Origin of the sequence: Victivallis vadensis, from assembly GCF_003096415.1 — a bacterium.
Lineage (GTDB): Bacteria > Verrucomicrobiota > Lentisphaeria > Victivallales > Victivallaceae > Victivallis > Victivallis vadensis.
This window is the reverse complement of the sequence record NZ_QEKH01000008.1, coordinates 115,344-167,915: the sequence shown is the minus strand read 5'-3', so window position 1 is coordinate 167,915 and position 52,572 is coordinate 115,344. Positions and strand designations below refer to the sequence as shown.

The window sequence follows — 52,572 nt, the reverse complement described above, 5'->3', positions numbered from 1 at the left end:
GACAAGAAATGTATGAAGCAAATTGTACCGTTTCATCTGGAGCATGTTTGAGTTCACGGCGAAGCCGCCATTTCGCATAATGCCCAGTATGTTAATGTGCCGGGCATGTTTTTCTCGCTGCATTTGCTTGTCCTTTATCTTGTTACGCATTTTTACCTCCGCCGTAAGTCGGTTGTGTTTCTTTCAAAGGCCATTACAGGCAACAACTTTTATATTATGTTTACTTGTCCGGCCCGATGCCGTACACTTTCAAGTCTCGCGTGGTCATGCACTTACTCATAAGTTTAGTTTGCCTTTCCGTATCATTACAGGCCACAAACTGGTTGTTACGTCTTATGCGGATGGCTCCGGAGGGCCACTCGCCCTCCGGACCTCCCCGCTCGCCTCGGAACTCCTGTTGACTTGCGAAGCACTCCCATTCGCGGGCGGGGCTAGCGCCCCTTACTTGCCGGGCAGCGCCCGTCAACTCTTCATCGTTCGCTGCGCTTACTACGCCAGAGGGGCTTCGCTCTCTACGTTCGGCTTCGTCACTATCGTTCCTCGTTACTTGCTGCCGCAAGTAATTCCCTCACATTCGTTCGCGGCGCTTACCGCGCTTATTGTGCACCGCATAAATGGTCATGGAGACCAACCAATGCCCGCCTGTACCAGCAGCCGCGCGCCCCCCGAAGGGGCATTGGCGTGCGCACCCGGCGGCGGCACCTTGCCGCCGCGGCGCTTACCGCGCTTATTGTGCGCCGCGTAAAAGGCAACGTGGCCTTACATATGCGCCGCGTAAATGGTCTTGGAGACCAACCAAGGCTTGCCAGTGTCAGCCGCCGCACGCCCCCCGGAGGGGCATTGGCGTGCGCACCCGGCAGCGGCACCTTGCCGCTTAACATACTGGGCATTATGCGAAATGGCGGCTTCGCCGTGAACTCAAACATGCTCCAGATGAAACGGTACAATTTGCTTCATACATTTCTTGTCATGCGGATGCTCCAGACAATCGGCCAGAAATGGCGCAATTTCCTCGTAGTCAACGCCTCCGGTATATCCACGGAATTTCCATTCCCCGGTAATATGGGCCGCGTCACAATAGAAAACGGCATCGGCGAACGCCGGGTTTTCATTCAACATCGGAATATATTCCTGTGGAGGGACATTGAAAATGATCCCATCCGGCGTCATTCCCAGCCCGACCATCCGTTCGAGGTCGCGCAGCGAGGCCGAATCATTGCCGAGCACGCAGCCTTCCGGGAAATCGGCATTTGCTTCGCGGCAGGCGCGTTCCACTCCCGCGATTGCGGCTTCGACTTCCATATCGGGCTTGACCAGCACCAGCCGCCGGCAGCCGTCGGCCAGCATCCGGCTTGCGATCCGGTAGTTTTCCTCGTTGTAATCCCGGCAGAAGCAGGGGACTTCGTCGCACTGTTTGCCGACGACCACCACCGGAACGGTTTTCGCGAGCTTGCCGATCGCCGGCAGCATTTCATCCTCGGGAATCCACCAGAAGATGCCGGAAAGCATGGAGAGTTCCGGCCAGCCCTCTTCCTCATCCATCGTTTCACCCATCGTGATGACCTTCAGCCGGTAGCGGCTGTCCCGGCGCATCAGGTTCTCCGTCATGCGGAAGATCACCATGACCGCTTCGCCGGTCAGGTACGACCAGCGGCCGTCGCCGAGCACGATCCCCCACAGCTTCTTGCGCGAACCGACCCGGTCGGGATTGCTGAAAATACCGACCCGCGGCAGATTGATCAGGAATCCCTCCCGGATCAATTCCTGCAGCGCCTTCACCACGGTCGGCTGGCTGACATTGAATCTGGCCGCGATTTCGCGGCTGGAGGGCAGTTTGCGCCCCGATCCTTCCGTGCTGCTCAGCCAGTCCAGCACATAGTGCCGGATTCTCATGCAGGCTGGTAAAAATGATTGGACCATCCCGTTCGTTTCCTTTCTGAAAACTGATAAAATCAGAGGTTATCAGAAGTTATCAGGTGATATATATTATGATCCTTTTTTTGGGAAAAGTCAATATGCCGGAAGGAAAAAATTGAAAAATTACCGTCATTCCGGCCTGAAAAACAGCGGAGACAGGCGAAAATCCCGATGGCGGAAAAGGAAAAACGCACGGCGGAGAAAATTTCATCCGTCATGCGTTTTGCGGTTCGGCGGGCCTGCCGCCGGGCGGTTACTTGCGGACCAGCTCGTAGGCGAGGGTGGTTCCGTGCGGGCCGAACACTTTCGCCGGGAAGCGGATGGTGCGGCCGTCGATCCGGGTGAACGGGATTTCCCCGGTCCGCTTGCCCGCCGTGTCAAGCGCGTAGAGCTGATAACTGCCGTCGGGAGCGACGTTCAGGGTCAGTTCGGCTTCGCCCCGGGCGGCGAGGTAGGGCGGCTGTCCCCAGGCTTCCAGCTGCTTCATCGCCGGGCTGTTGTACTTGGTTTTGCTCGCCTGCGTGTCGGTCAGGTGCAGCAGCAGCGTGCGTTTCGCTTCCGGCAGCGGCCTGCCGTCAACTGAAATCGCGGAAAAGACGCCGCGCCCGACTTTGTTGTCCACCGTCAGGAAGCCGCCTTTGCCCTGCTTCCCGGCGGGCAGGATCAGCGCCTCGCAGCCGGGCGTCACCGCCCGGAAAGTCGCGTTTCTGGCGTCGAGGCTGATCTGGCCGTTGGAAGCGTCGAAGGTCCGGGCGGCGGAGTCATACCACTCCGGTTTCAGCACACCCTGTTTCTGCATGTCTTCCAACAGCTTGACGTTGGAGGAGGCGGCGTTGAACACCGGGATTTTGCCGGTATTTTCCGGGAAGTTGAAGCCGGGATTCAGGAACCCGGCGAGGTCGGCCGGCAGTTTGTCCGCCGTGGACCGGCCGTCGGGCAGGATCACCGTGCCGATTCGGGCGATCAGCCCGAGCCGGGGAATCTGGCCGGAAAGCTCTCTGGCGAAGTCCAGTCCCTCGCCGCCGTTGAGCGCCACCGCGAAGGAGAGCGGGGCGGGCTTCAGCTCCCGGCCGAGGAAGAGCGCCAGCCCGATCTTCTGCGACAGCATCTTGACGATGTCGGTGGAGAGGTCGAAGTGGCCGGTCGGGCCGTTGTTTTCCGTCACATTCGTATCGTTGTGGGCGTAGGCGAACTGGAACAGCGCATCCCAGTCCTGCAGCGCCGCATAGCTGCCCATCAGCACCGCGCCCTCGGCCCGGAACACATTCGGGGCAGCGTAGTCGAACTCCGTGACCATCATCGGCTTGCCGAAGAGCCGCGACGGCATCATCGTGGCGGGCACATTGGCCTCCTTGGTGATCGCGGAGATGTTCGAGTGGGCCGACGGCAGCTTCCAGTCCTTGTTCGGGAAGAGGGGATGCTCCCAGTAGCTGTGATTGTCCACATAGTCGTATCGGTCGCGCATCACCGAGAGCAGCGGTTCGGAACGCATGTTCTGGTCGGTGATCGGGCAGCTGACGCCGAGTTCGCGCACGAACCGCTTCATCTCCTCGAAGCCGGGATTGTAGACGTCCACCAGGAATTGCGAGAACTTCACGTCATAGGTGGTTCCGGCGGGGAATTTCGCCTCGTTCTTTTTCAGCCATTCGGCGAACCGCTCCTTGTAGAGGTCGGCGACGAAAATTTCGCCCTGCCAGGTGTTGTTGATGTTGCCTTCATTGATCAGGCAGATCGAAATCAGCGCCGGATCGTCTTTCAGCGCCACGCCGGTATAGGGGTTGACGTGGGTGAGCCAGTTGCGCGAAAAGGTTTTCCAGTTCTCCATCGCGGAGTCGAGCAGGAAAGGCAGCGCCTTGAAGGAGGGGCGCGCCAGCCATTTGTCCGGGAACTCCGGGATTTCCCCCTTGCCGAAGGGGCGCGACACGTACAAATCGGTGGTCACGTAGATGCCGCGCTTTTTGCAGCAGGCGATCAGGTAGTCGAGCTGGTCGAGCTTGGCCGGGTTGAGGTCGGTCGAGGTGGTGCGGGTGCGCTTGGAAAGCCCGCCGTCGTGGTGGTGCAGCCGCACCGCGTTGAAACCGGCGGCGGCCATGCGGTCTGCGAGCCGCTCCGCCCACTCCTTGTCGAGGTATTGGGCCGTGGCGCAGAAGTTGGTGCCGTAGAAACGGACCGGCACGCCGGGGCGGTCCCGGAACTCCATTCTGCCGTCGCGGATCACCACCGGGCCGTATTTGCCGGCGGGAGCGTCGAGGCGGCCGGAGAAATCCATTGCGGAGCCGGGCCGGACGTCCTTGCAATAGGCGATCTCCTGCCAGTCGCGGCCGGGCAGGATGTAGGCCGGTGCGGAGTTCAGGCGCGGAATCTTCCCGGAACCGACCGATACGGCGGCGATGCCCCACACGGAACGGCCGGTCGAGGTGAATTCCAGCTTGCGGATCGGCTTGTTTTCGATCGGGTAGACGGAGCGGTAAAGCCCGACGTAGGCGCTGGTGTTTTCGCCGGTCCAGACCAGTTCGCCGTTGCGGCGCGGGGCCGGGGTCCACCAGTTGCCGACGTCGATGTTGCCGGTGACCGGGATTTCGGTCACGCCGCCGTCATCGTAGGTGACTTTGACCGTGCCGATCTGCTGCAGGTTCGACGGCCACGCCAGCGCGTGGAGCAGATAGAGAAAATTGCCGCGCTCACCCTTCTGTTCCGCAACGGCGCTGCTCGGGAAGTAGCTGCGCGAGGGGCCGGCGAGCACGATGCAGGATTTGCCGTTGTTTCCGGCCGGGTCGATGATGTCGAATTCCACGCCCTGCCAGCGCTGTTTGCCGACCGGGAGCATCCGAAGGTCATTCTCCGCGCCCTGATCGGTCCAGCCGCCCTGTTTGTCGCCCGCCTTGTCGTCGGCGAAAGCCATGTTCGCGGCGGAGCGCAGGTTGAGCGCGGTGGAGGTGTAGGGCTGTTCGGAAAGGTCCAGTTTCAGGACGGTTTTCGTGATGGAGCCGCTTGCGGGCGTGAAGCCGATGCGCACCACATAGCGGTCGATCCTGTAGGCTCGGTCGTCCTGCAGCTGCAACTCGAAGTCGCCCCGGAGCGTGATGGTCCGCTCCATGGTCGGAATCACCAGCGTGGAGACCCTGCCGCGGAAAATGGAGGCGGAAGCGCCTTCGGCATGTTCCTTGGGCAGCACGACCGGCTTGCCGTCCGCCAGCAGTTCCCGGCCGCAGAAACTTTCGATCGGCAAATAGGTGGTCAGGCCGATGAATTTCAGCTTGGCCGGGGCGGAAAACTCCGCTTGGGCGGAATACTGCCAGTTGCCGGGCGCCGTCCGGCGGATCGAAGCGTTCAGGGTGCCCTTGGGCAGCCCGCCGCATTCGAGCAGCGCCTCCATCCGGCCGTCGGAGGCGTCGCCGGAGACCTTCAGCACGGAAAAACCGTGGTAGCCCTGCGTATAGCTGCGCCAGTTGTCGTCGAAAAGCCGCAGCGTGAACGGAATCCGTTCGATGACCGGCTCGCCGAGCCGGGTCAGGCTCAGGCCGTCGTCGGCGGCGAGGCCGAGTGCGAGGCAGCCGAGCAGCAGTGTAACAATGCGTTTGAACATGGAACTCATATCGGGTCTCCCTGGTTATTTTCCTGCGAAAAGAATGGTCTCTTTATAGTAGGTTTCATGCAGCTTGCCATTGTCCGCCATCGAAACGTGTCCGTCCGCCCAGCCGACCGGCAGGGAGTTGGAACTGTGCCCGACATAGGGGAGGGCAGCCCAGGTGACTGCGGCTTTGGGCCATAGTTTGCTGTGGCTGCTGTTGCGGTCGTTGCGCTTGCCGTCGGTGATGAACAGAAATGAGGAGGGGGAGCGGAGCCGGTTGAAGCTCAAGCCGCGCGAACCATCCGCGCCTGTGCTGCGGACCAGCTCTTTCTGTTCCTGGTTTTCCACATAGAAAGCACAGTAATTGTTGGCGTAGGCGAAATAAATGGTGATGTCGTCCTCCCGGGCCGGGCTTTTATCCTGGCTGGGGCAGATGAACTCCTTGGCGCGGTGCCAGTCGAGGTAGCCGCCCTTCCACAGCGAGCCGGACCAGGAGGCGTTGACGCCGCCTTCGGTGACGATCTGGCCGCGGGAGTCGTCCATGTAAAGCTGGACGTAGGTCATCATCTGCTTGACGTTGTTGATGCAGGCGGTCCCCTGCGCTTTCTCCCGCGCCTTGTTCAGGGCGGGCTGCAGCATGCCTGCGAGAATCGCAATAATGGCGATTACCACGAGCAATTCAATAAGGGTGAAACGGCAAGTCTGGCGGAAAGTCTCCGCCGGGAAGAGTGATACGGTTTCTTTTTTCATAATGAATAACCTGTTGTTTATATTATATCAGGGTTTCTGATCGTTGGGACGGATATTCCAATATTTCCGATAGGTGTCGGAGCCGGTTCCGGCGGGGTCGTAGAGCAGTTCCGGGGCCAGCGAGCCGGCGGCGTGGCCGTCGAAGAAAACGGTGTTCAGCTTGCCGCCGTGGCGGTAGGCGGGAGTGCTGTTCTGCGCTCCGTCGACCCCTTCCGGCTTTTCGCCGTAGGTGAAGTAGGAACGGCCCCGGCTGTACAAGGCGTTGTAGTCGGTGGCGTCCATCACCAGCAGCTTTTCCGAAGGGCTGCGGAGGCGGCTGGATTTGATGATCCGGTAGACCGGGTCGTTCCATGCGGCGCCGTATTCGTTGTTCCGGCCGTAGGAGTAGCCGATGAAGCTGTATTTGCCGTCCTCGACATGGGTGAAGGCATAGGCCGCGCCGGGGCAGAGCGCGGAAAGGGCGACCTGTCCGTTCAGCAGATTGGCCGCATCCCGCTTGGCGGAAATGCCGAGTGAACTCATATAACTTTCATTTTTATACCACTGCTGGCCCCACGGCGAAGCGCAGTGGTTCAGCACGTTCCAGCCGTCGTTGTCGGAGACGTAGGCCTGTTCCGCCAGCCCGAACTGCTTGAGGTTGCTGACGCACTGGGCGCTGCGGGCACGCTCCCGCGCCTGATTCAGGGCCGGAAGCAGCATGGAAGCGAGAATCGCGATGATCGCTATTACTACTAAAAGTTCGATTAACGTAAAAAATCTTTTCATGCGGACCCTCCTAAAGCAGATATTTGCAACGGTTGACGACCAGTGACGCATTCAAAGTGAGCTGGAGCGTTTCAAGGTTCGGATTGGAGAGACGGCGGAGCAGGTATTCGACCGCGCGGGCCCCCATCGCCTGCAGCGGCATTTTGACGTAGGAGACCGGGGTGTTGACGGTTTCGCAGAAGCGTTCGATGTCGTCGAAACAGATCACGTCGAGGTCCTCCGGCAGCCGCACGCCGATCCGGGCCAGAGAAGTCAGCACCGGCGGCAGCTGGTATCCGGCGGTCACGAACACCGCGTCAAGTTCATGGCGGCGGAAGAAGTCCGGCAGGATGTCGTTGTCGTGGTGGAAATCCTGAAAGTCGACCGCGAGGTGGTGCGGCACCGGCAGGCCGTTCGCCTTGTACGCCTCTTCCCAGCCGCGGGTGCGCCCGGCGGAGGTGACGTTGCCGGTCTGGCGGCCGATCAGCGCGATGTTGCGCGCGCCGTTTTTCAGCATCCGGTTGATCGCGAGAAAGGTCTCGTACTGAAAATCGACGGCGATGTAGGCAAGCTCCGGCAGCTGCGGATAACGGTTCAGCAGCACCAGCGGCGTGCCGCTGCGCTGGAGTTTGGCGGCGTTCTCGAAGTCGTCGCGGTCCACCCGGGTCGCGATGAAGGCGTCGACCCGCTTGAAGGGGCTGTTCAGCAGTTCGGGCAGATCGGTCAGGCAGAGCATGGCGCCGGCCGCTTCGGCGGCGGCGCGCGCCCCCTGGCTGATCCGGGTGTAGTACTGGTATTCGTTGTGGAAGTCCACGCCGTCGATCCCGATGATGAGCCGGTTGGCGGGCGTTGCCGGAGTTTCGGACTGCTCGGAAGTCACATAAGAGCCCAGCCCCGGGCGGCTCTGGGCGTAACCCTCCTCGCAGAGCCGGGCGATCGCCTTGCGCACCGTCGGACGACTCACATAGAACTGACGGCAGAGCGTGCTTTCGGACGGCAGCTGGCCGCCCGGCAGCAGCCGGTGTTCCCGGATCTCCGCGATCAGGTAGTCGTAGATTTCGTTGGCGAGATTTTTCTTCATCGATGACCTGTAAACTTACATGTTATGTTTGCATGTAAATATTATGGACGAAAATCATCGAAAAAGCAAGTGGAAATCCGAAAAAAAACGAAAAAAACTATCCGGGCAGAGGGACGAAGTGTCGGCAGGGCTTCGGGCGCGTGGTGCTTTTTGCAATAAATTTTTATCTATTATCTTGCATATCGATTTGGAATGCGGTATAATATTCCCGGCAGACTGTTTCCGTTTTGTTCCGTAATCCGTTTTTATCAGGGAGGGAGATATGGGCGTGATGGACAAGTTTCGGGCGATGGGTGAGCCACGGCAGGCGGCTGCGGATCCGGCGATTTCCGATGGGCTTTTTTTTCGGAGCCGGAACAAAAGCAGGGCAGATGCCGTTATGAAAATCCGGACCCTGATTGCCGTCGCGGTTGTGGTCGCGGGGGGCGGAATGTCGGGAGCGGAGGCGAAAAGCACCTTGAGAACGGATGGCGCCGCCGGACGGGGGCCGGGGCATGGTGAAGCGGCGACGGTCAATGAGCGGATTACCGCTTACCGAGGGAATCCTGATCCATCCTCCATTTCCGGGCTTCTGAAGTTGTTGGACACGGCCCCGTTGACGGAACACGCCGTTATGCCTTTGTGCGGCTTCTTTTCTGAGGTGTTCCGCTCGAATCCGGAGCGGATGCCGGAGTGGATCGACCGGATCGCGGCGCTTGAAAACATACAGTTGAAGCGGGCGCTTCTGGCGGTCGTTCCGGCGATCTACCCGGAATACGGAAATCTTGCGGAAAAAGCCGCCGGGGTGGAACCGGGAACGGAATCCGGGAGTTTTGCGCTTTCCGGCAGGCAGTTGCAGGAAATCGCCGATGCAAATCCTGATTTCGCATGGGGCGCCTACTTCGCTTCGGGGAAACGGGAATACCCGTTGAAGGTGTTGCAACTGGCACTTTCGCCGCTCAGGGAGAAAGCTGGGAAAACGTTCAACCTCACCGCGGCAGCCGCCCACTGGTCGCTGCTCGCGGTGAGTCGGGAACAGCCCGAAGTGGAGACGATTCTCAAAACATATTTCCGGGAGGCCCCGGAAACGGAATTGCGCTTCTTTTTCCGCCGCGTCGGTGAAACGGAACGCAGGCGTCTTCTGGATGCGGAGCGGATCGCCCTGCTGCCGCCTCCCGAGGAGACGGTTCGTGCCCGGCCCGCCAATCCGTTTGCCGGCCTCTACCGGAATTGGGAGAACCGCAGGACGAGCAGCGAGGAGGCCGAGCGGCGCGTGGCGGATTATGAAAAACTGCTGTGTGAGGATTCGCCGCAGAGCGACCCGGCGAAGATCAGGTCGTTCATCGCCTACTTTTATCGGGGGAATCTGCCGGAACTCAAGCCGGAAGAGGTGGAAACGGAGCCGTTCGACGACCGCTGGGCGGAGGCGGAACGCATTACGCGTCTGTACCGCTCCGGGCAGGACCGCGCCGCCCGGTCGGCGTTGCGGCAATTGCTGCGGCAGCTGCCGGAATCCCATCTGGCCCGGGTGGAACTTCTGACGTTCGCCCGGAATTACTGGAAGGAAAAAACGCCGGAGTATCAGGATTACAACACGCGGCTGATTTCGGAGATCGAAGCCGCCGTCCTCGCCGGAAAATGGCAGGGGCGAATCTGTTATCAGTGGTTCTATAACCTGCTTTCCGGCAACAGCGGCTGCGGCTCGCGCTACTGGGGGCGGCTGGAAGCCCGGCTGAAGCCCCGCATGGATCAGATCGATCCGTGGTTCTGGGAGATGATCCGGGGGCGCGCCGCCATCGCGTGGGCGTGGGAAAGCCGCGGCGGCGGCTGGGCTTTCACGGTATCGAAGGAGGGGTGGAAGGGATTCGAGGAGAATCTCGACGCGGCCCGGACCCATTTTCACAACGCTTTGAAACTTCACCCGGACCGGGCGAATCCCTACATCCAGTTGATCACTGTGGAGATGGGAGGGGGCACCCGGGAGGCGATGATCGAGGCGTTCAAAGGGCTGATCCGGATCGACCCGGAAAATACCGCCGGTTATGGAAAACTTCTGTGGGGGCTGCTGCCGCGCTGGGGCGGTTCCCATGAATTGATCCGCCGGCTGGCCGTGGAAGCGATGGATTGCCCCCGGCGGGATATCGCGGTTCCGTCCATGGGGTATCAGTGCCTCGGCCAGATCGCATGGGATTACCGGGGAATGGGGTGGCAGAATGTCTATCTTGACCCGGAGATCCGCCGGCGTTCCGACCGGCTGTTCACCGAATATGAGCGGAAATCGAGGAATACGCCGGGGTGGAACAATTTCCTTTTTCACCGTTTCTGCCGGGAGATGGCGGAATTGCGTTACGATGACGCGGCAAAGACGCTGGAGGAGTACGGCGGGGCGGAGAAATTCGCGAAAAGCGGCAGGTGGCAGCGCGGCGACTTTTTCGCGGAGCAGATCGGGACGCCCTGGTATGACGATCTCATGCTCCGGCTGAAGCTCTTCACCGGGAAGTTCGCCGCTCCCCTGCGCGAAGCGGAACGGCGCCTGCTGGCGGATGCCGGGGACGCCGCCGCCCTGGAGACGCTGCGGGAGATCATCGGGGATCAAAACCTTGCGGTCGGGGAACGGGAATTTCTGATCGATTTCTACGCCCGCTGGCGGTTGAATTGTTCACCGCAGGAGTGTTGCGGCAGCGGCGGCAAAATCCTGAGCGCCTTTGCGGTTGCCGGGAAGCGCGATCGGGCGGATGTGGCGCAGGAAATGGTCGCTTTCGGCTACCGCAGCAAGGAACATGAGAACTATCCGGGGGAGTTCGCCTATAACATCGCGAAGGAGGGCAAAGACCCGCTGCTGCTGAAAAAACTGCATGAATCCGGGGACCCGCTGGACCGGCGCGATCCCAAACTCGGCTACGCCCCGATCCATATCGCTTCGCGGCAGGGGAATGCGGAGATGGTCGTGGCGCTGCTGGAGCTGGGTGTTCCGGTGGAGCTGAGGAACCGCAGCGGGCATACGCCGCTGCATATCGCCGCCACGAAGAAATACGATGCGGTGATCCGCATTCTGCTGGAACACGGAGCCGATCCCAACCTGGGGGATCATGACGGCGACGTCTGCCTGATGTATCTGCCGCAGGTGCGCGCTCCGCTCCGGATTTACAAATTGTTTGCGGAATATCCGGGGATTGACCTGAATATCCGGAACCGCGGCGGAGAAACGCCGCTGCACTTCATGGCGCGCAGCGGAACTCCTGTGGAGATCGTCCGTTATCTGGTCGGGCGGGGCATGGAAATCAACATCAGGGACAACGGCGGCAAGACGCCGCTTGACATCGCGGAGGCGGGCGGCAATCGGGAACTGGCGGAGTATCTCGCCGGTATCGGAGGCAGGCGCGGAAACGAACTGCCTCCCGAACCCGGCTCTGCCCGCCGCGAACGTCGGGAAGCCGCAGCGGGCGGATTGGATGTTTTTCCGGCAAACAGCCTGTGTCTGTTCGCAGCGGGCCTGCTCCTGATTGCGCTGGCCGGGGCCGCCCGGAAACGGCGCGGGAAAAACAAAGAGAGCCGGTAGCCGCCGAAATACTTCCGGCCGCCGGAGGCGATTCGCTGGGGAAGCCTGCCGTTTTGAAGGCAGGCGGGTCTGCCCGCCCTGCCGGGCGGCAGACCTTGTGCGCTACGCGGCCTGATTTGCAATCAGGCACCGGTAGCTGGGCGCAGCAGCGGCGGCAAGGTGCCGCTGCCGTGACTGTCTCCGACGGCCAACGGTTTCGCCGTTGGATCACGACCGGGTAGCACCCGGCGGCAAATACCGCCGATAGAGCCAATAAACTGATAGATAATAACCCCGGTTTTGAGATTTTTGCGTAGCAAAAAGCTCGAAACCGTACCCGGCGCCGGCACCTTGCCGGTCTGGGGGGCCGGGGGGCGAAGCGCCCCCGGCCGCCGGAGGCAGACTACCGGTGATAACGGGTGGGATCGGGGACGCCTGCTTCGCGGAAGCCCGCGATGCGCAGGGAGCAGCTTGCGCATTTGCCGCAGCTGCGGCCTTCGGAGTCGGGGTTGTAGCAGCTGGTGGTCAACCCGTAGTCGACGCCGAGGGCGACGCCGCGGCGGATGATTTCGGCTTTGCTGAGGTTCTGGAGCGGAGCGTTGATCGAATAGTGCCAGCCCTCGTCCACGGCGCAGGTGCCGAGGCGGGCGGTTTCCTGAAAGGATTCGATGAACTTCGGGCGGCAGTCGGGGTAGCCGGAGTAGTCGACGCTGTTGACGCCGATGAAGATGTCGCGCGCGCCGAGTACTTCGGCCCAGGCGGTTGCGAAGGAGAGGAAGATCAGGTTGCGGGCCGGTACGTAAGTGATTGGAATCCCGTGGGAGTCCTCCGCATCCGGCACCGCGAGCGCATCGTCGGTCAGGGCGGAACCGCCCCACTGGCGCAGGTCGATTTTAACGGTGTTGTGTTTGACCGCGCCGAGGGCGGCGGCGATGCGTCCGGCGGCTTCGAGTTCGCAGCGGTGGCGCTGGCCGTAGTCGAAGCTCATCGTGTAACAGTCGAATCCTTCGGATCCGGCGATCGCGAGGACGGTGGCGGAGTCGAGTCCGCCGCTGAGCAGGATCACTGCGCGTTTATTCATGATGGATGTTCCTTGTCATACTCCGGGCTTGTCGCCCCAGATCAGTTTATGGAGCTGCAGCTGCATCCGGCCGGGCGCTCCGGCGTCGACGATCCAGCGGGCGAGGTCGGCGAATCCGACCCGGCCCCACACGGGGCTGAACAGGAGGTTCGCGGTTTTGCCCGGCAGGTCGTACCGGCGGATCACATCGAGCGCGAAATCGAAGTCCTCACGACTGGAAACCACGAACTTGACTTCGTCATGCGGCTGCAGCAGTGCGTAGTTGTCATATAAATTCCGGTTGCTCATGCCGGAGCCGGGCAGCTTGCAGTCGAGGATCTTGCGGACCTCGGCGGGCAGCGGCGCGATCGGGAGCGAACCGTTGGTTTCGATCAGCACCTCGAAGCCGAGCGCAAGCAGCCGGCGGCAGAGCTCCGGGGTTTCGGGCGTCAGCAGCGGTTCGCCTCCGGTGATTTCGACCAGGCGGCAGGGGAAGGAGGCTGCGGCGGCAACCAGTTCGTCCACGCTTCTTTCTTCGCCGGATTCCGGGCTGTGGGCGTACATCGTGTCGCAGTAATTGCAATCGAGGTTGCAGCCCGCCAGCCGCAGGAAGATGCAGCGGCGGCCCGCATGGGTCGATTCCCCCTGCAAACTCAGGAAAGCTTCCACCAGGCGCGGCACGGTCAATCCTCGAAGTAGGTGACCGCGGAGTGGTCGGATTCGCCGACGCGGACCCGGTGGACCCGGATGGTGCCGCTGTTCATCTTTTCGCTGATCTTGCGGTAGATGGTGCGCGCGAGGTTTTCGCTGGTCGGATTGACCGCCTGAAAATCGGCAAGCTCGGAGAGGTTGGAATGGTCGTATTCGGCCAGCAGCGCATCCAGTTCGGCTTTCAGCTTCTTGAAATCCAGCGCGATGCCGATTTCGTCGAGTTCGGAAGAACGGACCGTCACGGTGATTTTGTAGTTGTGGCCGTGCAGCTTGCAGCAGTCGCCGTTATAGCCGCGCAACTGGTGGGCGGCGGAGAAACTGCGGTCGATTTCAATTTCAAACATGATGGCATTCCTTGAATGTGTGAGTTGTTTTCCAAGTAATATACATGGCCGGAGGCGGAAATGCAAAAAATCCTCCCTGTGTACTTGGGGGGTACACAGGGAGGACCGGGAGTTGGGACTTCCGCTACTGTTGGGGATAGCGAAAGCCCCGGGAGTTGGGACTTCCGCTACTGTTGGGGATAGCGAAAGCCCCGGGAGTTGGGACTTCCGCTACTGTTGGGGATAGCGAAAGCCCCGGGGAACGCCTCCTGCCGTGACGCAGGGCGGACGGCCGGAGGATAATGGTCAGGCGTTGGTTAACGCGTCGATCAGTTTGGGTTTGCTCTGGATGCCGTTGAATTCCTTGACGACCTGCCCGTCCTTGTACAGGAACATGCGCGGAATGTTGACCACTTCAAATCTGGCGGCCAGCTCCTTGTTGTCGTCGACGTTGACTTTGCCGATCACCACGCCTTCCGGCGCCTCTTTGGCGACCTGGTCCAGAATGGTGCCGAGCATTTTGCACGGGTTGCACCACGGCGCCCAGAAGTCCACCAGCACCACGCCGGATTTCGTCACTTCTTCGAAATTCGTCGAATTGAGTTCTTTGATTTCAGCCATGATAGTTTCTCCTCACTTATCATTACGATATTATTCAAGATAACATCTTTTGCCGAAAATGCAAATCATTATTTCGGCGGAGCGGCGCTGGAAGGCAATCTTTTCAGTTCGTAGAGCTGGCGGCGGAGCCGGGAGAACGCTTCGAAATAACGCCTGGCCACGGCGGCCAGCCGGGAGTCGCTTCCGGCGGCGCGGGAGAAAATTTCGATGTTCCGCATCCGGGTGAGCTCCAGCCACGCCGGAAATTCCCCGGCGGCGCTGCGGCGGTTGCCGTTGAAGTTGGCTTCGGAGAGGATGGTCAGGCCCGCTTCCGGCATGCAGGAGTTGTACTGATGCAGCGGAATGCTCTCCCGGCTGCGGCTGTAGTCGGCGGTGCGGTTTCGCTCCTGCAGCGCGTCCTCGATGGCGCGGAAGCTGTAGAGCATCGCGACCCGGTCGGCGTCCGCCGCCGGAATTTTCCGCAACAGCGGCACGCTGCGCGGATTGAACGCCTTTTTCATCAGGCCGCGCAACAGCGAATCACTTTCCCACAGGGCGGAGACGGTTACGCCGGCCTGAGCCACATCGTAGGCCCGGATGTCCAGCCCGCGGCTGACGACCTCATCCTGCAACCGGCGGGTCAGGTGGGCGAACTGCCGGATTGCTTCATCGAATTCGGCCGCTGAGGGCATATCCATGAATTTGCCTTTGTAGACCACATCCCAGAAGCCGCGTTCCACCCGGTTGGCGGCGGCTTCCGCCCGGAGCACGGCGGCGAAGAACGCGTCCGCCGGAGGCGGTTCGTCCCGGCCGTTGGTGTTGCTCTCGAAGAATTCCCGCAGCCGGGCGAGCTGCGACCGCAGCTGTGCGAGGGTGAGGAAGTAACGGTTGGCGGTTACGATCAGGGCGTCCTCATACCAGATTTTACGCGGTTTGCGGGGTGCTCCGGGACCGAATCGATAGAGCGGGAGATATTCCCGCCACTCCCGGAGCGGTTCCGGGTAAAAGAGTTCGGTGTTCCGTGCCGCCACGTCGGAGAGCCACGCCTCGTAGTCCCCCTGTTCGGGATCGCGGTGGGCGACGCCGGTCATCATGATCATGCCGAGGTGGTCCCGGGAGAGCGGCTGCTCCTGCCGGAACACGCGGCGGTTGCGCATCTGGTTGCTGAGGTTCCGGTTCTGCCGCCAGATGTCGAACAGCGTGGAGCCGGCCTGCGCGACCGGGAATTGCAGCGGGTCGATGCCGCGTTCACGCAGCTCGCCTTGGAGTTTCCGGGTCAACTGGAAAACCTGCCGGAGTCGCGCTTCGGATTCCCGGACGGCGTTGGCGTTGTTCAGGAAATCCCGCCCGGAGCCGAGATCGTAAATATCGGTCCAGAAACGCAGCTCCATATTGTTCAGGGCGGTTTCGAGGTCGTCGAGCGTCCCGGCCGCGAGGCCGGTTGCGGCGGCGAGAAAGATCGCCAGTACCGCCGCCGGTAAACATCTCATCGGAATCCCCCTGTGAAAAACAATATTGCCGCCCGCCAAATAGTATATCGAAAGAAAACGGAAAAGCAAGCCCGGATTCCCATATTTTTTGTGAATCCCGCTTCCCGGTTTCAGATGGACTTGACATTGTCGGCGATCGTATTATAGTAGAAGGGAGAGAAGTTATCCTGAAATGGATAAAAGTAATCATGAAATGAGGAGAATGTGATTATGAAGAGCCTGAAAGTCGTTATTGTTTACGCATCCCGTTACGGTCATACCAAATTGCAGGCGGAGGCGGTCGCCCGGGGTGCTGCGGCGGTGCCGGACAGCGAAGTGGTGATGATGACCGCCGACGAGGCGGCGAAGCGGCTCGACGAACTTGACTCCGCAGATGCGATCATCATGGGAACCGCGACTTACATGGGCAATATGTCCTCTGAGCTGAAACGCTTCATGGAAGAGTCGGTGAGCCGGTGGGGAAAACAAATGTGGAGCGGCAAAGTGGCCGGCGGCTTCACCAATTCGAGCAATTTTTCCGGCGACAAGCTCAATACGCTGCTGGGGATCGTGGTGTTCGCGATGCAGCAGGGGATGATCTGGGTCGGCGTCGGCCAGCTGGTCGGAGCCAATGAGCCGGACGGAGGCCGCTCCAACGAGGGGTTCGGCCCGAATGCCGTGAACCGGAACAGCGCCTCGATCGGGCCGATGGCCTCCAGCTTTCAGGTGAAGGCGCCGGAGGCTCCGCCCGCCGGCGACATCGCGACCGCCGAGGCCTACGGCCGCCGCGTCGCCGAAGTAGCGCTGAAGCTGAAGAAGTAAAAAACAACTCCCGGTTTTTCAGAGCGGAAAAACCGGGAGTTCCTTTTATTCGAGCATGATATCGGCGATCAGGAGGGGGACCGGCCGGCGGGGGAAGTCGATGTAACGGTTGTTTCCGTTGCAGAGGAAAATTCTCTCCGCAACTGTCTGCGTACCATCTTTTCCGCATCGTTCATCCCCGAAAGCGGAATGCGGATTTTGCGCCAACCGTCGGAAACGGGGATTTCAACCGTTGTCCGGCAGGCGGTCCGCCACTCTTTTTGGGGGGACAAAATTCATCTGTCCCTCCGGCGCTTTCTTTGCCATAGTTCAATATTGCTCCGTGTTGCCGGAAAGGGAAAATGAATTTTTTTCAGCGGTTCCATAACCGGAAGTTATGGCATCGGCCGGAACTTTACCGGAGTTCCGCTTTGAGCGTGACCGTGAGAGCATAGTTTGAATTTTCCATGAAGTTATTCGGACTGGTCATTGTATTTGTCGAAATATTTACGGTTTTCCGCTCGGTAGGTGCCGGGTGTGCAGTGATGCTCCTGCTGGAAAATCCGGCAGAAATAGTGGCTGTTTTCGTAGCCGGACTGGATGCCGACCTCCGCGATGGACATCCGGCTGTTGCGCAGCAGGTGGCGGGCGTGGCCCAGTCGCAGCTTGCGCAGGTAGTCGGAGGGGCTCATGTGCAGCTGCTCCCGGAACAAAGTGTTGAAGTAGGTGTGGCTGAGCCCCGCCTGCTCGCTGACCTCCCGGATCAGCAGCGGCTGCCTGAAATGGAACGCCATGTACCGGATCGCACGGGCCAGCGCCGGATGCAGCAGTTCATGTTCCACCTGCTGCAGCCGGGTCAGCAGATGGCTGACGATCAGCTCCAGCAGCAGGTTGCATTCGTTGAGCTGTTTGGCGAGGTAGAGCTGCAAAAGCTGTTCCATCCAGACCGGAATGAAAACGTCTCCAGCGGTTTCGATCGAACGCTCCCGCAGCAGCGGATTGCTCCGGTCCAGCTCAAAGACCGCGTAGATCGTCTTCACCTCCCCGTGGTTGACCTGCCGGTGGTTGATTTCGGGAGGAATGATGAACACCGTCCCCGGTTTCCCGGAGAACTCCTGTTCCTCCAGCCGGTTGCCGCAGCTTCCGGCCTGTACGTAAACCAGCTCCGTTCCGTGGTGCAGATGCAGCCCGGTGTTGCGGCTCGCTGTGTAGCCCGCCGCATAGGAGATGGAGATTCCGGAAATACCCATATCGACCCCCATTTTGACCGAAAAAGTTAATCTGTGCAATAATACCATTCAAAATTGCCATTGTCAAGTCTTGTTTCCGGGCCGGTTATCGAATATAATTAAAACAGATTCGAATCAGGTGCAACACGAACTTCAAAATCAGGACGGGAGGATTGGAAATGCCGCATTCACCGGGATGGAAGAGAAGCCTCGGGAGAAAAATCTGTAATTTTACGTTAATTGAGCTGCTCGTTGTGATAGCTGTGATTGCGATTCTGGCGGCTCTGCTGCTGCCGGCTCTCAACAAGGCGCGGGACAAGGGGAAAAGTATTTCATGTACCAACAACCTCAAACAGATCGGCATCGCTCAGGTGATGTACAGCGAGGCGTATGCCGAGTGGATCGTGACGGCGAGGACCAAAGACAAGAAGAACTGGTGGTTTACACTGCTTTCGCCATTCGGCACCACCTACCCGGAGGGGCGGGCTGATTCGTCCCACGCCGATTACGACGCGAATCGGAACGTCACGCGCGGCACCTACGTCTGTCCCGCTGAACAGCTGCCGTTCGGTGACGCGCCGAATTACGAGTTCACCCACTATGCGATCAATATGAGGCTCAGCGGCGATCACTGGTGGAGCAGTTACCGGTATGCACGCAAACTGAGCGCGGTCACTTCGGCGTCAAAGGCGATTTTCGCCGGAGACAACAACTATCCGGCTTTGTTCTACGCCCATTACAGCGCCTATTTCGCCTTCCGGCACGGAGCGGGGGACAACCGGAAACATGCGGAATCCACACGTTCGCTGCGAGGTTCCACGAATCTGGTTTATCTGGACGGCCACGCCGAAAACAAGACCCATCTGGAGCTGCTGCTGGACGGCAGGTGGAACGGTACGCAGGCGGTCAATGCCTTTTCCGGCGACCTGGTGCAGGGATTCCGGCCCAACAGCAAAGTGGCGATGCCGTGAACACAACATGGATGCGGGTGATATGATGAAATACGATCTGATTGTATGCGGCGGAGGGCCGGCGGGAGCCGCCGCCGCACTGGCCGCGGCCTCCGGCGGGCTGCGCACCGCGCTGGTGGAACGCTTCGGCTGCCTCGGCGGCATGGCGTCCGCCGGGCTGGTCAATCCGCTGCTCGGGCTGGAGCTGAACCGCCCCGGCGAAGCGCGGAGCCGTTTTCTCGGTACTCCGGTTTTCGGCGCGCTGCTGCGGACGCTGCGGCGGGACGGGGCTTACGGCACCCGGCTGACTCCGGCGGCGTTCGACGAGGAGCAGTTGAAAATCCGGCTGGACGAGCTGCTGTCCGCCGCCGGGGTGGACCTCCTGTTCCACACCATGCTGCTGGACGTCGTCCGCGACGGCGGAACGCTTTCCGGCGTGCGGGTGCTGGGCAAGGAGGGAGTGACCACGCTGAATGCCGCGCTGTTCATCGATTCGACCGGAGACGGCGATCTGGCGGCGGCGGCGGGGTGCCCGTTCGATACGGGGCGTCCCGGCGACGGCCTGATGCAGCCCGGCACGATGTCGTTCCGGATGGGGGGCGTGGACAAGTCCGAACTGTCGGAACAGTCGGATATCCGCGCCGCCCGCGCGCTGGTGGATACGTACTTCCAGCAGGCGTGCCGCAGCGGAGCGCTGGAGTATCCGTACCGGGATTTCATTCACTTCTACGACTATCCGCGCCCCGGCGTGCTGCATTTCAATATGACCCGGATCAACGGCATCGACGGCTGCAGTTCGCGCGGCCTGGCCCGCGGGGAAACGGAAGGGCGCAAGCAAGTGAAGATCATCACCGACTGGCTGGTGCGGGAGGTGCCCTGTTTCCGCAACGCCTTTCTGGAGAAGTTGCCGCAGCAGGTCGGAATCCGTGAAACCCGCCACTTCCGGGGAGAGTATGCGATGGAGCGCGGCGATATCGTCTCCGGGCGGAAATTCACGGACGGGATTGCCCGGAGCGCCTATTTCATCGATATCCACTCCCCGGTCGGCTCCGGTTTCGACCACTCGCAACAGGGGACGAAAGGGGCGGTGCTGGAGGCGTACAAGCCGCCGGCGGGGGATTACTATGAAATTCCGTTCCGTTCGCTGCGGCTGCCCGGCGCGGACAATCTGCTGGTGGCCTGCCGGGCGCTCAGCGCCTCCCACGTCGCCGCCGCGGCGGTCCGGGTGATGTCCCCGATGTTCGCGGTGGGGGAGGCCGCCGGATGCGCCGCCGTGCTGGCGCGCCGGAAGAACGGCTCGTTCGCGGAGGTGGACGGGGAGGCGGTCCGCCGCGCGCTCGGTTATCTGAACCGGGAACCGGAGGCGTTATGAACAGGCCGGCCGTGACGGTTTTGCTGCTGCTTGCCGGTATGCTCGGCGCGGCGGAACCGGCTGTTGTCGTGGAACAAGACGGCGGGCGGACCGGCAGTGAGATCCGTTTCAGGATTTCCGGACCGCCCGGCCCTTACCCGTACCGGCTGCTGGCTGACGGCAGTCCGCGCCGGAGCGGGGAAGCAAAAGCCGGCGATTCGATCGCGGTGAGCCCGGAACAGCCCGGTTTCGCGCTGCTGTCGGTCGATTATCTGGATGAAGCCGGGAAAAAGCGCACGGTACGCGCCGGTGCCGGGACCGGATGGGAGCTGATCCGCCCCGCCCGCCCCGCTCCGGCGGACTTCGACGCTTTCTGGGCAGAGGTCCGGGCGGAGCTGGCCGCCGTTCCGCTGCGTAGTACGGCAAAGTCCGTGCCGGTGCCGGAACGTTTTGCCGGAAAGGTTGCGGCGTGGGATATCCGGGTGGAGACGGGAAGCGTCCCGGTTTCCGGCTATCTGGCAATGCCGGCCGGAGCCGCCCCGAAGTCGCTGCCGGCGTTGGTGAATTTTCACGGGGCAGGCGTCCGTTCGGCGGCGATGCCGCTGGCGGAGGCGGCGCGCGGCATATTGGCATTTGACGTGAATGCGCACGGCATCGACAACGGCCGGGAAGCCGCCTACTATCGGGAGCTTGACCGCGGGGAGCTGGCCGACTACCGGCGGCGGGACGCGGGCGACCGGAGTCGCTGCTATTACCGCGGGATGTTCCAGCGGGCCTGCCGGGCGCTGGAGTACCTGAAAAGCCGCCCCGAATGGGACGGGCGCATCCTGATCGTATCGGGCGGCAGCCAGGGAGGCGCGCAGGCGCTGGCGGCGGCGGGACTGGATCCGCAGGTGACCTGCTGCGTTGCGCTGGTTCCGGCGTTGTGCGATCACCACGGGCTGCTGGCCGGGAGGCAGCCGAGCTGGCCTTACCTGATCCGGCGGCGGAACGGCGTTCCGGTCGATCCGGCGGTGGTGGAGAGCGCCGGATATTTCGATTGCGCCCACTTCGCGGCGCGGGTGAACCCGGAGGCGGCCTGTTTTCTGTCGCTGGGGCTTCTGGACACCAAATGTCCGCCCTCGTCGGTGTGCGCGGCTTTCAACGCGCTGAAGACGAAGCATAAAAAGCTCCATATGGCCGAACGGCAGGGACATACGCTGACTCGCGACGTTTTCGGACTCGGCGACGCCTTTATCGATGAACATATCAAAGCGATGCGTGCGACGCATCCGTCACAGCAGGAGAAACCATGAAAAACACGATGATCCGCCGGCTGCTGGCCGGCATTCTGGGGACGGCGGCGCTGGCGGCAGGAGCCGCCGAGCCGGTGATCGACCTGAGCGCGAAAACCGAAAAGCTCGTCGCCTTTCAGGAGCCGGGCAAATTCTGCGGCTGGCCCGCCAATGAGGGGATCTGGAGCTGGGGCGATGAAATTCTGGTGGGCTTCGAGCTGCGCGACTATCTGAAAAGCAGCAAGACCCACTCCGCCGACTACTCCAAGCCGGGCCGGTGCGTGCTGGCCCGCAGCCTTGACGGAGGGCGGAGCTGGAAGCTGGAAACGCCGGAGACGTTCAACCGCCCTGAATACATCGGCGACGCTTCCAGAAACGACCGGCAGGAGCGCCCTCCGCGCAAGCTCGCCGAACCGCTGGATTTCCGGGCGCCCGGTTTCGCGATGAAGCTGCGCGGGACGATGTTCTATACCTCCGCCGACCGCGGCCGGAACTGGGACGGCCCGTTCCGGCTTGAGATCGCCGGTGTGGACCGGCTGCTGATGTCCCGGACCGATTATATCGTCGAGGGGCCGCACAGCTGCATGATTTTCACCTCGGCGCTGAAATCGGACGGCAAGAGCGGCCGCAGCCTTGCCGCGCGCACCGACGACGGCGGCCTGAGCTGGAAGCTGGTCGCCTGGCTGACCGGCGAGCCGGAGTTGGGCGTCAAAAACTCTTTTTCGATCATGTCGTCGACCGTGAAGCTGCCGGACGGAACCTTCGTGACCGCGCTGCGGGAACGGCGCAACAAGAAGAAGTGGATCGACATCCGCCGCTCGGAGGACGGCGGCCGCACCTGGGACAAGGCGGCGACCCCGTCGGAAATGGCGTGGAACCCGCCTTCGCTGATCCGGCTGGCCGACGGGCGTCTCTGCCTGACCTACTGCGACCGGCGCAAGCCTTATTCGCTGCGGGCGCGGCTGAGCAGGGACGGAGGCAGAAGCTGGGGGCCGGTGCTGATCCTGCGGCAGGATGCGGCAAGCTGGGACATGGGTTACGTGCGCAGCGTGCAGCGTCCCGACGGAAAGGTCGTCACGCTCTGTTATTATACCACCGCGGAGCTTGAGCCGCAGCATATCGCCGCAACCATCTGGAACCCGGAGGAACTATGAGGAGGATTGCACGGCTGCTGCTGGCCGCCGTTTTCACTGCGGCTGCGGGCGCGGCGGAGAAGCCTCCGGTGCGCGATCTTTCCGGCGACGCGAAACACGTCGTCGCCGCCGCCCGTCCCGGCTTTTTCTGCGGCTGGCCCGCCAACGAAGGAATCTGGGCGTGGGGGAATGAGATTCTGGTCGGGTTCTATCTGGCCCCCTACCGGTACAATCCCAAGGGGCACTCCGTCGACGGCTCCAAGCCGGGAGTGGATGCTTTCGCCCGCAGCCTCGACGGAGGCGAAACCTGGAGCTTTGAACCGGCCTCCTACGACAGCAGGGCGGTCAGTTCCGACGGCTGCGAAACCTGGAGTTACGACAAAGAGGCGAAAAAGCTGACGCGCCCGCTGGATTTCTCACGGCCCGGTTTCGCGATGAAGCTGCGCAACGGCAGGATGTACTGTTCCTATGACCGGGGCAGGAGCTGGGGCGGGCCGTTCCGTCTGCGCGTGGAGGGGATCGACCGGCCGCTTCGCGCCCGGACCGACTACATCGTCGAGGGCGCGGGGCAGGCGAAAATCTTCCTGCCGACCCTGAAAAGCGACGGCGCGAGCGGCCGGAGCCTGATGGCCGAAACCACGGACGGCGGGCAGAGTTTCCATTTCGTCGGCTGGCTTGCCCCCGAACCGGAAACGCCGAAGGAGAATTCCAAACACTCCTTTTCGATCATGCCGTCGACGGTGAAGCTGCCGGACGGAACCTTGGTGACCGCGTTGCGGGAGCGGCGCGGCAGGAAGAAATGGATCGAAATCCGCCGCTCCGTCGACGGCGGCCGCACCTGGGAGTCGCTTTCCATACCGTCGAGGATGGCGTGGAACCCGCCATCGCTGATCCGGCTGGCCGACGGGCGGCTCTGCCTGACCTACGGCGACCGCTGCAAACCGTACTCGATCCGGGCGCGGCTGAGCGGGGACGGCGGCAGAAGCTGGGGGCCGGTGCTGATCCTGCGCCGGGACGCCGCGAGCTGGGATATGGGATATGTGCGCAGCGTGCAGCGTCCCGACGGCAAAATCGTGACCCTTTATTATCATACCACTGCCGAACATCCGGAGCAATTCATCGCCGGAACCGTCTGGCAGCCGTAACAGGAGTTTTCTTAAATGGCTATTGGAAAAGAAAGCCCGGTGCCGATGATCCTCGACACCGACACCTTCAATGAGATCGACGACCAGTTCGCGTTGGTCTATGCGCTGTGCTCCCCGGAGCACTGGCGGGTGGCCGGGGTTACGGCGGCGCCGTTCCTGAACGCGCGTTCCGATTCCGCCGGGGACGGCATGCGCAAAAGTCACGACGAGATTCTGCGGATTCTCGAACTGATGGGATGCCGGGGGAGAATCCCCGCCTGCGCCGGTTCGACGCGGTTCATGGAGGGAAAACGGCGGGCGGTGGAGTCCCATGCCGCCGGGTTCATCGCGGAGGCGGCCCGCCGTGCGAACGCCCGGGGGGAGGTCCTGCACATCTGCGCGATTGCCGCGCTGACCAATGTGGCCAGCGCACTGCTGATCGACCCGGAAATCCGCCGGATGATCCGGATCATCTGGCTGGGCGGCCACCGCTACGATATGGGACGGAACGATGAATTCAACCTCCGGCAGGATGTCGCCGCCGCGCAGACGGTGTTCGACTCCGGCTGCGAACTGTGGCACCTGCCGTGCCTCGGAGTGGTGCAGGCGCTGCGCATCGGCCGGGAGGAGCTGGACCGCGAACTGGACGGCGGCGACCGGGCAAGCGAATATCTGCGGAGCATTTTCCACGAATTTCTGGACCGGCGGGAGCTGAAGGACAAGGTGTTGTGGGATATTTCGACGATTGCGAGCCTCACCGTGCCGGAGGCGTTCCGTTTCCGGATGCTTTCCGCGCCGCTGCTGCATGACGACATGCGCTGGGAGCTGACGTCGGGCCGCCATCGCATCCGGGTGGCGGAGCATGTGGATCGCGATCCGGTTTTCACCGATCTCTTCCGGCGGCTCCGGCGGAACGCCGAACTTTGCGGAGGGCGCCATGTTCAGAATTTCTGACCTCTGTGCCATTCTGCTTTATCTGGCCGCGATGGCGGGCATCGGTTTTTACTTCGGCAAAAAAAACAAGAGCACAGAGGAGTATTTTCTCGGCAACCGGGCTTTCCCCGGCTGGGCGGTCGGGCTGTCGATGCTCGGCACTTCGATCAGTTCGGTCACATTCCTCGCGCTGCCGGCGGCGGCGTATGTGCTGGACTACCGGCAGGCGGTGAACAGCTTCGCGATGCCGTTTGCGGCGCTGCTGGCGGTCTGGCTTTTCATCCCGTTCTTCCGGCGGGGCAGGGCGACCAGCGCCTTTGAATATCTGGAGGCGCGTTACGGCCCGTTTTTCCGGGCGTATGCGGCGTTCTGCTTTGTGATCACCCAGTTCATCCGGCTGGCGACGGTGCTCTATCTGGTCGCCTTGCCGGTCGCCGGGATGACCGGCGGCAGCCTGACGACGGTGATCGTGGTCTGCGGTTTCTTCATCGCGCTGTACACCGTGATCGGAGGAATCGAGGCGGTGATCTGGACGGATGTGATCCAGACGGTGATCCTGCTGCTGGGCGGGGTGCTCTGCATGGGGCTGATGCTGTACGAATTGCCGGAGGGCCTCTCCGACGTGCTGCGGATCGGCCTTGCCGACGACAAGTTCAGCTTCGGGCCGGTGACATGGGGGCTGAACGACCGCACCTTTACCGTGCTGCTGCTGCTCGGCGTGGTCAGCTACACCACCGATTACTCCAGCAACCAGAATGTGGTGCAGCGTTACATCGCCGCGAAATCCCTGCGCGAAGCGCGCAAGGCGGTGGTTCTCAGCGCCGCGATGAGCATCCCGACCTGGATGTGCTTCTTCTTTCTCGGCAGCTGCCTGTATGCGTTCTACAAGGTGGTGCCGGATGCGGCGGTCGCGAATCTCGCGGCGGACGAGGTGCTGCCGCACTTCATCCTGACCCGTACTCCGCCGTTCCTCGGCGGCGTGATCATCGCCGCCTGCCTCGCGGCCGCGATGAGTTCGCTGGATTCGTCGATCAACTCGATTTCAACGGTGTGCAGCGTGGACTTCGTGAAACGCTACGGCCGGGAGCGCAGCGACGCCTCGCTGTTGAAGATCGCCAAAATCATCGCGGTGGTCTGCGGGATGTTCATGATCGGCGGTGCGGCGGCGCTGGTGCATATCCCGAAAGAGAGCGTCAACGATTTCTGCCTGATCATCGCGTCGATGTTCGGCGGCGGCAAACTGGCGATCTTCCTGCTGGGATTTTTCACGACGCGGGTCAGCGGCCGGGCGCTGCTGGCCGGGCTGATTCCGGCGATCCTGTTCAACCTCTATCTGGCATGCAACACCCTCGGCTGGGTCCCGGAGGCGCTCAGGATGCCGATCCATGCCTACTGGACCGGGATTCTGGTCAATGCGGGGCTGGCGCTGGTCGCCTATCTGGCTTCCTTCCGGTTCCCGTGCCGGAGGAACCTGGCCGGATTGACGGTCTGGACGCAGCAGGAAAAATAAAAACTCCCGGTTCTCCGCTCCGCCCGGGAGCGGGAAACCGGGAGTATGCGGCAAATGCTTATTCGACCGTTTCCGGGACCGCGACGGCGGTGAAGGTGAGTTCATCGCCCTTGCGGTCGATCACCAGCTTCGAATTCGGCTCGATTTCGCCGGCGATGATCCGCCGCGAAACCGGGGTCTCCACGAGTCTGATGATCGCGCGTTTCAGCGGGCGCGCGCCGAAGCTCGGATCGTAGCCGTCCTCGGCGATCAGCTGTTTGGCCGCGTCGGTGACTTCGAGCGCGATATCCTGGTCGCGCAGCCGCTTTTCGAGGCGGCGCAGCTGGATCGACACGATGTTCAGAATCTGGCTCTTGTCCAGCGCGTGGAAGATCAGCGTCTCGTCCACCCGGTTCAGGAACTCCGGCCGGAAGTGGCGGCGCAGTTCCTCGAAAAGCCGGTCCTTGAGCTCGTCGGCGTTGCCCTTGTGTTCGAGGATCATCGAACTGCCGATGTTGCTGGTCATGATGATGATCGTATTCTTGAAACTGACCGTGCGCCCCTGCGAATCGGTCACGATGCCGTCCTCCAGCACCTGCAGCAGGATGTTGAACACATCCGGGTGCGCTTTTTCGATCTCATCGAACAGCACCACCGAGTACGGACGGCGCCGCACCGCTTCGGTCAGCTGCCCGCCCTCCTCGTAGCCGACGTATCCCGGAGGAGCGCCGACCAGACGCGACACGCTGAATTTCTCCATATATTCGGACATGTCGATCCGCACCATCGCGCGCTCGTCGTCGAAAAGGTCCTCCGCCAGCGTGCGGGCCAGCTCGGTCTTGCCCACCCCGGTCGGGCCGAGGAAAATGAAGCTCGCGATCGGACGGTTCGGGTCCTGCAGCCCGGCGCGGGCGCGAAGCACCGCGTCGGCGACCGCCGTGACCGCCTCGTCCTGGCCGACCACCCGTTCGTGGAGCCGGGCGCCGAGTTTCAGGAGTTTTTCCTTTTCACTCTGCACCAGCTTCGAGACCGGAATGTGGGTCCAGCGGCTGATGATCGCGGCGATATCCTCTTCGTCCACCTCCTCTTTCAGCAGGCGGCTGCCGGAATCGGCCTTGATCGCCGCTTCGGCTTCGGCGATCTTGTGTTCGATCTCCGGGATCGTGCCGTGCTGGAGCTTGGCGGCCTCCTCGTAGTTGTATTCGCGGGTCGCCTTGTCCAGCTTCGCCTTGGCGAGATCGAGGGCTTCGCGGTAGTTCCGCAGGTCGGTGATCGCCTTTTTCTCATTCTCATACTTCGCGCGCAGCACCTTGCCGGTCTCCTTGAGTTCGGCGACTTCGGCTTCGAGGCTCTCGCGGCGCTTGATCGAAGCGGGGTCCTTTTCATTGCGCAGGCCGGTGATTTCGATTTCGAGCTGCATCACCCGGCGCTCGTTTTCGTCGAGTTCGGTCGGGGAGCTGTCGATTTCGGTGCGCAGCGCGGCGGCGGCTTCGTCGACGAGGTCGATCGCCTTGTCCGGCAGGAACCGGTCGGCGATGTACTTGTCCGAAAGCACCGCGGCGGCGACCAGCGCGCTGTCCCGCAGTTTCACGCCGTGGTGGATCTCATAGCGTTCCTTCAGGCCGCGCAGGATCGAAATGGTGTCCTCGACGCTCGGCGGATTGACCAGCACCGACTGGAACCGGCGTTCCAGCGCGGCGTCCTTCTCGATATACTTGCGGTATTCGTCGAGGGTGGTCGCGCCGATGCAGTGCAGTTCGCCGCGCGCCAGCATGGGTTTGAGCAGATTGCCCGCGTCCATCGAACCCTCGGAGGCGCCCGCGCCGACCACGGTGTGCAGTTCGTCGATGAAGAGGATCACCTTGCCCTCGGCGGCGGTGACCTCCTTGAGCACGGCTTTCAGGCGTTCTTCAAATTCGCCGCGGTACTTGGCTCCGGCGATCAGCGCGCCCATGTCGAGGGCGACGACCTGACGGTTTTTCAGGTTTTCGGGAACGTCGCCGCGCACGACGCGGCGGGCGAGTCCTTCGACGATGGCGGTTTTGCCGACGCCGGGTTCGCCGATCAGGACCGGGTTGTTCTTGGTGCGGCGCGACAGGATCTGGATCACGCGGCGGATCTCGTCGTCACGGCCGATCACCGGGTCGAGTTTGTCCTGCATCGCCATCAAAGTGAGGTCGCGGGAATACTTCTTCAGCGCCTCAAAGGTGTTTTCCGGATCGGCGGAGGTGACCCGCTGGTTGCCGCGGATGCTCTGCAAGGCCTGCAATACCTTGTCGGAGGTGAGCCCGGCCTTGGTCAGCAGCTCATACGCGGTGCTGCCGGTCGCCTGGAACATCGCCAGCAGCAGGTGTTCGACGCTGACGTATTCATCCTGCATGGATTCGGCCTGCTTGGCGGCATCGACCAGCAATGCGCTGAATTCGCGCGACTGGTAGACCTCCTGCCGGCCGCTGACGCGCGGCAAGGTGCCGAGCGCCTGGTCGATCTGTTTGTCGAAAAGCTGGCGGTTTACGCCGAGTTTTTCGAGGATGGAGGGGACGAGTCCGTCGTCCTGCCGCGCCAGCGCGGCGAGCACGTGCAGATTGCGCAGTTCGCTGTTGGAGTTCTCCATCGCGATGTTCTGCGCCGCCAGCAGCGCTTCACGGGTTTTGTTGGTAAGTTTTTCGAGGTTCATACAACTGTTCTCCTTTTCTTCATAAAGTGTCATGCCTTATCCAGCAGGAGGCGTGCCAAACGGAAGCGGCGGCCATTGAATTCCGGCTCCGGGGGTGTATTTTAAAGAGAGGACGGAAAACGGCACGGCCGGATCAGAAAAAAATGGGACAAAGTGGCGCTCAGTGTGACAAAATGACCCGAAACGGTTGAGGTTTTGCAGAAAATGATTCAGGGTGAAACAATCACGTGTCCGCATTGCGGCGAAAAGAGTGTGGTGAAGTCCAAAGCGAAGATGGAGGGCTGGACGAAGGTGGGCACGGTGCTGGTCTGCGCGTTGTGCGGCGCGGAACTGGGAACTCCTGACGAAAAGTCGGCGGAGGACGCGGGCCGCAAAAAGCTCGGTTCGCTGGCCGCGCTGCTGGGGGAGGGGGCCGAGGCCGCGCCGAAGGCGGATCTGACTCCCGATGAGAATTACGGCCGTTTCTGCCGGAACTGCGTTCACTTCATCGAGCATCCGTTCCGGGTGCTGTGCGGCCTTGACGGTCATGAAATCGATCCGATGGGCGAGTGCGGGAAGTTCGGGAGAAAGTAGCGTTCAGGAGCGATCGGCAAGTGGGGGAAAGCCTGCCGTTTTGAAGGCAGGCGGGTCTGCCCGCCCTGTCGGGCGGCACACCTTGTGCGCTGCGCGGCCTGATTTTCAATCGCACCTCCGGCAGCTGGGCGCAGTAGCGCACAGATTACCTCCGGTGGCAAGGGCGCTTCGCCCCTTGACCCCGACCGGGTGGCACCCGGTCGGCGAGTATCGCCGCCAGAGCAGAATAAGCTTATAGATGATAAGGAAAGAAAAATGGTGTTGCAGTCGTGTTTCAGCAGCCGCGAGGAGAAGGCCGCCGCGTTTGATGCGGTCGACATCTACCCGGTGATTTCGTCGGAGTTCACCCTCGGCCGTCCGGTCGTGGAAATCTTTGAAGCGGTCGCCGCGGGCGGCGTGAAGATCGTTCAGCTCCGCGAAAAGAATAAAGGCATGAAGTATCTGTACGAACTGGCTGTCGCCTGCCGTCCGATCGCGAACCGTTACGGCATCCTGCTGATGATCGACGACCACGTCGACGTCGCGCTTGCGGCGAATGCGGACGGAGTCCATCTCGGGCAGGACGACCTGCCGGTTCCGGTCGCGCGCGCCATTGCGCCCGGCCTCTGGCTCGGCAACTCGACCCACAATCTTGAGGAGGCGCTCGCCGCGAAAGCCGCCGGAGCCGACTGCATCAACATCGGGCCGATCTATCCGACGCAGACCAAGAGCGTGAACTGCGGCGCGCTCGGCCTCGGTGCGATCGGGCGGATCGCTCCCGAAGCCGGCCTGCCGTTTTCGGTGATGGGCGGCATCAAGAAGCACTGCATTCCGGAACTGCTCGCCGCCGGGGCGAAGCATATCGCGATGGTGACCGAAATCACCCAGGCCCCCGATGTGGAGGCCCGGGTGAGGGAGTTGCGCGCGCTGTTCAACCGGTGATCAGCGGCGTTCGACTTTGACTTCGGCGAGCGAGGTCGCCCACGGTGCGGCGGGATCGTTCAGGACGAAGCTCAGCCGCACGAAACGGGTTCCCGGCTTCAGCGCCTGCGGGGCCATCACGTATTCGCGGAAGGGGCCGTCGCGGTGGAGCCGGAAGACCGCCGGAGCCGGGGAGAAAGTGACGTTGTCCGCCGATTCTTCCAGTTGAAACCAGTCGGAAAGGTTGCGGTTTTTCTCGGTTTTCCACAGGAACACGTAGAACTCCAGTTTCTCGAAACCGTCCGGTTTGCCGGCATCGATGGTGCCGACCGCGAGCGGCACGCCGAACCGGGCGTTGCTGCCGAAGCGGACCCGGTCCAGCCGGTTGTGGTGGAACTGCGGATTGCTGCTGTCGAAGGTGACCGCCCCGACGGATTCCGGCAGAAATTCGCGCAGGCTCCGCTTGACCGCCCGCAGCGGCTGCATCGGGATCGGTTCCAGTTTTCCGGCATGCACGTCGAAGAGCCGGGCGTTGGCCGCTTTCACCCCGGCGAGCATCTCGCGGTAGGGGCGGTCGGTCACGTCGATCAGCCCGAAGTTGTACGCCTCGGCGTCGTGGCCGCGGCTGGTGACCGGCTGGTCGTACAAAATGAAGTAGCCGGTGCCGACGCAGAGCGGATCGGCCGCCATTTTTTCGGTGTAGATCCGGAACGCCGTGCCGCGGTCGGCTTCGGTTTTCACCACGGTCGAACTGCCGCAGGCGAAACCGCGCCGGTGGTTGGTGAAGGAGAATTCCAGCACCGCGAACGGCTTGTCCCACTCCCTGAGCTTTCCGGCCAGCGTGCCGTGAATCCAGCGGGAGTCGAGGTCGTATTCATGCAGCGCGATCAGGTCGACGGACTCCCGTCCCCCGTCGATCCATTCGACGCTCTGGCTCGAACAGTGCGACGCCCCCAGGAACAGGTGATCAGGGTCGTATTTTTTGACCAGGCCGCGCAGAATTTCATGGTAGCGGCGCGAGGCCTGCACGATGAAGCCGTCCAGCAGCTCCGGCGGAACCGCGGCCGTCGCCAGCGTTTCAGTCATCAGCGTTTCGATCGGTGCGCCGCTGCGGTCGAAGAACTTGCCCGGATCGCCGCCGTTGCGTTCGGCCAGATATTCCAGCAGCGCCCGCTTGGCGGCGAGTTTGCCGGAGGAGTCGCGCAGCAGGATCGCCGGGGCGTTGCGCCCCCATCCGTTTTCGTTTTCAAGCTGATAGCCGATCAGGTACGGATTGCCGCGCAGCTTGGCGCACATCGCCTTGACCTGCGTTTCGGCGGCGGCCTCGAAGCCGGGATCGTAGGGATCGATGAAGCGGTCGAAGCGCTTCACCCGGAGCTGTTCGTCGTGCAGGAAGGGCAATCGGTCGAAGTGAAACGGATTGTTCCACTTCGCGGCGGAGTTGAATCCCCACGAACGCAGCCGCTTTTCGGTCAGCTCCATCCAGCGCTCCCGGAAATCGGGGCCGTACTTCTTGTAGAGGTTGGCGGCGAGGAAATTGACCAGCTTTTTGTCTTTCGACCACGCTTCGAGGTATTTCGCCGGATCGGGGGCGGCCTGTGTGAAAGCCTTGCGGATCGTGCCGCCGGAGTCGCGCGCCGCGGTGAAGTAGCCGCGTTCGGTGTAGGGGACCGCGTCGACCCCCTTGAGGTAGAAGGGATTTCCCTCCGGCGTGACCAGCCACCAGCGGCCGTCAATCTTCTGAACCCGGAAGAAGCCGGTCGCCGCCAGCGGCTTGCCGGTTTTCACTCCGCCGAAGCGGTCAAAACGTTCCATGTCGGGTTTCACATCGGCCAGTTCGGCGCTTTCCCGTTCCAGTTCGGCGCGCATCTGGGCGTCGCGGGTGATTTTGCCCGGCCAGTTTTCGGCGGCGGACTGCCCGTAACGGTCGACCTTCGGCGCGGCGGACAAAGCGCAGCAGGCGGTCAGGGCGAGACAGTGGAGGATGGTTTTCATAACGGATCGTTTCCTGAAATTAGAGTTTGGCGCCCTGGTCGCACTGGAAAGAGTCTTTCCACTGATCCCGGCTGCGGCCGGCGACGTGCCCGTCGAGCAGCGCGCCGTTGGCGAGGCCGGAATGCGGGGCATTGAGTATATAGGTTTCGCCGCTCCAGTTGTCCGGGCACTTCATGCTGCGGGCCGGTTCGAGTTTGAGGCCGCCTTTCTGCCACGCGGCATCGCCGAGCAGGATCAGGTCGGAGGGATTGCGCATCCGGGTGATCTTGATCGATTTGCCGTAGTTGGTCAGCGGGTGCTTGCCTTCGGCGGAGATGCCGATGCCGCCGCCCCACGCGTAACCGGCGGGCTTGGAGGGGCAGGAGTAGACGCCGCGCCTGGCGTCGGCGTTCTTTTCCGAATCGAGCATGTTGCCGGAGTTGCCGTTCAGCCAGCCGGGGATGGGGCAGGGCAGATAACGTTCGCACAACAGGTTGATCCACCATTTGCCGCCGATCCGCTTGTTGTAATTCGGGCCGAGGTTGAAAGGGGTCACATGGTCGCGGTTGTCCCCGGCGTACATCAGTTCGGCCTGCATGATCTGCCGCTGGCTGCCGGCGCACTGGACCGCCTTCGCCTTTTCCCGCGACTTGTTCAGCGCGGGCATCAGCATCGCCGCCAGAATCGCAATGATGGCTATTACTACTAATAGCTCGATTAAAGTGAATTTCTTCATGATTTCTCCTTGGTTTTATTGGGAAACTGCCGATGGGACGATGGTATGGACGGTTTCGCCGGGGCGCAGCACCGGCGAAAGCTGACACTTGGAGTGGGAGTGCGGCGGTTCGTCGAGCCAGTCGATTGCCGTCCGGCAGATTTCGCCGACCGGCTGGGCGACGGTGGTCAGCCGGGGCGTGAGGGCTTCTCCGGCGGGAATGCCGTCGAAGCCGACCAGGCTGATATCCCTGCCCGCGACGAGATGCAGCTCCTCGAACGCCTGCAAAGCGCCGAAAGCGCCCGCGTCGGAGATCGCGAATACGGCGGTGAACTCATACGGCCGTTTCAGCCGTTCCAGCATCGCCCGGCGCGCGAACAGGTCGCGCGGATCTTCGGCGCGCACATGGCAGTCGATCAGTTCGGCGCGCAGTCCGGCCAGCTCCAGCGCGTCGCGGAACCCCTGAATACGCGCCTGCGACTGGGGCAGCAGCGGTTCGCAGAGCAGCAGCGCGATGTTGCGGTGGCCGTTGACGAGCAGATGGGCCGCCGCGAGCATGCCGCCGCGCCGGTTGTCGGAGGTGATGTTGTCGATCGCGATGTTGGAGAGTTCGCAGTCGAGCACCACCAGCGGCCGGGAGCCGAACCGGGCCAGTCTGCCGACCGCTTCCAGTGAAAAGGGTTCGGTCGGCGGCAGGTAGATCACCGCGTCGGCGCGGGGCAGTTCCCGGTCGAGCCGCTCGACGAATTCGCGGTGGCTCCGCACCAGCGTGAATTCGCTTTTCCAGTTGCGGGCTTCGGCCTGATTCCGAAGGGTTTCCAGCAGCAGCGCACCGTAGTCGCATTCGGGAGCTTGGGGAAAACCCGGCGCGTAGATGTGCAGCCGCCGCCGCCGCGAATCGGCCAGCAGAGTTGCTGCCTGCGCCGTCAGGTAGGTGCCGGAGCCGCGGATGCGCCGGATGAATCCCTGCTGCTCCAGCTCCTTCATCACCAGCCGCAGCGTGGCGTAGCTGGCGGTGATCTCGGCGGCGAGTTCGTGGTCGGTCGGCAGTTTGTTTTCTCCCGCCTCCAGCAGCGAGGCGATCCTGCCGGTCACATAGGCTCTGGTTTCGTCGAACAGGCTTTCCATTTTGCAATGCTTTTGCTAAAAGTGCTAAACTTATTTTATTTGTTGTAGCAATATTATACCAAAAAGAGTGGCGTTTGTCAAGTCCCATTGTGAAAAAATCGTTGATTTTCCGTGATTGCCCGGATCAGATCGCCGGGCGGATGGGGTGTCCGGAAGGCGATGGAAAACGTTGCCGCAATCCGGCGTACAGCCCGGAGTAGCGGCGGGCGCAGTCGCGGATGTCGAAACAGCTTTCCGCGCGATGCCGGGCCGCTGCCGCGAGCTGTTCCGGGTGCGGATGCTCCAGAATCCACGCCAGCGCGTCGGCGAGCGATTCCGGCTGGAACGGTTCGGCCAGCGCGCCGGAAACGCGGTCCTCCATGATCTCCGGGATGCCGCCGGTCGCGAATGCCGCCGCCGGAATGCCGCAGGCCAGCGATTCGACCAGAATGTTCGGCAGGTTGTCGTATTTGCTGGCCAGCACCGTCGCGTCGGCGGCGGCATAGGCGGTTGCCATTTGCTGTTCGGTATCGAGGCGGCCGGTGAAAACGGTCGGAATACCGAAATCCGGCATTTTGGTGTTCGATCCGACCGCCAGCAAAAGCAGCGGTTCGGAGAAGCGGCGGGAAAGCCGCCGGAGGGCCGCGGTCAGCTCCGGGCCGCCCTTGTTGCGGTCGGCCGCGTTGTAGGCTCCGAACAGGATGATCCGGGCATTCGGGGGCAGGCGGAGCGTCTGCCGGGCTTTGAGGCGGTCCGACGGGCGGAACACGGCCAGGTCGACTCCGTTGGCGATCGGAGTGATCGGCAGGCGGTGCATCAGTTCGCTGGACTGGGCCTCTCCGGCGATCCAGTTGCTGGGAGCGACGATTTCCGGTGTCCAGCCGTTCCAGTTTTTCCGCTTGCATTTCCAGACCAGCGGCTGCCAGAAACTGCCGTTGGGAGCCGGTTCCCGGTAGCCGGTGACGAAACGCAGGTCGTTGTTGTCATGGTAATGTTCCGTGGCGCAGTAGGGCCAGGTATCGTGCAGTGTCCAGACGACCGGGGCGTGGATTCGCGGCAGGTCCCAGATCGCGCTGGAGGCGCCGTTGATCCAGTGGAGATTCACGACGTCGGGATTTTCCCGGTTGATCCTTGCCGCGATGGAAGTCGGAAAGAGGTTCAAGGATTGCGGAGTCAGGCGGTTGCGGTTGGCATGGCGAAAGGCGAGCGCCTCCAGCCGCTGTTCGATCCGGCAGCGGCAGCGGAAGAGGGCGGGAAGGCGGATCGCCTGCTCGGTGTCGCCGCTCTGTTCGACCAGCATGAACCGGGATTCATGGCCGGTGCGCAGCAGTTCGAGGTGCAGCCGGCGGGCCGCCAGAGCCGCTCCGCCGCGGATGTCGTGATAACAGACGTGGATGATTCTCATTGTTCGCTCCCTGTAAAAGATGTCCGCACATACTTTCCCCCCCGGAAATGTCCAGCTTCTGATTTTTCCGCGATTTTTATCGGGAAAATTCCTCCTGTTATTTGAATAACGTTGATTTTTTTCATATATTGGGAAACCTCACAATTTTTGGGCGAAAAATAAAAAGGGGCGCTTCCGCACGCATTCATACCAAAGCACCGCCAAGCGCTTGAACCAGAAATGCGACGGAAGCGCCCCACTTTATTCCGGGGAATAAAGGGCGCGTTCCTGCGTCGGCATTGTTCACTGGTTCTGAAAATTTTGGCGGTTTTCGGTATGGAACAACGTATTTATCAGATTTTCAGGATGCGATCGGATTTATATTGAAAAATCCCTCCTTTTACAAGACGATAACAACTGGATTAATATTGAGCGATTCAGCCGAAAAAGCAAACCGATTCGGAAAGAAAAGCCGCTTTTCCGGGAGGATTTTACGGAAAGAGAGTTTCAGGCCGTATGCGGACTACTCCCACCAGCGGCCGGTTTCGGATTGTCCCGGCGTCACGGTTTCTCCCATTCGCGGTGTGAGCAGCGGGATTTCCGACTCCGCCGCGAATCCGGCGATCTGGCGGATCGACTCATCCCACGGGTGCATCGCAAGGTCGAAGACCCCCCAGTGAATCGGCAGCAGCTCCCTGCCGCGCAGGTCGCGGTGGGCGCGGATGGTCTGGTGCGGGAACATGTGGTTGTCGGGCCAGCGTTCGTTCCACGCGTCGATTTCAAGACAGGTCAGGTCGAAAGGGCCGTGAGCGTCGCCGATCTCCTTGAAATGTTTGCCGTAGCCGCTGTCCCCGCCGAAGAAGATTTTCCTGCCGTCCGCTTCAAAGATGTATGACGCCCATAAAGTGCGGTCGCGGTCTTTCAGCGAGCGGCCGGAGAAGTGGCGGGCCGGCAGCGCGGTGATCTTCACTCCGGCGACGGTTGCGGAGTCGTGCCAGTTGAGTTCGTGGATGCGGTCGGCGGCGATCCCCCAGCCGCGCAGCCGCGCGCCGACGCCGAGCGCGGTCACGAAGGGGACCTTGCTGTCGCGTAGCGCCCGGATGGTGTCGTATTCGAGATGGTCGTAGTGATCGTGGGAGATCAGGATGAAGTCGAGCTCCGGCAGCTCCCGGCGGGGCAGGGGAGGGGCGCAGTAACGGCGCACGATGCCGGGGAGCGGCGCGGCGTTGCCGAAAACCGGATCGGTCAGGAACCGTTTGCCGCCCAGCTCGAAGATCAGGCTCGAATGGCCGAGCCACGTGACGGAAAACTCCGCCGGTTCGGCGGGAAAGGAGCCGCGGTTGCGCGGCAGGACGGGCAGTTCCCGGTCCGGCGCGTTTTCCGAGGAGAACAGAAAACGCCACATGCCGCCGGAGGACGCGACCTTTTTCCGGTCCAGCGTGACCGGCTCCTGATTGACGAATCTGCCGTTCTTATAGTTCGGAAGCGCCGCCCGGCGCCGGATTTCGGCTTCGTCCGGGAGTTCGCCCATGCGCTTGCGGACATTGCAGCAGGCGGCGGCGAACAGCAGGGTGAACACGCCCGCCGCAACCGGCAGCATCACGGTGAAGAATTTTCGTTTCAGCTTTGATTTCGTCATTTCGGCTCGTTCCGGCACATGTGAATATTGCACTAACATATCACCATAAGCCGTTCTTTTCAAACGCCGGGCGGGCGGATGGAATTTGACAAATCCGGCTTTTGCGATATGGTAACGGTACGAATGTATCAATTCAACCGCCCGGATCGAGAGGAGGAAGCTGTTGTTATGATCGGAGTGATTTCCCTGCTGCTGGTGATGTATATGCTGCTGTTTTTTACCCGGATTGCGACGATCATCCTGGTCTACACCGGAATTTCGGAGGATGTGGCCCGGTTTCAGTCCCGTTCCGCCGTGACCGGCTGCGGCTTCACGACCGGGGAGTCCGAACAGATCACCAGCCACATCGTGCGCCGCCGCGTGATCGGCAACCTGATGCTGATCGGCAACGTCGGAATCATCGCGTCGATCAGTTCGCTGCTGCTGAGCATGGTCACGGTGAGCCGGGACACCTACGGACTGGACCTGCTGCTGCGGTTCGGAATCCTCGGCGCGGGATTGCTGCTGTTGTGGTACGTGTCGAAGCGGCTCTGGTTCGAGCGGGCGGTGATCCGGATATTCGAGTTTTTCACCGGTTCGACGATGAAGCTGGCGGCTTTCCGGCAGAACACGTTGTGTCATCTGCCGGACAGCTACCGGATCAGCGAGCTTTATGTAACCGCCGACTCGCCGCTGGCGGGCAAACGGTACGAGGACGCGCTGCCGCTGCTCGGCAAGGTGAAGCTGCTCGGCATCCGCCGCTCGGTCACCGACTACGCCGGGGAACCGCAGGCCGCCGACGTGATCGGCGCCGGAAACTCCCTGATCCTCTACGGCAGCCAGCCCGAAATCAACGACCTGATCCAAAGAGGCGAGGTATCGCTGAGGAGGGGGACATGAATAAGATTATTCATATTCTGTTTCATTTGCGAAATTTAATGATTGCATTTCTGTTGCAGTTTTTGTATATAGTATGCGGAGTTGATCTCAGCGGCGATCATTTTTACAAAATAGGTTGGCCGTGGCTCTGGTATTACCGCCATATACCTTATTCTCCGCTGCATCTCCCATATGCGGAGATCCATTGGTTGAATTTGGCTGGTGTGTTGCTATTGGGCTGGCTGGTGCTGTCGCTGGCTGAATCATTACTGGAACGCATGAATATGCGATATCCGCGATGGCGACGATACTTTTCCGTTCTCTATCTTTTTATGGTGGGAGTACCGGCCATGACGGCATTGGTCTGCTGGGGGAGATATCTGTTCGGATTTTATGTTCCTCGACCAGTGCCGACTATTTATGTACTGTTGGTTCTGTTTTTGCTGTTATTGCTTGCTGTTTTCGCTGTTGGGGAAATATTATGGAAATTATGGGATAAAATCCGTTACGGCGACCGGGCGCTGCTGTGGGGCGGCTTCGCGCTGGTCGCGAGCTGTGTGCTGTGGAGCGGCAATTATGTGCTCGGCAAGCTGATGATGAGCCAGGCCGGGGTTTCGGCGGGCGAAATTTCATTCTGGCGGTTTGTCGCGGCCGGACTGATCATGTTCGCGATTGCATGTGCCACACGGAAAAAGAAGGTATTCGCGCTGACCCGCCGCGACGCCATCGAAGTCATCGGGCAGGGGATGCTCGGAATGTGTATGGTCGGATTGCTGATGTTTCAGAGCGAGAAGCTGACCAGCGCAATCAACGCTTCCATGCTGGATGCGTTGATTCCGGTCGCGATTCTGATCGGCTGTTTCCTGATCGGCCGGAAGCTGACGGTCGGACAGTGCGTCGGAATGGCGGTCAGCCTGTCGGGCTGTCTGCTGGTGATCCGGGTGGTCACGCCGGAGGGGATTCAGTTGACCCGCCTCGGGTTTGCGGACCTGATGATCGTCGCGGCGGCGGCCTGCTGGGCCGGATATGTGCTGTGGGGAAAAGGTACGCTCAAACGGGTGGATTCGCTGGTTTACACCACCTGGGCGATGATTGCCGGGGCGGCGGCCACGCTGGTTTTCAGCCTGCTGTTCCGCCAGCCGTTGAAGCCGCCGCTTGACCCGGAGGTGCTGGTTCTGCTTGCGGTCCTGGTCGCAGGGCCGACCATCGGCGCTTTCTGGCTCTGGAACATCGCGACCCGCGACGTGCCGCTGCCTTTATTGAACATCACGCAATACCTGATTCCGGTCTGTGCGATCCTGTTCGCGCACCTCCTGCTCGGCGAACCGCTCGGCGGCTGGCAGGTCGCGGGCATGTTCCTGATCGCCGGCGGCGTCGCGCTCGACCCCGCCGTGCTGGGCAGCCTGAAGCGGGCGGCCGCCCGTCTGAAAAAACGGCTCTGACGGCCTGTCCTTCCTGAAGCGTTTTCGGATCAGTTGCCGGTGAATTCGCCGGTGCTGAGGCTGCCGCCGAGGATCGGGTGGGACGGCACCTGCCTGACGATTTCGCATTCGGCTTCAATCGCAGGAAATTGACCGGCCTGATCAGTCGCGGTCAAGCGGTGTATTTTTCCCGGCGCGAATGTTTCCGGAGCGGTAAGCCGCAGTTTCAGCAGTTGCCGCGACATCGGCGGCACCCGGTAGGCGAGCTGTGTGCGGTCGGCTTGCCAGCCGTCGGGCGGCGTGACGGCAAGAGTGCCGGTCAATTCGCGCCCGAAAGGATTGGCGAGGGTGATGACGGCCTCCTGGGGCCGCCCGTTCGGGAAACAGTAGCGTTCGGAGCGGATCAGCCGCTTGGCGCTGCGGAAAGCGCTCTTGGTCTTATAAACATGAGCGACAGCTTCTCCGGCCAGGCGGGAACGCCCGTTGGCGAGGGCTTCCGCCGCGCTTTCGAGGAATCGTTCGCGGGCGGCCGCATCGCCGTCGCTGTCGTACATCGCGGCGAATTGCAGCTCCTTTTGAGCGCGTGAGGTTAACCGTTCCGTATCTGGCAGAATGCCGTCGTTGCCGGTCCGCCGGGTGATTTCACGCCATTGGGCCGCGAGCGCATCGCGCAGCGCTGCCCGGGTCGTGCCGGAGTTTACCGTATTTCCGGCGCGCCGGTCGAGCATGATCCGGGCGTTGACCAGCAGGTCCAGCGCCTTGCCGGTGGTGTAGAGCTGCTGGTCTGCCGCCTGGCGGCGCATCCGGCGGAGCGCCGCAATTTCATGGTCGAGCAATGTATCCCATGTGGTATCATCGGCGGTTTTCATCCGGTTTGCCACCGGCGGGAGCATTTCGCCGCCCCGCTCCGTGCCGTGGAAAGCAAGCCGTTCGGCGAGGGCGCGGCGGACCAGTGCATCGGGCGGCCTGATTGCAATCAGCGGGTTGTCGCGGGTCAGCAGCGGCAGGTCATGCCGGAAGCGGCGGCCGTAGATGTCTTCCAGCGAACTTCCCTCGGAAAGCAGGCGGTCAACCCGGACCGGTTCGGCGCTGTCGGTGCAGAGCACGGCTGCCGCCGTCCCGCCGTTGGCGAAGACGAAGACCCGGATGCCGTCCGTCGTGAAGAAGCCGAGCGGCAGCGCATCGCCGAGTGTACGGCACAGCGCCGCCTGGGCGACGAGGTAGAGGGTCGGCTTGCCGTCCAGCCGCAGCGGAGCCCACTTGTCGCCGGTATACAAGAACGTTTTGCCATTGCCTGCCGCCCGGTGTGCCGCCAGTGATTCCAGCAGTGCCGGAAAGGGCTTTCCTTCGACGGCGGTTTCAGTGGACCAGAGGTCATAGTCGCGGCCGTATGCCCACAGGTTGCGGCGGAGCTGTTCCAGCCGGGGATAGCTCATGATGCCGTAACTGTGGTAGCTGAGCAGGTCGGTGTAGCGCAGGAAACCGAGGTCGAACAGGTCACGGCCGAAATTCCGGTAAGCATAGGGATTTTCCGTCGCCTCCGGCTTCACATCGGTGGCATAGACCAGCGCCTCCGGGTCAACCTGTTTGAGCGTTTCGTAGGAGGATCGGAAAAGCGCGGCGGCTTCCCCGGCGGTGCCGTGCGGGCCGCGCAGTCGGTAATAACTCCACGCTTCGTTCCAGACCTCGTGGGCACGGAAGGGGGAGGCCTGTTTGATTTTTTCAGCCATCGGCGTCAGGTAGAGCCGTCGCCAGGCGTCCAGGTCGGCGGGCGGGTAGTAGGAGTAGAGCCAGTCGAGGTCGCCTGTCACCGGTTCACCCGGCAGGATGGTGGAGTACTGTCTGGGGGCGCCCAGGTAGACGGAACATTCCCGGAGCTGGTTCCGCCGCACGAATTCCAGCCGCTCTTCGTAATCGCTCCAGTCGGTTTTTCCGGCGGAACTGAGGTAGAAGTTCCAGCGTCCGTAAACATCGTGGTTGCGCCACCACCAGATGCCGGCGTGATGGGCGAAAGCCGGGTCGGAACTGTGGTAATGGGCGCCGAAAGGCGAACTGCTGCGGTAGACCGACGGTGCAGGAGCGAAATAGACCGCCGGCACCGGCGTATCCAGCAGATTGATTTCATAGCTGTAGCTGCCGTATTCGTCAGGGAGAGGCAGGGGCACTGCGGCACGCTGCCTGACCACGCAAGCCTGACGCCGGGTTTTGAGCACTTTGCCGTGTTCGTCGAGCAGGCGGATGCTGACCGGCAGCTGGATGGTTTTCTCCGGTTCACAGTGATCCAGCAGCAGTTCGGGCCGGCGGCCGGGCAGCAGAAGGCCGCCGTGGAACGCAGCGGACAGCGTGACCGCCACCGGTTGTTCCATCCGGTCGGCGGTGAATTCGTAAAGCCGCACCATGTTGTCGGGAATCTGCCGGCGGAAGAGAATCCGCAGTGTTTCGGTGCGGATCGTCGGAAAAACGGCTCGCACCACCCGCTCCCGGTTGCCGCGCACTTCCCGTACGGTTTTCCATTCGTTATTGAATTTCGCCTGTACATCGAAATCTGTCGCCAGATGGCCGTCAGTCCAGAAGTGAAGGGCGATCCGGTTGACTTCGCGGGGGGCGGAAAATTCGGCTGCGAGCCAATGTTCCCGGCCGTCGGCGGTACTGACCCAGCGGCTTGTTTTATCGTTGAAATTGCCGTCGCCGGCCTTGGATGGCACATGGACGGTGAAAAAGCTGTCGGCAGTGAGCCGGGTGCCCGGTTCGCGGATCAGGTTGGTCGATGTGCCCGCGCCGGAGCTCAGGGCGGCCGCAAGAAAAGCGGTAAGGAAGAATGGTCGGTTCATGGCATATATCCTCAGTTGGCATCCTGCGGTTTCCAGAAATTCAAATAGGCGGCGCGGCAGTTGCGCGCCGCGACATGGCAATCGAAAAACAGGATATTCATACTTTCCGCATGGCGTATCGGATCGCCGCGGCGATACCTGGCCGATTCGAACTGAAAGCTGAAGTTGCCGTTGCCGGGATTGGCCGAATCGACGCCGATATAATTGTCATCGGAATCGGCGACGTGACCCCGCTGCGATGCGTATCGTATCTCCTGAAGCTTGATGAAACGGAACGGCGACACGTCGGAACGGACGGAAACGTTTTTGGCGTCGCCGTCCTGTAATGGCCGCAAGCTGCTGCCGTAGCCGGTTTTGTTGGGATCTTTGCCGTCTGTTCCGACGACGAAGGCGGGGCAGTGGAAGACACCCCGTTGCTGTGTGATTTCTGCATTGCTCGGCAGCATGTTTTTCCAGCCGCGGCCGGAATAGCCGCAGTAGGGGCCGAGCAGGTTGAGCCAGGAGTAGGAGTTTGCATAGCCGTTGCCGGCATCCACCCAGGCATTGATCGGCAGATAATCCGCATAATCCCCGCAGTAGAAGTTGACGCCCTGGCCGATCTGCTTCAGGTTGCCGATGCATTTGACGGCTCTGGCCCGGTCGCGGGCCTGATTCAGGGCGGGCAGCAGCATTGCCGCCAGAATCGCGATAATTGCTATTACTACGAGCAGCTCAATAAGGGTAAAATCGCGTTTCTTCCGGAACTGGGTGGGATTCGCGGCCATTGAGTCGCAGGTGCCGCCGCAGCGGCGGGGGGAAACAATGCATTCATTCATGGGTTGAACCTCCTTAATCCAACTTGGGAAACAGAATTGTATTTCTGTAACATTATTATGACGGAAGAATGGGAGAAATGCAACTTTTTTTCCGGCTTTATTGTGAGACAAAATGCACCAGAACTTGATCTGCCGCTGTTCGCCGGTTATATTTGCGCAGTGAGAAATCCGGCGGAGGGAGACGTTAATGAAGAAAGTGACGGTGCGGATGGTGGGGAAGGCGGCCGGGGTGTCGCATTCCACGGTGTCCCGGGTGTTGAACAGCGACCCGCGGGTTCATCCCGTAACCCGGGACCGGGTGCTGGCGGCAGCCCGTGAAATGGGATACCTCATCGAATGCGGCAATGGCCGCCGTACGGTGGCGCTGATTCTCGGCAGCAACCGGATTGCCGGTTACATCAGCAGTGCTCTGGCGGCGATGCTGAGTGAATTGCGCGAATGCGGTTACCGGGCCGAACTGGTCAACGCCGCGGATATCGAACTTCTGGGGAGCCGGGCTGTGACCGGCGCGATCGCAATCGCACTGGATGACCGGCTCAACGAACGGTGGAGTGAATTGCCGAATCTGCCGCTGGTGCGGCTGAATGCCGCGAGCAGCCACCGGGACAACATTTACAGCGTGAATTCCGACGGTCTGTCCGGCATGAAGCTGGCGGTCGATTTTCTGATCGGTCATGGACACCGGCGGATTGCCTTTCTGAGCGAGTAGCGGTTCGATCGGGAGCTGGTGCTGCCGTCGGGGTGCTACCGGGGGTTCTGTACGGCGATGCGGGCGGCAGGGGTCGTCGAACCGGAGGCGTTCTGCTATTTTTCCGATCGTCCCAGGCCGGTCGGCCGGGCATGGCGCGACACCGGAATCACCGCCGGCATCTGCGTCGGGGAACTGCACGGCGCGGTGGCGGCGCGGCAACTGTACGAGGAAGGAATCCGGATCCCGGAGGAGTTTTCGCTGCTGTCGCTGGAGCATCCGTCGGTTTCGGAGAATCTGATTCCGCCTCACACTACTCTGTCGCAGGATTTTCCTGAACTGGCGCGCCGGGCGGTGGCGTTGCTCGACAACCTGATCGGGCACAGGGCGGCGACCGATATCATGGTGCCGTACCGGCTGGTCGTGCGCCGCAGTGTGCGTCGCCTGGGACAATAGGCTTGCCGGAGGCGGGGAAATGGAGGACGGATTCCTTTGAAGCCGTATACGCCTGTATCCGGTATTTTTTTATCGAAAAATCGCGGCGGACGGCGTGAAAAATTCCGTTTCCGGTGTATATTATACGGAAATTCAGACTTAATACCCGAGTCCTATAGCAACCAAACCTCAAGGAGAACCAACATGAGTTGTCCGTATCAGTGCTCGCATGAAGTTGAGCAGATGTGCCGCGTCGCCAAAGGCGCCAAGCATGGTCCGGCCCCGATTCCGGAAGAAGGCAAGTGGGTGAAGTCCACCCAGATCACCGATGTCTCCGGCCTGACCCACGGCGTGGGCTGGTGCGCTCCGCAGCAGGGCGCCTGCAAGCTGACCTTGAACGTCAAGGACGGCGTGATCCAGGAAGCCCTCGTCGAAACCCTCGGCTGCTCCGGCATGACCCACTCGGCCGCGATGGCCGCCGAAATCCTTCCCGGCAAGACCATCCTTGAGGCGCTGAATTCCGACCTCGTCTGCGATGCGATCAACGTCGCGATGCGCGAACTCTTCAAGCAGATCGTCTACGGCCGCACCCAGACCGCGTTCTCCGAGGGCGGGCTGCCGATCGGTGCCGGTCTCGAAGACCTCGGCAAGGGCCTGCGTTCGCAGGTCGGCACCATGTTCTCGACCCTTGAAAAGGGCCCCCGTTACCTCGAAATGGCCGAGGGCTATGTGCTCGAAATCGGTCTCGACGAGAACAGCGAGATCATCGGTTACAAGTTCGTCCACCTCGGCAAGATGATGGAAGCGATCCGCAAGGGCGTCGAACCCGCGGAAGCCTTCAAGGCCAATGTCAAGAGCTACGGCCGTTTCGACGAAGCCGTCAAAAAGATCGACCCGCGCAAGGAATAAGGAGTTCACATCATGAGCGTGCAATTTGAAGGATATGAACGCCGGATCGCGAAAATCGAAAAGGCGCTGAAAGAGTACGGCATCGAATCGCTCGAAGCCGCCCGCGACCTCTGCCTCTCCAAGGGCGTGAACGTCGAGGAAATCGTAAAGGGCGTCCAGCCCATCGCGTTTGAAAACGCCGTCTGGGCCTACACCCTCGGCGCGGCCATCGCGTTCAAGAAGGGTTCCAAAGACGCCGCCGAAGCGGCGGAAAACATCGGCATCGGCCTGCAGGCGTTCTGCATTCCGGGTTCTGTCGCCGATTCGCGTGAAGTCGGCCTCGGCCACGGCAACCTCGCCGCGATGCTGCTGCGCGAAGAGACCAAGTGCTTCTGCTTCCTCGCCGGCCACGAATCGTTCGCGGCCGCCGAAGGCGCGATCGGCATCGCCAAGACCGCCAACAAGGTCCGCAAGGAGCCGCTCCGCGTGATCCTGAACGGCCTCGGCAAGGACGCCGCGTACATCATCAGCCGCATCAACGGCTTCACCTATGTCGAAACCGAGTATGACTACTACACCGGCGACCTCAAGATCGTCTGCGAAAAGGCGTTCTCCAACGGCCCGAAGGCCGCGGTGAAGTGCTACGGCGCGGACGATGTTTCCGAAGGCGTCGCGGTGATGATCAAGGAAGGCGTCGACGTTTCCATCACCGGTAACTCGACCAACCCGACCCGTTTCCAGCATCCGGTCGCCGGCACCTACAAGAAGTGGGCGATCGAACACGGCCGCAAGTACTTCAGCGTCGCCTCCGGCGGCGGCACCGGCCGTACCCTGCACCCGGACAACATGGCTGCCGGCCCGGCCTCCTACGGCATGACCGACACCATGGGCCGTATGCACGGCGATGCGCAGTTCGCGGGTTCTTCGAGCGTTCCGGCCCACGTCGAAATGATGGGCCTGATCGGTATGGGCAACAACCCGATGGTCGGCGCTTCCGTCGCCGTCGCGGTCGCGGTCTCCCAGGCGAAGTAACCGCTCTGCGGTTCAAAAGGGGCTGTTGCAAAACCTCACATGGCTTTGCAACAGCCCCGACTGGATCAGTTTTCCGGCATTGCGGTGCTGATGCCGTACTCTTCGCAATAGCGGTGGTACAGATTGCCTGCCGCGCCGTAAACGGAGTTCGGGCTCATGAAATGGGAAAACTCGAAAGTGATCACTTTCCGGACTCCGGCGGCTTCCGCCGCTCGCAGCTTGAAACGCATTTTTTCCCATTTGATCGGCAGAAAACGGATCGGCATGTCGCGGTCGAAACTTTCGCAGTTGCTCCAGCATTCGATGCCGTACTTTTCCGCCAGCTGGCGGTTGACGGCCAGATAGTCGCTCAACTCGTGAAATTCGCAATGCCCGTCCTGAAACGCGACAGTGTCGACGCCGTCGCGGATCAGTGAAAACATTTCATCCCATTCTCGCTGATGGTCTTCGAGGGAAATGGATTGCTTCCGGTTCTCCTTGACGCCGTCGATCAGCGGAGAGATCAATACCGGCAGCCCGCCCGACACTTCCTTGCAGCATCTGCCGAGTTCCCGGTAGAGGGTCGCCACGCTTTTTCTGCCCCGGCTGATCTCCTGCGACAGATACCAGCCCGCAAACGATTTATGATGTCCGTAACGGAGCCAGGCTTCCTCCACTACCTGGAGATTGAGCTCCAGCTCCTTTTCCGGATGGTCCGAATGCCAGTGACACCAGGAGTCGTAAGTGCCGAAAAAGAATTTCATGCCCAGCTCGTCCGAAAGTTCGAGAAACATTTCAACCAGATCCGCCACAGGTCGGTAACAGTTCTGGCGCCGCATCAATATTTCCGAGGGATAGGTCAGCCACTGTTTGAGGCCGCACCGGATCATGATCACGGTGTCGATTCCGATGGAGCGCATATTCAGGAAATCCCGCCGCCACTCCCGCCGCCCCCAGTTCTGGTGCGGAATGTCATACGAGATTTCATCCAAGAAAGTTCCGGTTATTTTCATTATTTGAATCCTGTGATTGAGAGGAGAAGATCGCGATGGATCGAATTCTGCCGGATGCAGTTTTACTTTTTGCCGATTGAATCAGCGAGGCCGCTTACGCTGACGCCGGGGCCGGCTGCGAACTGTTTTTTCAGGAACGGCCCCGGGCTTTGGACAGTATTGCCGGAAAGTTTCAGGTTCCGGGTATGAATCGCCCAGATCAGGGCATCGCAGTCCAGGCCGCCGACAGGAGAGCTGAGGCTCCGGTCCGTCATCGGAGCGATGAACCGGTTGTTCCGGATCGTCACATCTTCCGCGGTGGAGAGGACGATATTCGGGCCGTCGTTGTATTCGAAGCGGTTGTTTTCGATCAGGATGTTCCGGTGTCCTTCGCCGTGTTTTCCGAGGGGCACGTAACGGCCCGCCCAGTTGTAGACATTCAGCGTACCGGTCCAGCTCAGGCAGTTGCCCCGGTTGCAGGCCCGGAAAACATTGTTGCGTACAGTCAGGTTTTCAGTGTAGGGGCCTTCGCTGAAACTGTAGAACTCCGGCATCACATCGACCGCCGCTCCGAGAATGTCTTCGAACAGGTTGTTTTCAATCACGCCGGAAGCCCGGATCAGGCAGCCGCGCCCCCGCTTGTTCTTGAACGTGCAGTTGCGGACGGCAAAGCCGTCGCCGTGCCGGGAAAGATTCGAAATGTAGTTTCCCGGCTGTACTGCCGGCGTATCCCGGTCGAAGGTCAGCCGGTAAACCGGGTGTGCGCCGGGGGCCGGATAGGCGATGCTGCGGTATTTGTATGCTTCCGCGGGTTCCTGATAGTCCGTAAGCTGTTCGATGGAGGTGATTCGGGCGCTTCCGGTCTTCATCAGGCCGAAATCGTAAAAGCCGATTTCGTCACCGTTGTATGCGACGAGATGCTGGGCGGCAATCACGATCGAATTGCCGGAACGTTCCAACACGAAATAAAGTCTGGAAGCGATGTTGACCGCATCGTCGTGCAGCCCTTCGAACAGGCAGTTTTCCAGTGTCGGCCCGTGTTTGACCCCCAGGCTCATGAAACCGTCGGCGGAACCGGAGAGCAGCGGGCGCTGTATCGCTCCTTCCGGGGCCGGGGCGTAAGTCACGGTATAATTGTAATAGTTGCCTCCCTCGCCGCCGAATTCCAGTACGGCCGCTCCTTTGGCGTTTTTGATCGTCACGCCGGTGAACTTCAGTTTTTCGCAGCCTTGAACGGCGACTTCGTGTCCTTCGTGGCGGCGCCAGACGATCATGTCGCCGGGGAAGACGGTATTCGGCCTGATTTCATTTTCGTTGATATGAAATCTTATCAGATTCGGCGAAACCGGTTCCGTCACTCCGTAAATCACCATTTTAAGGTTCTTTTTCATGCGGCGTTCCACCGGGTCGAAGACGTTGAGGACATTGGGCACATAGCCCGGGGCGATTTCGGTGGAGTACCCGTCGTGCGGTTTTACGTCGATCTGCCGGCAGTCGGCGGAAACCCTGACGATGCTGCCCTGCGCGAACGGCGGTATCCGATTGACGAGTGTTGCGTTGCGGAATGTAAGGTTGCGGCAGCCCTGAAAAGCAAGACCGGTTTTGAAATCGCTTTCAAAAATAAAGGTGGAGCCGGAGCAGTCGATTACGAAGTCGTTCAGGTTTCTGAAGATAAGATGGTCTGCGGCCTGGTCCGGCGCTTTGATGCGGTAGACGCCTTCCGGGATCACCGCTTTATCGGCGCCGCTTCGGGCTGCGTCTGAAACGAATTTCTGAATATCAAGGGCAAAAACTCCGGCGGCGGCCGCGACGGCCAGCAAAGAGAGTAATGTTTTCATCGAAGAAGTCCTCGGTTGTCAGTTGGCGGCGTTCAGCCCGGAATTGTACCAGTACTGGAGATTATAGGCGGATTGCTGCAGTTCTCTGCCGGATGCCAGCCCGGCATGGCCATCCGCGAACGCAACGGAGGAACGGCCGGAATGCGTTTCGGTAATGGCGGTCCCTTCAAACTGTTCATTGAAGCGGAATCCGAAATGGCTGAATCCGGGCCCCTCAAACGCCGATTGCGAATCGGCGAAAATGACGGTTTCCGTCGGGGCCCTCATTCGCTTGGCGTTGAGGACGCAGGGGCTGTAATTGTCGTTGATCAGATAATTTCCCAGTTTTTCGGCGCGCTCTCCGGTGGGGGCGCCGCTGATGTCCATGCCGTAGGTGCTGTTCGTATAGAAGCCGAGGATGTCTTCGAATTTCACGGCTCTGGCAACCGATACGGATTGAAGCGCGGATGGGCAAAGCAGAGTCGCCGGAGTCGTGTAAGCTCCCTCGAATCTGTCCGGATTCGGCTTGAATCCGGTCAGGATCATATTCCATTTTACCGGGAAACCCCACCCGTAGGCTTCGGACCTTACAAGGTAAATCCCGTCATAGTCATCGCCGTACTGTACTTGGGCCAGCATTGTCTGTTTTTTGTTGTTGACGCATGAGATTGCGCGGCTTTTCTCCCGTGCCTGATTCAGCGCCGGCAGCAGCATTCCCGCGAGAATTGCTATGATTGCTATCACAACGAGCAATTCTATAAGGGTGAAATGAGAAAAATTCCTGTTCATGAAAAACTCCATTTTTTACTCGGTTAAATGTATGCGGTCAATATTCAACTCGATTGATATACGGGGTGTTTTACTTCATGATTCCTCCTTCTTCCGGAAGCCGTTTTCCGGAAATCCGGTTTTGCCTGCCCAGGTTGTATTTCGTTTCCCTGTCGCTCTTTTCGCTTTTTAATTATACCATATTTCCCGTGCGGAAACAATGAAAATCGGGAGAAAGTCTTGCGATAAAATGCAAAAAATGAAAACTTTTGCAGAAAATTTTCCCATCGGTCCGCCGCCGGATATTGCAAAAGAGGCAAGACCGTGTATTGTACCGGAAGATCTGGATTTATCGATAGTTGCGGGAATTGATGATGGCATCCTCTCTGAAAGATATTGCCGGGATGACGGGATACTCCGTTTCCACGGTGTCGCGGGCTCTTTCCAATGCCGTAAACGTAAGGCCGACTGTTCGCCGGAAGATTGCGGCCGCTGCCCGGGAGCTGGGATATCGCACTTCTTCGTCGCGCATTTTCCTGATCTGCGAATCGCTGGTCCCTTCCATTTATTACGATCACGCGGTCGCTCCGCTGGCGCAGATTCTCCGGAGCGCCGGTTACACCCTTGAACTGACCGACAGGCATGGAGTGGAGCTGATTGAGGATCGCAGCGTTGCGGGCGTCATCTCCATGATGGTTTTTGACGGATTGGAACGCTACTGGGGAAAGCAGTATACCATTCCGCTGGTTTGCATCAATACAAGCGCTGCCCATTTTGACGGCATCTGTTCGGTGATGAACGATGATGGCGACGGAATCCGGAGGATGACGGAGTACCTGATCGGACTGGGACATCGTAAAATCGGCATTTTCGGCTGGTTTCTGTGGCCCGGCAGTTGCTCCGGAGCGAACCAGTATTATGAAACACGTTTGAATGTGTTTCAGCAGGTGATGAGAGCGCATGGTTTGCGCGATGATTTTATCGCCGCCCGTTCGGAGGGGGATGAACTGGCGGCGTTGATCAAACCGCTGCTGGATCAGGGAGTCACCGCGTTTATCGGGAACGGCGAGGATGCGGGGCTGGAGCTGCTTTACGCTTTGCGTGTGCTGGGCAGGCGCGTACCGGAGGAGGTTTCGGTCATGAGCTGGATGTCGCCGCAGTTCCGCTGTTTCGCCTGGCCGGTTCTCTCCGGCGTGATGCAGAATTTTTCCGAAATTGCCGCAAATGCGGCGAAACTTCTGCTTGACCAGATCGCCGGCGTAAGGGAGGTGCGGGATGTGATCATCCCGCCTCACTGGATCAGCGGAAATTCCGCGGCCGCTCCGGGAAAGAAGGCGGATACCGTTTCCTGAATACCGGATTTCCGTGGATTATTGAAAGGAATTTTCGGGGCCGGGGAAGCTGCCGTTGCGCACGTCGTTCGCATAACTTTGCAGGGCTTCGCGGGTGATCCGGCCGAGTTCGGCGTAGCGGCGGGAGTGTTTGGGGGTGAAATCCTCGAAAAGCCCGAGCACGTCATTCAGCACCTGAATCTGTCCGTCGCACTGCACGCCGGAACCGATTCCGATGGTCGGGATGGCCAACGCCCGTGAGAGTTCGCCGCCGAGGTCGGCGGGCATGCATTCGAGCACCACCGCGAAAGCTCCGGCCGCTTCGACCGCTCTGGCATCGTCGAGCAGCTTGGCGGCGGCTTCGGGGGTGCGCCCGGTCACGCGGTAGGTGCCGCTGGTCTGGATGCGCTGCGGCAGCAGGCCGATGTGGGCCATCACCGGGATTCCGGCGTCAACCAGCCGGGAGATCAGCGGATTGAGCTCGGCTCCTCCTTCGAGCTTGACCGCGTCGGCCCCGGCCTCCTTGATCGCGCGCCCGGCGTTGCGCAGCGCCTCTTCCATGCTGACCTGATAGCTCATGAAGGGCATGTCGAAGATCACGAACGCATCGGGAGCGCCGCGCCGGACCGCCTGCGTATGGAAGATCGCTTCATCCATGCTCAGCGGCAGAGTGTTGCGGTAGCCGAGCACGGTCATCGCCATCGAATCGCCGACCAGCAGCATGTCGATGCCGGCGGCGAACGCGGCGGCGGCTCCGGGGGCGTCGTAAGCGGTGATCATCACGATCTTTTCTCCGGCTTCCTTGCGTTTGCGGTAGGCGCTGACATTGACTTTGGTTTTATTGCTCATGGGGACGGCCCTCCTTGTCGAAGTGTTGATTTTCAGTTATTTAATATACATGCGGCGGGAGTTTTTTTCAATTGAGCCTTGTATTTGCGGGGGATGATGGTATCTTTCTATAGTGAAGAACCTGTTTTATGAGGAGAATACCATACCATGAAAAAAGAAAAGAAAAAACGCCTGCACCGGATTGCGGAGCGGGTGAAGCGCCGCAAGGCGGAGCGGATCGTCGATACGGTCGAAGGAAAACTCACGGTCACGCCGACCGGATTCGGATTTGTGGCGCTGCCTGCCGACGAGGCGGGGCGGCATCCCGACGACATTTTCATCCCGCCGCAGTTTGTCGGAGAGGCGATGGACGGCGACGAGGTCAAGGTGGCGATCCTGCCGCCGCGCGAGGATGTGCCGGGCGACAGCCGCGGCCCCGCCGGGAAGATCGTCGCGGTGCTGAAACGGGCCCGTGAGGAGTTCGTCGGCGAACTTCAGGAGGGCGGCAGGATCAAGCCGCTGAACCGGCGCATGCCGGACGATATCGAAATCACCGGCTCCCGCCGCGGCGCGAAGCCCGGCGACTGGGTCAAGGTCAAGCTGCTCGGCAGCGAAGGCGGCAGCTGGCAGGGGGCGATCACCGACGCGATGGGCAAGGCTGGCGAAATCGCCGCCGACCTCGACGCGGTGATGGCGGAATTCGACCTGTGCCCGCGTTATTCCGAGGCCGACAACGAGGAAGCTCTGAAGATCGTGCCGCGTGAAATCGAGCGCGAGGACTGCACGAAACAGCTGACCGTCACGCTCGACCCGATCGATGCGAAGGATTTCGACGACGCGCTGTCGATCATGCCGGGCGAAAAGCGTACCGAAGTGATCGTCGGAGTGCATAT

43 protein-coding genes (1 of these 43 cut by a window edge) are annotated in these 52,572 nt (G+C 61.0%); 19 read left to right on the top strand and 24 right to left on the bottom strand.

Translation table 11 applies throughout. The features are described 5' to 3' along the window. Positions 1 to 918 precede the first annotated feature (918 nt). The 5 genes from C8D82_RS06685 to C8D82_RS06660 all read right to left on the bottom strand — a co-directional run bounded on the left by C8D82_RS06685 (position 919) and on the right by C8D82_RS06660 (position 8,063). On the bottom strand, positions 919 to 1,920 hold the full coding sequence (locus C8D82_RS06685) for a GntR family transcriptional regulator (protein ID WP_116883502.1): 1,002 nt from the start codon (positions 1,918 to 1,920) through the stop codon (positions 919 to 921). Positions 1,921 to 2,170: 250 nt separating this feature from the next. Beyond that, complete coding sequence (locus C8D82_RS06675) at positions 2,171 to 5,512, bottom strand: hypothetical protein (protein WP_133245095.1); 3,342 nt, start codon at positions 5,510 to 5,512, stop codon at positions 2,171 to 2,173. Between the two features lie 15 nt (positions 5,513 to 5,527). Beyond that, positions 5,528 to 6,238, bottom strand: a complete 711-nt coding sequence (locus tag C8D82_RS06670) for a type II secretion system protein (protein WP_116883499.1) — start codon at positions 6,236 to 6,238, stop codon at positions 5,528 to 5,530. Between the two features lie 27 nt (positions 6,239 to 6,265). Beyond that, positions 6,266 to 7,003 carry a prepilin-type N-terminal cleavage/methylation domain-containing protein gene (locus C8D82_RS21125; protein WP_207776078.1) on the bottom strand — a complete coding sequence of 246 codons (738 nt, stop codon included), beginning with the start codon at positions 7,001 to 7,003 and terminating at the stop codon, positions 6,266 to 6,268. Positions 7,004 to 7,013: 10 nt separating this feature from the next. Beyond that, the gene (locus tag C8D82_RS06660) at positions 7,014 to 8,063 is read right to left on the bottom strand and encodes a GntR family transcriptional regulator (protein ID WP_116883498.1); all 1,050 of its coding nucleotides are present in this window, start codon (positions 8,061 to 8,063) and stop codon (positions 7,014 to 7,016) included. A gap of 379 nt (positions 8,064 to 8,442) precedes the next feature. Here C8D82_RS06660 and C8D82_RS06655 point away from each other — a divergent pair, with 379 nt between their 5' ends. After that, positions 8,443 to 11,601 carry an ankyrin repeat domain-containing protein gene (locus C8D82_RS06655; protein WP_165832882.1) on the top strand — a complete coding sequence of 1,053 codons (3,159 nt, stop codon included), beginning with the start codon at positions 8,443 to 8,445 and terminating at the stop codon, positions 11,599 to 11,601. A gap of 382 nt (positions 11,602 to 11,983) precedes the next feature. Here the strand turns inward: C8D82_RS06655 and queC are convergent, their stop codons facing one another. The 5 genes from queC to C8D82_RS06630 form a co-directional block, all read right to left on the bottom strand. Next, positions 11,984 to 12,661: a 7-cyano-7-deazaguanine synthase QueC gene (queC, locus tag C8D82_RS06650; protein ID WP_116883496.1), complete on the bottom strand. Its 678-nt coding sequence runs from the start codon at positions 12,659 to 12,661 to the stop codon at positions 11,984 to 11,986. Positions 12,662 to 12,676: 15 nt separating this feature from the next. Further along, positions 12,677 to 13,321, bottom strand: a complete 645-nt coding sequence (locus C8D82_RS06645) for a 7-carboxy-7-deazaguanine synthase QueE (RefSeq protein ID WP_116883495.1) — start codon at positions 13,319 to 13,321, stop codon at positions 12,677 to 12,679. Positions 13,322 to 13,323: 2 nt separating this feature from the next. Further along, on the bottom strand, positions 13,324 to 13,695 hold the full coding sequence (gene queD, locus C8D82_RS06640) for a 6-carboxytetrahydropterin synthase QueD (RefSeq protein WP_116883494.1): 372 nt from the start codon (positions 13,693 to 13,695) through the stop codon (positions 13,324 to 13,326). A gap of 285 nt (positions 13,696 to 13,980) precedes the next feature. Beyond that, entirely contained in the window at positions 13,981 to 14,295 is a 315-nt protein-coding gene (gene trxA / locus C8D82_RS06635; protein WP_116883493.1) for a thioredoxin, read from the bottom strand. A 68-nt stretch (positions 14,296 to 14,363) separates the two neighbouring features. Beyond that, a complete protein-coding gene (locus tag C8D82_RS06630; RefSeq protein WP_133245094.1) occupies positions 14,364 to 15,764 on the bottom strand; it encodes a hypothetical protein in 1,401 nt (466 codons plus the stop codon). A 210-nt stretch (positions 15,765 to 15,974) separates the two neighbouring features. On the opposite strand from C8D82_RS06630, the gene C8D82_RS06625 reads away from it, so the two are divergent. Further along, entirely contained in the window at positions 15,975 to 16,565 is a 591-nt protein-coding gene (locus C8D82_RS06625) for a flavodoxin family protein (RefSeq protein ID WP_116883491.1), read from the top strand. Between the two features lie 452 nt (positions 16,566 to 17,017). On the opposite strand, the gene C8D82_RS06620 is transcribed toward C8D82_RS06625, so the two are convergent. Beyond that, positions 17,018 to 17,794, bottom strand: a complete 777-nt coding sequence (locus tag C8D82_RS06620; RefSeq protein WP_165832881.1) for an AraC family transcriptional regulator — start codon at positions 17,792 to 17,794, stop codon at positions 17,018 to 17,020. Positions 17,795 to 17,952: 158 nt separating this feature from the next. Here C8D82_RS06620 and C8D82_RS06615 point away from each other — a divergent pair, with 158 nt between their 5' ends. Genes C8D82_RS06615 through C8D82_RS06585 form a run of 7 tightly spaced genes read left to right on the top strand, consistent with a single transcriptional unit; the run spans position 17,953 to position 26,048 of the window. Beyond that, positions 17,953 to 18,744, top strand: a complete 792-nt coding sequence (locus C8D82_RS06615) for a DUF1559 family PulG-like putative transporter (protein ID WP_116883489.1) — start codon at positions 17,953 to 17,955, stop codon at positions 18,742 to 18,744. A 22-nt stretch (positions 18,745 to 18,766) separates the two neighbouring features. Continuing rightward, on the top strand, positions 18,767 to 20,095 hold the full coding sequence (locus C8D82_RS06610; protein WP_165832879.1) for an FAD-dependent oxidoreductase: 1,329 nt from the start codon (positions 18,767 to 18,769) through the stop codon (positions 20,093 to 20,095). Further along, positions 20,092 to 21,369, top strand: coding sequence for an acetylxylan esterase (locus C8D82_RS06605; RefSeq protein ID WP_165832878.1), 1,278 nt, complete (start codon positions 20,092 to 20,094; stop codon positions 21,367 to 21,369). The genes C8D82_RS06610 and C8D82_RS06605 overlap by 4 nt, the downstream gene beginning before the upstream one ends. Then, positions 21,366 to 22,502, top strand: a complete 1,137-nt coding sequence (locus tag C8D82_RS06600; protein ID WP_116883486.1) for a sialidase family protein — start codon at positions 21,366 to 21,368, stop codon at positions 22,500 to 22,502. The genes C8D82_RS06605 and C8D82_RS06600 overlap by 4 nt, the downstream gene beginning before the upstream one ends. Next, on the top strand, positions 22,499 to 23,626 hold the full coding sequence (locus tag C8D82_RS06595) for an exo-alpha-sialidase (protein WP_116883485.1): 1,128 nt from the start codon (positions 22,499 to 22,501) through the stop codon (positions 23,624 to 23,626). The genes C8D82_RS06600 and C8D82_RS06595 overlap by 4 nt, the downstream gene beginning before the upstream one ends. Before the next feature lie 15 nt (positions 23,627 to 23,641). Beyond that, positions 23,642 to 24,559 (top strand): nucleoside hydrolase, encoded by a 918-nt coding sequence (locus tag C8D82_RS06590; RefSeq protein ID WP_116883484.1) that lies wholly within the window; start codon positions 23,642 to 23,644, stop codon positions 24,557 to 24,559. Continuing rightward, on the top strand, positions 24,543 to 26,048 hold the full coding sequence (locus tag C8D82_RS06585) for a sodium:solute symporter family protein (RefSeq protein WP_165832877.1): 1,506 nt from the start codon (positions 24,543 to 24,545) through the stop codon (positions 26,046 to 26,048). The genes C8D82_RS06590 and C8D82_RS06585 overlap by 17 nt, the downstream gene beginning before the upstream one ends. A 58-nt stretch (positions 26,049 to 26,106) precedes the next feature. On the opposite strand, the gene clpB is transcribed toward C8D82_RS06585, so the two are convergent. Beyond that, positions 26,107 to 28,704 (bottom strand): ATP-dependent chaperone ClpB, encoded by a 2,598-nt coding sequence (gene clpB, locus C8D82_RS06580; RefSeq protein ID WP_116883482.1) that lies wholly within the window; start codon positions 28,702 to 28,704, stop codon positions 26,107 to 26,109. Positions 28,705 to 28,908: 204 nt separating this feature from the next. Between clpB and C8D82_RS06575 the strand changes: the two genes are divergently transcribed. Further along, entirely contained in the window at positions 28,909 to 29,277 is a 369-nt protein-coding gene (locus tag C8D82_RS06575; RefSeq protein ID WP_133245093.1) for a hypothetical protein, read from the top strand. 255 nt (positions 29,278 to 29,532) lie between these two features. Continuing rightward, positions 29,533 to 30,198 (top strand): thiamine phosphate synthase, encoded by a 666-nt coding sequence (gene thiE / locus C8D82_RS06570; protein ID WP_116883480.1) that lies wholly within the window; start codon positions 29,533 to 29,535, stop codon positions 30,196 to 30,198. Here thiE and C8D82_RS06565 read toward each other — a convergent pair whose 3' ends face one another. The 6 genes from C8D82_RS06565 to C8D82_RS21120 form a co-directional block, all read right to left on the bottom strand. Next, a complete protein-coding gene (locus C8D82_RS06565) occupies positions 30,199 to 32,172 on the bottom strand; it encodes a hypothetical protein (RefSeq protein WP_116883479.1) in 1,974 nt (657 codons plus the stop codon). 19 nt (positions 32,173 to 32,191) lie between these two features. After that, on the bottom strand, positions 32,192 to 32,887 hold the full coding sequence (locus tag C8D82_RS06560; RefSeq protein WP_116883478.1) for a prepilin-type N-terminal cleavage/methylation domain-containing protein: 696 nt from the start codon (positions 32,885 to 32,887) through the stop codon (positions 32,192 to 32,194). 15 nt (positions 32,888 to 32,902) lie between these two features. Further along, on the bottom strand, positions 32,903 to 33,994 hold the full coding sequence (locus C8D82_RS06555) for a substrate-binding domain-containing protein (RefSeq protein ID WP_116883477.1): 1,092 nt from the start codon (positions 33,992 to 33,994) through the stop codon (positions 32,903 to 32,905). Positions 33,995 to 34,118: 124 nt separating this feature from the next. Further along, on the bottom strand, positions 34,119 to 35,378 hold the full coding sequence (locus tag C8D82_RS06550; protein ID WP_116883476.1) for a glycosyltransferase: 1,260 nt from the start codon (positions 35,376 to 35,378) through the stop codon (positions 34,119 to 34,121). After that, positions 35,375 to 35,503: a hypothetical protein gene (locus tag C8D82_RS22095; RefSeq protein ID WP_261798343.1), complete on the bottom strand. Its 129-nt coding sequence runs from the start codon at positions 35,501 to 35,503 to the stop codon at positions 35,375 to 35,377. The genes C8D82_RS06550 and C8D82_RS22095 overlap by 4 nt, the downstream gene beginning before the upstream one ends. A 377-nt stretch (positions 35,504 to 35,880) precedes the next feature. Continuing rightward, on the bottom strand, positions 35,881 to 36,996 hold the full coding sequence (locus tag C8D82_RS21120) for an MBL fold metallo-hydrolase (protein WP_165832876.1): 1,116 nt from the start codon (positions 36,994 to 36,996) through the stop codon (positions 35,881 to 35,883). Between the two features lie 168 nt (positions 36,997 to 37,164). On the opposite strand from C8D82_RS21120, the gene C8D82_RS21115 reads away from it, so the two are divergent. Together C8D82_RS21115 and C8D82_RS06540 are read left to right on the top strand one after the other, a co-directional pair. Beyond that, a complete protein-coding gene (locus C8D82_RS21115) occupies positions 37,165 to 37,875 on the top strand; it encodes a potassium transporter TrkA (protein WP_165832875.1) in 711 nt (236 codons plus the stop codon). A gap of 329 nt (positions 37,876 to 38,204) precedes the next feature. After that, positions 38,205 to 39,296, top strand: coding sequence for a DMT family transporter (locus tag C8D82_RS06540; protein WP_165832874.1), 1,092 nt, complete (start codon positions 38,205 to 38,207; stop codon positions 39,294 to 39,296). A 29-nt stretch (positions 39,297 to 39,325) separates the two neighbouring features. Here the strand turns inward: C8D82_RS06540 and C8D82_RS06535 are convergent, their stop codons facing one another. Continuing rightward, on the bottom strand, positions 39,326 to 42,106 hold the full coding sequence (locus tag C8D82_RS06535) for a discoidin domain-containing protein (RefSeq protein ID WP_116883473.1): 2,781 nt from the start codon (positions 42,104 to 42,106) through the stop codon (positions 39,326 to 39,328). 11 nt (positions 42,107 to 42,117) lie between these two features. After that, positions 42,118 to 42,921 carry a prepilin-type N-terminal cleavage/methylation domain-containing protein gene (locus C8D82_RS06530; RefSeq protein WP_116883472.1) on the bottom strand — a complete coding sequence of 268 codons (804 nt, stop codon included), beginning with the start codon at positions 42,919 to 42,921 and terminating at the stop codon, positions 42,118 to 42,120. Between the two features lie 187 nt (positions 42,922 to 43,108). Here C8D82_RS06530 and C8D82_RS06525 point away from each other — a divergent pair, with 187 nt between their 5' ends. The 4 genes from C8D82_RS06525 to C8D82_RS06510 all read left to right on the top strand — a co-directional run bounded on the left by C8D82_RS06525 (position 43,109) and on the right by C8D82_RS06510 (position 45,964). Further along, positions 43,109 to 43,630: a LacI family DNA-binding transcriptional regulator gene (locus C8D82_RS06525; protein ID WP_116883471.1), complete on the top strand. Its 522-nt coding sequence runs from the start codon at positions 43,109 to 43,111 to the stop codon at positions 43,628 to 43,630. Between the two features lie 18 nt (positions 43,631 to 43,648). Continuing rightward, positions 43,649 to 44,065, top strand: a complete 417-nt coding sequence (locus C8D82_RS06520; protein WP_133245091.1) for a substrate-binding domain-containing protein — start codon at positions 43,649 to 43,651, stop codon at positions 44,063 to 44,065. 183 nt (positions 44,066 to 44,248) lie between these two features. Beyond that, a complete protein-coding gene (locus C8D82_RS06515) occupies positions 44,249 to 44,953 on the top strand; it encodes an iron-sulfur cluster assembly scaffold protein (RefSeq protein WP_206212433.1) in 705 nt (234 codons plus the stop codon). A gap of 12 nt (positions 44,954 to 44,965) precedes the next feature. Beyond that, entirely contained in the window at positions 44,966 to 45,964 is a 999-nt protein-coding gene (locus tag C8D82_RS06510; RefSeq protein WP_116883469.1) for a GGGtGRT protein, read from the top strand. 65 nt (positions 45,965 to 46,029) lie between these two features. Here C8D82_RS06510 and C8D82_RS06505 read toward each other — a convergent pair whose 3' ends face one another. The 3 genes from C8D82_RS06505 to C8D82_RS21110 form a co-directional block, all read right to left on the bottom strand. After that, a complete protein-coding gene (locus C8D82_RS06505; protein ID WP_116883468.1) occupies positions 46,030 to 46,956 on the bottom strand; it encodes a DUF4434 domain-containing protein in 927 nt (308 codons plus the stop codon). A gap of 62 nt (positions 46,957 to 47,018) precedes the next feature. Then, positions 47,019 to 48,773: a right-handed parallel beta-helix repeat-containing protein gene (locus C8D82_RS06500; RefSeq protein WP_116883467.1), complete on the bottom strand. Its 1,755-nt coding sequence runs from the start codon at positions 48,771 to 48,773 to the stop codon at positions 47,019 to 47,021. An 18-nt stretch (positions 48,774 to 48,791) separates the two neighbouring features. After that, complete coding sequence (locus tag C8D82_RS21110) at positions 48,792 to 49,541, bottom strand: type II secretion system protein (protein ID WP_207776076.1); 750 nt, start codon at positions 49,539 to 49,541, stop codon at positions 48,792 to 48,794. Positions 49,542 to 49,891: 350 nt separating this feature from the next. Between C8D82_RS21110 and C8D82_RS06490 the strand changes: the two genes are divergently transcribed. Beyond that, the gene (locus C8D82_RS06490; protein ID WP_116883466.1) at positions 49,892 to 50,872 is read left to right on the top strand and encodes a substrate-binding domain-containing protein; all 981 of its coding nucleotides are present in this window, start codon (positions 49,892 to 49,894) and stop codon (positions 50,870 to 50,872) included. 18 nt (positions 50,873 to 50,890) lie between these two features. Here the strand turns inward: C8D82_RS06490 and panB are convergent, their stop codons facing one another. Further along, positions 50,891 to 51,700 carry a 3-methyl-2-oxobutanoate hydroxymethyltransferase gene (gene panB, locus C8D82_RS06485; protein ID WP_116883465.1) on the bottom strand — a complete coding sequence of 270 codons (810 nt, stop codon included), beginning with the start codon at positions 51,698 to 51,700 and terminating at the stop codon, positions 50,891 to 50,893. 147 nt (positions 51,701 to 51,847) lie between these two features. Here panB and C8D82_RS06480 point away from each other — a divergent pair, with 147 nt between their 5' ends. Beyond that, positions 51,848 to 52,572, top strand: the 5' portion of a protein-coding gene (locus C8D82_RS06480; protein WP_116883464.1) for a ribonuclease R family protein. Its footprint extends 1,258 nt past the window's final position; the window shows 725 of its 1,983 coding nt (coding positions 1–725); its start codon is at positions 51,848 to 51,850; the stop codon falls past the right edge of the window.

Bases quoted from the DNA above. Each gene is read 5' to 3' on its own strand.
- C8D82_RS06685 (WP_116883502.1), bottom strand. From the start codon at position 1,920: ATGGTCCAATCATTTTTACCAGCCTGCATGAGAATCCGGCACTATGTG.
- C8D82_RS06675 (WP_133245095.1), bottom strand. From the start codon at position 5,512: ATGAGTTCCATGTTCAAACGCATTGTTACACTGCTGCTCGGCTGCCTC.
- C8D82_RS06670 (WP_116883499.1), bottom strand. From the start codon at position 6,238: ATGAAAAAAGAAACCGTATCACTCTTCCCGGCGGAGACTTTCCGCCAG.
- C8D82_RS21125 (WP_207776078.1), bottom strand. From the start codon at position 7,003: ATGAAAAGATTTTTTACGTTAATCGAACTTTTAGTAGTAATAGCGATC.
- C8D82_RS06660 (WP_116883498.1), bottom strand. From the start codon at position 8,063: ATGAAGAAAAATCTCGCCAACGAAATCTACGACTACCTGATCGCGGAG.
- C8D82_RS06655 (WP_165832882.1), top strand. From the start codon at position 8,443: ATGAAAATCCGGACCCTGATTGCCGTCGCGGTTGTGGTCGCGGGGGGC.
- queC (WP_116883496.1), bottom strand. From the start codon at position 12,661: ATGAATAAACGCGCAGTGATCCTGCTCAGCGGCGGACTCGACTCCGCC.
- queD (WP_116883494.1), bottom strand. From the start codon at position 13,695: ATGTTTGAAATTGAAATCGACCGCAGTTTCTCCGCCGCCCACCAGTTG.
- trxA (WP_116883493.1), bottom strand. From the start codon at position 14,295: ATGGCTGAAATCAAAGAACTCAATTCGACGAATTTCGAAGAAGTGACG.
- C8D82_RS06630 (WP_133245094.1), bottom strand. From the start codon at position 15,764: ATGAGATGTTTACCGGCGGCGGTACTGGCGATCTTTCTCGCCGCCGCA.
- C8D82_RS06625 (WP_116883491.1), top strand. From the start codon at position 15,975: ATGAAGAGCCTGAAAGTCGTTATTGTTTACGCATCCCGTTACGGTCAT.
- C8D82_RS06620 (WP_165832881.1), bottom strand. From the start codon at position 17,794: ATGGGTATTTCCGGAATCTCCATCTCCTATGCGGCGGGCTACACAGCG.
- C8D82_RS06615 (WP_116883489.1), top strand. From the start codon at position 17,953: ATGCCGCATTCACCGGGATGGAAGAGAAGCCTCGGGAGAAAAATCTGT.
- C8D82_RS06610 (WP_165832879.1), top strand. From the start codon at position 18,767: ATGATGAAATACGATCTGATTGTATGCGGCGGAGGGCCGGCGGGAGCC.
- C8D82_RS06605 (WP_165832878.1), top strand. From the start codon at position 20,092: ATGAACAGGCCGGCCGTGACGGTTTTGCTGCTGCTTGCCGGTATGCTC.
- C8D82_RS06600 (WP_116883486.1), top strand. From the start codon at position 21,366: ATGAAAAACACGATGATCCGCCGGCTGCTGGCCGGCATTCTGGGGACG.
- C8D82_RS06595 (WP_116883485.1), top strand. From the start codon at position 22,499: ATGAGGAGGATTGCACGGCTGCTGCTGGCCGCCGTTTTCACTGCGGCT.
- C8D82_RS06590 (WP_116883484.1), top strand. From the start codon at position 23,642: ATGGCTATTGGAAAAGAAAGCCCGGTGCCGATGATCCTCGACACCGAC.
- C8D82_RS06585 (WP_165832877.1), top strand. From the start codon at position 24,543: ATGTTCAGAATTTCTGACCTCTGTGCCATTCTGCTTTATCTGGCCGCG.
- clpB (WP_116883482.1), bottom strand. From the start codon at position 28,704: ATGAACCTCGAAAAACTTACCAACAAAACCCGTGAAGCGCTGCTGGCG.
- C8D82_RS06575 (WP_133245093.1), top strand. From the start codon at position 28,909: ATGATTCAGGGTGAAACAATCACGTGTCCGCATTGCGGCGAAAAGAGT.
- thiE (WP_116883480.1), top strand. From the start codon at position 29,533: ATGGTGTTGCAGTCGTGTTTCAGCAGCCGCGAGGAGAAGGCCGCCGCG.
- C8D82_RS06565 (WP_116883479.1), bottom strand. From the start codon at position 32,172: ATGAAAACCATCCTCCACTGTCTCGCCCTGACCGCCTGCTGCGCTTTG.
- C8D82_RS06560 (WP_116883478.1), bottom strand. From the start codon at position 32,887: ATGAAGAAATTCACTTTAATCGAGCTATTAGTAGTAATAGCCATCATT.
- C8D82_RS06555 (WP_116883477.1), bottom strand. From the start codon at position 33,994: ATGGAAAGCCTGTTCGACGAAACCAGAGCCTATGTGACCGGCAGGATC.
- C8D82_RS06550 (WP_116883476.1), bottom strand. From the start codon at position 35,378: ATGAGAATCATCCACGTCTGTTATCACGACATCCGCGGCGGAGCGGCT.
- C8D82_RS22095 (WP_261798343.1), bottom strand. From the start codon at position 35,503: ATGAAAAAAATCAACGTTATTCAAATAACAGGAGGAATTTTCCCGATA.
- C8D82_RS21120 (WP_165832876.1), bottom strand. From the start codon at position 36,996: ATGACGAAATCAAAGCTGAAACGAAAATTCTTCACCGTGATGCTGCCG.
- C8D82_RS21115 (WP_165832875.1), top strand. From the start codon at position 37,165: ATGATCGGAGTGATTTCCCTGCTGCTGGTGATGTATATGCTGCTGTTT.
- C8D82_RS06540 (WP_165832874.1), top strand. From the start codon at position 38,205: ATGACGGCATTGGTCTGCTGGGGGAGATATCTGTTCGGATTTTATGTT.
- C8D82_RS06535 (WP_116883473.1), bottom strand. From the start codon at position 42,106: ATGAACCGACCATTCTTCCTTACCGCTTTTCTTGCGGCCGCCCTGAGC.
- C8D82_RS06530 (WP_116883472.1), bottom strand. From the start codon at position 42,921: ATGAATGAATGCATTGTTTCCCCCCGCCGCTGCGGCGGCACCTGCGAC.
- C8D82_RS06525 (WP_116883471.1), top strand. From the start codon at position 43,109: ATGAAGAAAGTGACGGTGCGGATGGTGGGGAAGGCGGCCGGGGTGTCG.
- C8D82_RS06515 (WP_206212433.1), top strand. From the start codon at position 44,249: ATGAGTTGTCCGTATCAGTGCTCGCATGAAGTTGAGCAGATGTGCCGC.
- C8D82_RS06510 (WP_116883469.1), top strand. From the start codon at position 44,966: ATGAGCGTGCAATTTGAAGGATATGAACGCCGGATCGCGAAAATCGAA.
- C8D82_RS06505 (WP_116883468.1), bottom strand. From the start codon at position 46,956: ATGAAAATAACCGGAACTTTCTTGGATGAAATCTCGTATGACATTCCG.
- C8D82_RS06500 (WP_116883467.1), bottom strand. From the start codon at position 48,773: ATGAAAACATTACTCTCTTTGCTGGCCGTCGCGGCCGCCGCCGGAGTT.
- C8D82_RS21110 (WP_207776076.1), bottom strand. From the start codon at position 49,541: ATGAACAGGAATTTTTCTCATTTCACCCTTATAGAATTGCTCGTTGTG.
- C8D82_RS06490 (WP_116883466.1), top strand. From the start codon at position 49,892: ATGATGGCATCCTCTCTGAAAGATATTGCCGGGATGACGGGATACTCC.
- panB (WP_116883465.1), bottom strand. From the start codon at position 51,700: ATGAGCAATAAAACCAAAGTCAATGTCAGCGCCTACCGCAAACGCAAG.